43 protein-coding genes and 1 pseudogene are annotated in these 43,812 nt (G+C 72.1%); 10 read left to right on the top strand and 34 right to left on the bottom strand.

The annotated features are described in order from the left end of the window. From JWR33_RS12515 to JWR33_RS12460, 12 genes are all read right to left on the bottom strand, one after another. Positions 1–216: site-specific integrase (locus JWR33_RS12515; protein WP_297412249.1), on the bottom strand; the 216-nt coding region annotated here is incomplete at its 3' end. Between the two features lie 34 nt (positions 217–250). Then, positions 251–595 carry a hypothetical protein gene (locus JWR33_RS12510; RefSeq protein WP_297412248.1) on the bottom strand — a complete coding sequence of 115 codons (345 nt, stop codon included), beginning with the start codon at positions 593–595 and terminating at the stop codon, positions 251–253. Between the two features lie 59 nt (positions 596–654). Then, positions 655–1,560: an EamA family transporter gene (locus JWR33_RS12505; protein ID WP_297412247.1), complete on the bottom strand. Its 906-nt coding sequence runs from the start codon at positions 1,558–1,560 to the stop codon at positions 655–657. A 57-nt stretch (positions 1,561–1,617) separates the two neighbouring features. Beyond that, positions 1,618–2,352 (bottom strand): phenylalanine--tRNA ligase beta subunit-related protein, encoded by a 735-nt coding sequence (locus JWR33_RS12500; protein ID WP_297412246.1) that lies wholly within the window; start codon positions 2,350–2,352, stop codon positions 1,618–1,620. Then, entirely contained in the window at positions 2,345–2,950 is a 606-nt protein-coding gene (locus tag JWR33_RS12495) for an XRE family transcriptional regulator (protein WP_297412245.1), read from the bottom strand. Before JWR33_RS12495 ends, JWR33_RS12500 begins: the two co-directional genes overlap by 8 nt. Positions 2,951–3,431: 481 nt before the next feature. After that, positions 3,432–3,728, bottom strand: coding sequence for an antibiotic biosynthesis monooxygenase (locus JWR33_RS12490; protein ID WP_297412244.1), 297 nt, complete (start codon positions 3,726–3,728; stop codon positions 3,432–3,434). Between the two features lie 137 nt (positions 3,729–3,865). After that, on the bottom strand, positions 3,866–5,275 hold the full coding sequence (locus JWR33_RS12485) for a hypothetical protein (protein WP_297412243.1): 1,410 nt from the start codon (positions 5,273–5,275) through the stop codon (positions 3,866–3,868). After that, a complete protein-coding gene (locus tag JWR33_RS12480; RefSeq protein WP_297412242.1) occupies positions 5,259–5,918 on the bottom strand; it encodes a response regulator in 660 nt (219 codons plus the stop codon). The genes JWR33_RS12485 and JWR33_RS12480 overlap by 17 nt, the downstream gene beginning before the upstream one ends. Continuing rightward, complete coding sequence (locus JWR33_RS12475; RefSeq protein WP_297412241.1) at positions 5,915–8,539, bottom strand: PAS domain S-box protein; 2,625 nt, start codon at positions 8,537–8,539, stop codon at positions 5,915–5,917. Before JWR33_RS12475 ends, JWR33_RS12480 begins: the two co-directional genes overlap by 4 nt. Further along, complete coding sequence (locus tag JWR33_RS12470; RefSeq protein ID WP_297412240.1) at positions 8,536–8,898, bottom strand: response regulator; 363 nt, start codon at positions 8,896–8,898, stop codon at positions 8,536–8,538. The genes JWR33_RS12475 and JWR33_RS12470 overlap by 4 nt, the downstream gene beginning before the upstream one ends. 227 nt (positions 8,899–9,125) lie before the next feature. Further along, complete coding sequence (locus JWR33_RS12465; protein ID WP_297412239.1) at positions 9,126–10,070, bottom strand: TetR/AcrR family transcriptional regulator; 945 nt, start codon at positions 10,068–10,070, stop codon at positions 9,126–9,128. Positions 10,071–10,291: 221 nt separating this feature from the next. Continuing rightward, on the bottom strand, positions 10,292–10,909 hold the full coding sequence (locus JWR33_RS12460) for a CYTH domain-containing protein (RefSeq protein WP_297412238.1): 618 nt from the start codon (positions 10,907–10,909) through the stop codon (positions 10,292–10,294). A 107-nt stretch (positions 10,910–11,016) separates the two neighbouring features. Between JWR33_RS12460 and JWR33_RS12455 the strand changes: the two genes are divergently transcribed. Beyond that, the gene (locus JWR33_RS12455) at positions 11,017–11,640 is read left to right on the top strand and encodes a hypothetical protein (RefSeq protein WP_297412237.1); all 624 of its coding nucleotides are present in this window, start codon (positions 11,017–11,019) and stop codon (positions 11,638–11,640) included. A 10-nt stretch (positions 11,641–11,650) separates the two neighbouring features. Here JWR33_RS12455 and JWR33_RS12450 read toward each other — a convergent pair whose 3' ends face one another. Further along, positions 11,651–11,977, bottom strand: a complete 327-nt coding sequence (locus JWR33_RS12450) for a hypothetical protein (RefSeq protein WP_297412236.1) — start codon at positions 11,975–11,977, stop codon at positions 11,651–11,653. A gap of 116 nt (positions 11,978–12,093) precedes the next feature. Here JWR33_RS12450 and JWR33_RS12445 point away from each other — a divergent pair, with 116 nt between their 5' ends. Together JWR33_RS12445 and JWR33_RS12440 are read left to right on the top strand one after the other, a co-directional pair. Further along, on the top strand, positions 12,094–13,272 hold the full coding sequence (locus JWR33_RS12445; protein ID WP_297412235.1) for an aminotransferase class I/II-fold pyridoxal phosphate-dependent enzyme: 1,179 nt from the start codon (positions 12,094–12,096) through the stop codon (positions 13,270–13,272). Between the two features lie 152 nt (positions 13,273–13,424). Then, a complete protein-coding gene (locus JWR33_RS12440) occupies positions 13,425–14,726 on the top strand; it encodes a cation:proton antiporter (protein WP_297412234.1) in 1,302 nt (433 codons plus the stop codon). 36 nt (positions 14,727–14,762) lie between these two features. On the opposite strand, the gene JWR33_RS12435 is transcribed toward JWR33_RS12440, so the two are convergent. Both JWR33_RS12435 and JWR33_RS12430 read right to left on the bottom strand, forming a co-directional pair. Then, on the bottom strand, positions 14,763–14,993 hold the full coding sequence (locus JWR33_RS12435) for a hypothetical protein (RefSeq protein WP_297412233.1): 231 nt from the start codon (positions 14,991–14,993) through the stop codon (positions 14,763–14,765). A 105-nt stretch (positions 14,994–15,098) separates the two neighbouring features. After that, the gene (locus JWR33_RS12430) at positions 15,099–16,025 is read right to left on the bottom strand and encodes an aldose 1-epimerase family protein (protein WP_297412232.1); all 927 of its coding nucleotides are present in this window, start codon (positions 16,023–16,025) and stop codon (positions 15,099–15,101) included. Positions 16,026–16,062: 37 nt separating this feature from the next. Between JWR33_RS12430 and JWR33_RS12425 the strand changes: the two genes are divergently transcribed. The 3 genes from JWR33_RS12425 to JWR33_RS12415 are packed head-to-tail and all read left to right on the top strand — an operon-like array spanning position 16,063 to position 18,277. After that, complete coding sequence (locus tag JWR33_RS12425; RefSeq protein ID WP_297412231.1) at positions 16,063–16,800, top strand: 5-oxoprolinase subunit PxpA; 738 nt, start codon at positions 16,063–16,065, stop codon at positions 16,798–16,800. Then, positions 16,797–17,405 carry an allophanate hydrolase subunit 1 gene (locus JWR33_RS12420; protein ID WP_297412230.1) on the top strand — a complete coding sequence of 203 codons (609 nt, stop codon included), beginning with the start codon at positions 16,797–16,799 and terminating at the stop codon, positions 17,403–17,405. Before JWR33_RS12425 ends, JWR33_RS12420 begins: the two co-directional genes overlap by 4 nt. Then, the gene (locus JWR33_RS12415) at positions 17,405–18,277 is read left to right on the top strand and encodes a biotin-dependent carboxyltransferase family protein (RefSeq protein ID WP_297412229.1); all 873 of its coding nucleotides are present in this window, start codon (positions 17,405–17,407) and stop codon (positions 18,275–18,277) included. Before JWR33_RS12420 ends, JWR33_RS12415 begins: the two co-directional genes overlap by 1 nt. On the opposite strand, the gene JWR33_RS12410 is transcribed toward JWR33_RS12415, so the two are convergent. The 8 genes from JWR33_RS12410 to JWR33_RS12375 all read right to left on the bottom strand — a co-directional run bounded on the left by JWR33_RS12410 (position 18,274) and on the right by JWR33_RS12375 (position 28,056). Next, the gene (locus JWR33_RS12410) at positions 18,274–19,152 is read right to left on the bottom strand and encodes a bifunctional methylenetetrahydrofolate dehydrogenase/methenyltetrahydrofolate cyclohydrolase (RefSeq protein WP_297412228.1); all 879 of its coding nucleotides are present in this window, start codon (positions 19,150–19,152) and stop codon (positions 18,274–18,276) included. The genes JWR33_RS12415 and JWR33_RS12410 overlap by 4 nt on opposite strands. Next, on the bottom strand, positions 19,149–20,477 hold the full coding sequence (gene glyA / locus JWR33_RS12405) for a serine hydroxymethyltransferase (protein WP_297412227.1): 1,329 nt from the start codon (positions 20,475–20,477) through the stop codon (positions 19,149–19,151). The genes JWR33_RS12410 and glyA overlap by 4 nt, the downstream gene beginning before the upstream one ends. Before the next feature lie 133 nt (positions 20,478–20,610). Further along, on the bottom strand, positions 20,611–21,873 hold the full coding sequence (locus tag JWR33_RS12400) for an MFS transporter (RefSeq protein ID WP_297412226.1): 1,263 nt from the start codon (positions 21,871–21,873) through the stop codon (positions 20,611–20,613). Positions 21,874–21,883: 10 nt separating this feature from the next. Further along, entirely contained in the window at positions 21,884–24,130 is a 2,247-nt protein-coding gene (locus JWR33_RS12395; protein ID WP_297412225.1) for a DUF3488 and transglutaminase-like domain-containing protein, read from the bottom strand. After that, the gene (locus tag JWR33_RS12390; protein ID WP_297412224.1) at positions 24,127–25,380 is read right to left on the bottom strand and encodes a DUF58 domain-containing protein; all 1,254 of its coding nucleotides are present in this window, start codon (positions 25,378–25,380) and stop codon (positions 24,127–24,129) included. Before JWR33_RS12390 ends, JWR33_RS12395 begins: the two co-directional genes overlap by 4 nt. Beyond that, a complete protein-coding gene (locus JWR33_RS12385; RefSeq protein ID WP_297412223.1) occupies positions 25,377–26,342 on the bottom strand; it encodes an AAA family ATPase in 966 nt (321 codons plus the stop codon). The genes JWR33_RS12390 and JWR33_RS12385 overlap by 4 nt, the downstream gene beginning before the upstream one ends. Then, positions 26,339–26,824: a hypothetical protein gene (locus JWR33_RS12380; protein WP_297412222.1), complete on the bottom strand. Its 486-nt coding sequence runs from the start codon at positions 26,822–26,824 to the stop codon at positions 26,339–26,341. The genes JWR33_RS12385 and JWR33_RS12380 overlap by 4 nt, the downstream gene beginning before the upstream one ends. Positions 26,825–26,847: 23 nt before the next feature. After that, positions 26,848–28,056, bottom strand: coding sequence for an MFS transporter (locus JWR33_RS12375; RefSeq protein ID WP_297412221.1), 1,209 nt, complete (start codon positions 28,054–28,056; stop codon positions 26,848–26,850). 88 nt (positions 28,057–28,144) lie between these two features. Between JWR33_RS12375 and purU the strand changes: the two genes are divergently transcribed. Beyond that, positions 28,145–28,996 (top strand): formyltetrahydrofolate deformylase, encoded by an 852-nt coding sequence (gene purU / locus JWR33_RS12370; protein WP_297412251.1) that lies wholly within the window; start codon positions 28,145–28,147, stop codon positions 28,994–28,996. Here the strand turns inward: purU and nagA are convergent. Genes nagA through JWR33_RS12355 form a run of 3 tightly spaced genes read right to left on the bottom strand, consistent with a single transcriptional unit; the run spans position 28,983 to position 31,871 of the window. After that, positions 28,983–30,152, bottom strand: a complete 1,170-nt coding sequence (nagA, locus tag JWR33_RS12365) for an N-acetylglucosamine-6-phosphate deacetylase (protein WP_297412220.1) — start codon at positions 30,150–30,152, stop codon at positions 28,983–28,985. The two genes, purU and nagA, sit on opposite strands and share 14 nt — an antisense overlap. Before the next feature lie 25 nt (positions 30,153–30,177). Then, the gene (locus JWR33_RS12360) at positions 30,178–30,945 is read right to left on the bottom strand and encodes a glucosamine-6-phosphate deaminase (RefSeq protein ID WP_297412219.1); all 768 of its coding nucleotides are present in this window, start codon (positions 30,943–30,945) and stop codon (positions 30,178–30,180) included. Next, on the bottom strand, positions 30,945–31,871 hold the full coding sequence (locus tag JWR33_RS12355) for an ROK family protein (RefSeq protein WP_366074209.1): 927 nt from the start codon (positions 31,869–31,871) through the stop codon (positions 30,945–30,947). The genes JWR33_RS12360 and JWR33_RS12355 overlap by 1 nt, the downstream gene beginning before the upstream one ends. 297 nt (positions 31,872–32,168) lie before the next feature. Here JWR33_RS12355 and JWR33_RS12350 point away from each other — a divergent pair, with 297 nt between their 5' ends. Further along, on the top strand, positions 32,169–32,615 hold the full coding sequence (locus tag JWR33_RS12350; protein ID WP_297412218.1) for an Hsp20/alpha crystallin family protein: 447 nt from the start codon (positions 32,169–32,171) through the stop codon (positions 32,613–32,615). A 93-nt stretch (positions 32,616–32,708) separates the two neighbouring features. On the opposite strand, the gene JWR33_RS12345 is transcribed toward JWR33_RS12350, so the two are convergent. Further along, positions 32,709–33,932, bottom strand: a complete 1,224-nt coding sequence (locus JWR33_RS12345; protein WP_297412217.1) for an NADP-dependent isocitrate dehydrogenase — start codon at positions 33,930–33,932, stop codon at positions 32,709–32,711. Positions 33,933–34,063: 131 nt separating this feature from the next. On the opposite strand from JWR33_RS12345, the gene JWR33_RS12340 reads away from it, so the two are divergent. Both JWR33_RS12340 and JWR33_RS12335 read left to right on the top strand, forming a co-directional pair. Beyond that, complete coding sequence (locus JWR33_RS12340) at positions 34,064–34,516, top strand: GNAT family N-acetyltransferase (protein ID WP_297412216.1); 453 nt, start codon at positions 34,064–34,066, stop codon at positions 34,514–34,516. Then, positions 34,516–34,836, top strand: coding sequence for an MGMT family protein (locus JWR33_RS12335; protein WP_297412215.1), 321 nt, complete (start codon positions 34,516–34,518; stop codon positions 34,834–34,836). The genes JWR33_RS12340 and JWR33_RS12335 overlap by 1 nt, the downstream gene beginning before the upstream one ends. 19 nt (positions 34,837–34,855) lie before the next feature. On the opposite strand, the gene JWR33_RS12330 is transcribed toward JWR33_RS12335, so the two are convergent. The 7 genes and pseudogenes from JWR33_RS12330 to JWR33_RS12300 all read right to left on the bottom strand — a co-directional run. After that, positions 34,856–36,670 (bottom strand): ABC transporter ATP-binding protein, encoded by a 1,815-nt coding sequence (locus JWR33_RS12330; protein WP_297412214.1) that lies wholly within the window; start codon positions 36,668–36,670, stop codon positions 34,856–34,858. Further along, a complete protein-coding gene (locus tag JWR33_RS12325) occupies positions 36,667–38,454 on the bottom strand; it encodes an ABC transporter ATP-binding protein (RefSeq protein ID WP_297412213.1) in 1,788 nt (595 codons plus the stop codon). Before JWR33_RS12325 ends, JWR33_RS12330 begins: the two co-directional genes overlap by 4 nt. A 200-nt stretch (positions 38,455–38,654) precedes the next feature. Further along, the gene (ddaH, locus tag JWR33_RS12320; RefSeq protein WP_297412212.1) at positions 38,655–39,863 is read right to left on the bottom strand and encodes a dimethylargininase; all 1,209 of its coding nucleotides are present in this window, start codon (positions 39,861–39,863) and stop codon (positions 38,655–38,657) included. Between the two features lie 42 nt (positions 39,864–39,905). Further along, the gene (gene purH, locus JWR33_RS12315; protein WP_297412211.1) at positions 39,906–41,510 is read right to left on the bottom strand and encodes a bifunctional phosphoribosylaminoimidazolecarboxamide formyltransferase/IMP cyclohydrolase; all 1,605 of its coding nucleotides are present in this window, start codon (positions 41,508–41,510) and stop codon (positions 39,906–39,908) included. After that, the gene (gene purN, locus JWR33_RS12310) at positions 41,507–42,100 is read right to left on the bottom strand and encodes a phosphoribosylglycinamide formyltransferase (protein WP_297412210.1); all 594 of its coding nucleotides are present in this window, start codon (positions 42,098–42,100) and stop codon (positions 41,507–41,509) included. The genes purH and purN overlap by 4 nt, the downstream gene beginning before the upstream one ends. Before the next feature lie 9 nt (positions 42,101–42,109). Continuing rightward, positions 42,110–43,345 (bottom strand): DUF6350 family protein, encoded by a 1,236-nt coding sequence (locus JWR33_RS12305; RefSeq protein WP_297412209.1) that lies wholly within the window; start codon positions 43,343–43,345, stop codon positions 42,110–42,112. Between the two features lie 117 nt (positions 43,346–43,462). Next, a pseudogene (locus tag JWR33_RS12300) lies at positions 43,463–43,812 on the bottom strand (succinate--CoA ligase subunit alpha); the annotation flags it as partial.

The following is a 43,812-nucleotide window of genomic DNA, read 5'->3' as shown; positions in this document are numbered from 1 at the left end:
CTCGTGCTGGGCGAACTTCATCGCCTTGCGTAGCGCGACGTAGTGGTGCTGCACCGTAGCCGGGGCCAGTCCCTCGGCCGTCATCTCGGCCAGCCAGGACCGCACGTCGGCGCGCGTGAGGGTGCCGACCTTGCGCCCGCCGAACCGAGGCAGCACCCGGTGGTCGGAGATGCGGCGGTAGCCGATGTGTCCTGGGTTCGAGCCCCACGGGCACACAGCGCGCGGCGGCCCGCTGGCAGCTCTCGAACTCTCAGGCGCGAGGAGCGTCCTCCGGAAGCGCCGGCTGGTGGGACAGCGCGAGATCAGGGTCGCCGTATATCGTGAGGACCTCAGCGATGACCACTTTGTATCGGCCGATCCAGCGGTCGTGGAGCTTCTTGGCCTCGCGGTGCACCCCCATTCCGATCAACTCGGTGAGGGCCTCCCGGGTGGACCAGTAGTAGACCTCGCCGTGCAGCCCGGTCTCGGCGTTGTGCCACTCCTCCTCGCCGAGGAAGCCGTCGATCAGCCGGGCCCGTGCCGCGATGTCGTCGTTGCGCTCGTGGAATTCCGCGTCGTACTCCTTCGACTCGAAGATGAAGGTGGAACTGAACATGCGTCCTCCGTCTGGTGACGTGTCTCGTTGGGTTGCCACCGCCTGGTGGGGCGGCGCTGTCATTCGATGAGCTGAGGCAAGGGGGCGTTCCGCGTCGGCTCGTCAGTCTGCCGGCGGCGGTCGCCTCCCCGTTGTGCCGCTGCGCCCGCGACCACGACGAGGACGATCGCGGCCACCTGGATCAGCGAGGGCTGCTGGTGCAGCACGATCAGGCCGAGGACCACTCCGATCGCGGGCTCGAGAGCCATCAGGGTCCCGAAGGCGGTCGCTGTCATGTGACGCAGTGCGAGCATCTCGAGCGCGAACGGCAGCACCGGCAGCAGGAGTGCGAGCCCAGCCGCCACAGCGAGCGCGCCCCAGGTGAGATGCCCGGCCGCTTGAGGGATACCGACGAAGGCAGCCGTCACGGCGGCGACGGGAATCGTGAGGGCCAGAGCCGTGATCCCCGTGAAGCTGTCCCCGACCCGCTGGGTGAGCAGGATGTAGACGCCCCAGCCGATCGCGGCCAGTCCGGCGAATGCGACGCCGAGGAGGTCGATCTCGCCCCGCCAGGGCTCGGTGAGGAGGACGACACCGACCAGCGCCAGAGCCGGCCAGGCCAACGCGCGGCGATTGCCGGTCCGGATCGCCGCAACGGTCAAGGGACCGAGGAACTCGATCGACACCGCCGTACCGAGGGGAATGCGCTCGATCGCGGCGAGGAAGGAGACCGTCATCAGGCCGGTTGCGGCGCCCAGACCAAGGAGCGCGGGCACGTCACGCCTGCGCAGAGAGCGAAGCGACGGACGTGCCAGCACCAGGAAGATGAGCGCCCCCATGGTCAACCTCAGCCAGGCGGTGCCTGCCGGCCCGACCTGCGCGATGAGCCCCACCGACAGCGCCGATCCCAGTTGCACCGAGAGCATCGCGGCCACGGCGAGCGCCCACGGAGGAACGGTGGTCGCTCGGCGCTCCGCTCGGCTCATCGGCGGGCCCTGGACGAGCGCGACGTGCGGATCGCGTCGACGTGGCGGACGAGCACGTCACGCCTCCGCTGCGTCGACGGCCGAGATGAGGCGACGGACGACCTGGACGTCTGGTCCCAGTCCGCGGAGTTCCCCCGCGAGGTGCTCCGTTGCCGCCAGCAGGGCCATATCGGTCATCGGGTGCAGCGCGTCGAGGATGAACAGCGCCGCGGTGGTGCCTGCACCGAGCTGCGTGCGGCGCCCCTGGCGCCAATTCCAGCGCCGGCAGGTCACGCCGGCCTCGTCGCACCAGACGACTTCACCCTCCTCAGGATGCTCGTTCACCTCGGCGCCGCCGGCGATGGTGTCGAAGACTTCGGTCCCGACGGCACGGAGAAGGCGCGGAGGGCCCACATAGCGCGTGAGATCCTCCCCGCCCACCGGAATGTGATGGAGCACCGAGATGGCGTTGTAGAGGTCCGTCACCCGGTTCACGCGGGGCAGGCCCTCGACCCCTCGGCGCATCAGCGCCTCGAGGCTGTTGCGTGTCCTCTGCGGCTTGGCGCCGAACTGGCGGTACGCCTCCCGCCATGCTGCGACGTGCGGGAGCTCCTCGACGGGCCGTTCTCGCAGAGCCTTCCGGGCCGCCGCTTCCGCGGCCTCGACGAGGGCGCTGCTCCCCCGGTCGCCGCCTCCGGGGGCGAGCCCGTCGACGGCGAGCAGCATCGCCCGATAGTCGGGCCGGAGCTCGAACACCGCCCTGTGCACCTGGGCGCCATCGAGGAACGCCTGCAGTGCGCCGGAATCAGGCATGGGAAACCTCCGCACGAGTTCCGGAGCCGACGGCAGGCTCGAAGACGGCGAGCGAGAACCGCGCCAGCCGCGCATCGAGGTTGGCGTAGGAGTGCGCCACATCGCCGGAGAAGGTCACGGCGTCGCCCGCGTCGAGAGTCACGGATCGGTCTCCGACCTCGACGGTGATGGTTCCCTCCTGCACCTGCAGGAGCTCCTTCGTGCCCAGGGCGTGGGCTTCGCTCGCATGACGATCGTTGGGGCCCAGGGTCCAATCCCAGAGCTCGAGGACATCGGGCGACTCTGTTCCCGCCACGAGCAGACCACGTCCGCCGAACTGCCCGCTCCACAGCGCGGCTCCCTCAGCTCGGCGGGTGACCTTGAGCGGCCTGGGACGCGGCGCCTCGACGAGAGCCGGCAGCCCTACCCCCAATGCGTCGCCGATCCTCAGAAGGGTTCCCACGCTCGGGTTCGCGGCCCCCTGCTCCACGTTGATGAGCATCCGCCTGCTCACGCCGGCGGCGTCGGCCAGCTGTTCGAGGCTCCAGCGGCGGGACTGTCGTTCCTGGCGGACGCGGCCTCCGATGGCCGACGCGAGGACCGACGTGTTCTCATCCATCAGTGCAGGATAGTGCACCATGCGTGCAGCAAGCGATCGGGCTGCTGCCGTGGCGTGCCAGGCCGCACTGCGGCCCGACGGCAACGGCACACCGCTGCGTTGCGGCCGGACGGTTGCGGCTGACGCCGCCTCGGGCAGGACGGGCAGGCAGGACGGGCAGACAAGTCTGCCGGCGTCGCCGGCGTCGCGGAGCTCCTGGACCCATTCCTCGGCCGCAGGGGAAAGGTAGAAGCCCGGCGGCCCGGTGCAGGTTCGACCACCCCACTGCCGTGGCAGGCGCGCCAGCCACTGAAACCGCGGTCAGGATCTGGCAGGCAGCCTCTCGGCCGGATGCTCGATCAGCCACTGCCGTGCGAGCTCGCCGAGCCTCGTCCACCACACCATGGCCGGGACTCTACCGCCGGGCACGAGCCACGGGTACACGCCGGGGAAGGGACCTCGGCCACCCGGAGTCGGCGCCGCGGCAGTGCCCCTGGTCGCGTCAGAAGGTCGACTGGGTCTGATACCGCGACAGCACCGAAGGCGCCGCGAGGAGCTCGCGGAGGTTCGACGCGCCCTCCGCTGTCGCACGCCAGGCGCGATAGGCGTCGTCGTGCTCGATCGACTCCCAGTGCTCCACGACGGTGACGTGCGCCGGGTCGGCCACATCCTCGAGCACCTCGACGCCGAGACAGCCGTCGAAGGCGCGGGTGACGCTGAGGATCGCGGCGAGCCCTGCGGGCGCCTGTTCCCTCGCGTCCGCGCGAAGGTGCAGGTCGAGGAACGCGGTGACCGCCATGATCTCTCCTTCTTCAGCACTTCGCCGCCCCATCCTAGGCCTCCGCTCCTCCGACGGCCGCAACCGTCCGGCCGAACGGCAACGGCATGCGGTTGCGTTGTGGCCGGACGGTTGCGTTCCTCGGGCGGCGGTGCCGCTCAGGCGCTGCGCTCGAGGGCTGCCAGGTCGGTGACGACCGCATCCAGGTGGCCGAGCACCGCCTCCGTCATCTGGCGCGTCCCATCGGCGGTCGATCGGTCGGGGGCCGCCGAGTGGAAGTTGAGCGCCATCGCGCAGGCGGCGAGGCGACCCTGGATGGGGCCGTGCAGGAGCTCGTCCAGCTGGGCCCGCGCCCGGTCCTCGTCGTCCCTCGCGGACTCCTCCAGCCGGGCGGACGCGTCCTCGATGCGCCGGATCGACCGCACGACCGCCGCGTTGGCCACGGTGACGCCCACCGCAGCCGAGATCACGGCCGCCGAGTACGTCAGGCCGAGCGGGAGCACGAGGAGCAGCAGCATCCCGAACGGCGTGATGCCCGGCCCTGCGAGGAGGAGCAGCACGACGGATCCCGCCAGACCGGCGAGGAGGTAGCGGACGACGATCGGCCGGATCCGGCGGGCGCTGCCATGCAGCCGGGCGGCGCGGGAGACCACCGCGAGCACCAGTGCTGCTGCGGCGACCGCGACGAGCACCTCGGCCGCGAGGGCGTCGCGCTCGGCGTCGAGCGTGATCGGGATGAGCACGGCGAGGAGTGCCGCGGCCGCGAGCGCAGACCACAGCACCGGGCGGGTCAGCTCGAAGACGAGTGCGGAGGACAGCGGCGGCTCGGATCGCGGTGCAGGCAGGTAGGGCGGCTCCACGTGTCCGGAGAGCCGGTCGACCGCCCAGTTCACGTGATCGGCGATGTCGGCGAGCCGGCTGCCGATCTGCTGCATCTCCTCGGCGTCGCCCTGGCGGAGTCCGGGCAGCGTGCGCCGGATGTCATCGACGACCGGGGAGACCGTCGCACTGATCGCCCAGATGACCCGGGAGCGGATCTCCTCGCTGCTGCGCTCGGCGAGGGCCCGCGCCGAGTCCCGGCGTCGTCGGGCGGCGCCGAGCTCGGCCAGCAGCAGGCGGCGGTGCTGGACCTGAGCGAGCACGTAGGCGGTGAGCGGCATCCACACCCAGGCCACCGCGAGCCAGAACAGGATCCGGTAGCCGAGGTCCGCGGTGCCGCCGGCCAGCAGGACGAGTCCCCCGCCGAGCAGGCCGCGCGTCACGCCGATGACCCCGGACAGGAGGAAGCTCGCCCAGATCGGGAGGGTCGCCCCGCGTCGCTTCAGCAGGAGAGCCACCGGAACCCCGAGCAGACCCGCGACCACGTGCTGAGCGACTCCGGACAGCAGGATCAGCCGTCCGTCCGCTGTGCCGGCCGCGACCTCTTGGAGCGCGACGAGGAGGACGCTCGGCACGAAGGTCATCCACCAGTGCGGCAGGTTCAGCGTCCACTCGCTGCCGAGCGACGCCCGCAGGCCGAGGACGCCGGTGCCTCCGAACCCCGGGGTGCGGCTAGCGGACGACGACACGGCCCTGCTGCCAGATGCGCACGGCCTCCACGCGGGGGTTGGAGCGCTCGCTGATCTCCACGCCGAGCGCACCGTAGAGGCGGGTGAGCATCGTCTCGGCGGCCCGGATCGTGGTTCCCCGGTGCTCGGCGAGGACCCGGGTGGAGGCACCGCTCGCCAGCATCCGCAGCACCTCAGCCTGCGCGCGAGTGATGGTGATGACCGCCGCGTCGTCGGCCCCGGGGATGTGCCGGTCGCCTGCGCCGCCCGCGATCGACGAGCGCACGGCCTCGGCCAGGTCCTCGACCTGTCGAAGCGCCGACTTCACGAGGTAGACGGCGCTCCGCGGGATGGCCGCCGGGTTGTCCACTGCGAGCTGCGGCGAGCGATGCGCTGTGAGCACCACAAGTCCCACCCACGGGTACTCCTGGCCCACCCTCCTGAGCAGGGATACGCCGGACACTCCCCCGCCGAAGTCGAGGTCGCTGATCAGCGCGTGCGGGTCCTCCGACTCCACCAGCGCCCACGCCTCCTCCACGGTCTGGGCGGGGAACACCTCGAAGCCCTGCGCGGCGAGCCCGCCGGTGACGAGCGACACCGTGAAGGCGTCGTCGTCGGCCACGACGACGCGCATGGGTCGCGAGACCGCCTCGGTGCCACTCACCGCACGCGCTCCGCCGCATCGAGGGTCTCGCGAACGGCGGACAGGAGCTCGGGGATGCTGAACGGCTTCGCCAGGAAGCGGGCAGCATCCTCACGTCCCCACTCGCGGTTCTCGGCGTCGAATCCGCTCGCCACGATGACGGGCAGGCCGGGATGGCGGTCGAGGAGGTAGTCGAGGGTGGCCGATCCGCCCATGACGGGCATCATCACGTCCATGACGACGAGGTCGACGGGCGCTCCCTGACCCTCGAGGACCTCGATGGCGACCTTGCCGTTCTCCGCCTCGAGGGCACGATAGCCGGCGCTCTCCAGTGCCTGGCGGAGGATCATCCGCACCGGATCCTCGTCGTCGACGACGAGGATGAGCTCGCCGCGGCCTCCCGCCTGCTCGGGCGCCTCGGCGGGCGGGGCGGCCGGTGTCTCGCCCAGCGACGAGGACGGCAGCGAGACCGTGAACCGAGACCCGGCCCCGGGACGGCTCTGCACCTCGATGACTCCGCCGTGGCCGCGGACGATGGACACCGATGTGGAGAGCCCGAGTCCTGTGCCCTTGCCCTGGTCCTTCGTCGTGTAGAACGGCTCGAAGACCCGGGAGAGGGTCTCCTCGTCCATCCCCGTTCCGGTGTCGATGACGGCGAACACGACCCGATCCCCGTCGTCCGATGGGCGGTTGGCGGCGTGGATGGTGAGATTGCCGCCCGATGGCATGGCGTCGACGGCGTTCGTGATGAGGTTGATCAGCACCTGCAGCAGCTGCGTGCGGTCCCCCATGACCGGCAGGAGCGGGCCATCCACCTTCGAGACGACGGTCACCGACTTCGGGACGGTGTCGCGACAGAAGGCGAGGAGGTCCTCCACCACGGACTCCGCGTCCACCGGACGACGCTGTCCTTCCTCGCCCCGGGCGAAGGAGAGCACCTGGCGGATCATGTCCGCACCGCGCTTGGCTCCCTTCTCCACGGAGACGAGGAGCTGGCGGCGCCGCTCGTCGCGCTCGTCCGCGCTCAGGAGCTGCGCCGCGATCAGGATCGGCGTGAGCACGTTGTTGAGGTCGTGCGCGATCCCGCCGGCGAGCGTGCCGAGGCTCTCCATCCGCTGCACCCGGTAGCGGCGCTCCTCCGCCGCGCGGAACTCGGTGATGTCGGAGTCGACGGCGAAGATCGAGACCGGCCGGCCCTCGTCGTCCCGCACCAGCTGCCACCGGCAGTCGAGCAGGATGGTGCGCCCGTCGCGGGTGAGCTTTTGCAGCTCGCCCTCCCAGTACCCGGCGCGCAGCACCTCGGCGGTGCGGATGTCGAAGATGGTCGGGTCGGCATAGAGGAGGTCGCGAACGGACTGGCCGACGATCTCCTCGGCGGGCCAGCCGAACATCTCCTCAGCGCCGTGGTTCCAGTAGGTGATGCGATGGTCGAGATCGCGCATCATGATGGCGTCCCGGGCGGCGTCGAGGAGGGCCGCCTGAGAGCGGAGGCGCTCGGTGGTCTCCTGCAGCCGCAGTCGGGTCTGCTGATCCTCGGTCACGTCGTGCAGCTGCAGCGCCAGACCGTCGCCCGTGGGATAGGCGGTGGCCTCGAACCACGCGTCGAGCGGGGCGTAGAACTCCCGGGTGCGAGTGACGACGCGCTCGGTCATCGTGCGCCGGTATGCCTCTCCGAAGCTGCTGTCGACCGCGTCGGGGAAGAGCTCCCACAGGGTGTGGCCCAGAAGCTCCTCGACGGTGGTCCGAAGGTACTTCGAGCCCGTCTCGTTGGCGTAGAGGAACCGCCACGCGGAGTCGAAGAAGAACACCCCGGACGCGATCTGGCTGAGGGTGAGCTGCAGGCGCTCCTGGAGGGTCTGCCGGTGGCGCTCGCCCTCCACCACCTCGGTCACGTCGTAGAACGCGCCTTGGATCCGCACGATGCGGCCGGCCTCGTTGCGCACGGCCTCGCCGATGGAGCGCACGTGCCGCTGGGCGCCATCCGGCATGGTGAGAGTCCGGCTGACGTCGATCGGCTCGCCCGTGGCGATGCAGGCCTCGATTGCGTCGACCATCCGGTCGAACTGCGAGGCCGAGTACGTCATCAGCGCCTCGGTGTATGGCCGCCCGGAAGGCACGCTGAACCCGAGCACCTGCTGGAAGTCGTCGGAGGTGTGCAGCACCCGTGTCTCGGCGTCGATCGTCCACGCGTCGAACCTGGCGAGACGTCCCGCGATCCGCATGAGCCCCGCACTCCGCTCCGCCTGCTCGGCGGCCTCCTCGAGCCCCGTCACCTCGCGCACCGTCACGACGACCACGATGACCTCGCCGTCGAGGTCGCGCAGCGGCAGCTGGGTGACCTCCACCCGGAAGGGATGTCCGTCCTTGGCCGTGCCCCTGGCACGGAAGCGGCGCGTGCGTCCGGCGAGAGCGGCGGCCAGATGGACGGAGAAGTCCTCTCTGTCCTCGCTGCTGATGAGGCCCGCCGCGCTGCCGTCCGCCAGCTCGGCGGCGGTGTAGCCGGTGATCTCCTCGAAGCGGGGATTGCAGCGCAGGAGCTCGCCCGTGGCCTCGAGGGCGAACACTCCGTCGGGGTGGTCGTGGTAGAGGGCGTCGAACTGCGAGGCCCGCAGGCTGACCGCCGCCTCCCGGACGTCGCTCACGTCCGCACCTTCGGCGGCGCGGGGAACAGCTCATCCAGCAGCTGGGTGAGCGTGCTCAGCTCGATCGGCTTGCCGAGGAAGCGAAGGCCCTGCTGCTGCACCGCTTCGGGCGGGTCGATGGTGCCGCTCATGATGACGATCGACGGCGGGTGAGGGCGCGCGAGCGCGGCGGCGATCCGATCGCCGAGCGGAGACCCGGGCATGGCGGCGTCCATCATGCACAGGTCCGCCTCCGCCAGCTGCGCCAGGAAAGATCGCGTGTCCCCCGCCTCGAGCGCCCGGTGCCCGCGCTGCTCGATGGCCATCCGCAGGACCATGCGCACGAGCGTGTCGTCGTCGGCGATCAGGACCGTTGCCATGCCGGACCGTTCCCGTCGTCCCGCACGCCAGGTGCCCCTGCTCGCTTGTCCTCGCCCACACTGCACCCCGACCGACGTCGCTACCGTTCGGAAGCGGGTGCTGTACCCCCGGATCTCCCCGCTGTTCGGTTTACGAATATGCCAGGAGTCGGTTCCCGCCACAACTTCCCGGAGGGGGTAGACGCGGCCGGGAAGGTGTGCGGCGGGGCTGCGCCTCGGACTGCGACTCAGGCCGCTGCCGACTCTTCGCGCACCTCGACGCCCTGCCGGTAGGCGGCGAGCGCGTCGTCGGGCGACGAGAACGGCCCGAAGCGCGGGAAGTCGGGCGTGCACGGGTAGAGGAACACGCCCGAGGTCTCAGTCCGCACGAGGGCGTGCACGTCGTCAGAGAATCCGTTCGGAGCGACGCTGATGAGCAACTCGCTCGGAGTGTCGGTCGCGACCAGGATCAGCTCTCCCGCCGGAAGGCTCGATCGAACGGGGCCGTCGTCGTCCGGCCACTCGAAGGAGTCCAGAAGGCTTCCGGGCACCGGGGCGCGGCCCGAGGCGGCGTCCGCAGCGAGATCGTGGTCGCGGAGCCATTCCTCGCCGACGACATCCGCCGGCGACACGTCGGCGGCGCGGTGTCGACCGATCAGGTCGCGGGCCATCGCCTGTGCGCGGAGTGCGGCGTCGCGATCGCCCTCGGTGGCGCTGATGATCGAGCCCTTCATGAGGATGTGCCAGGACTTGGCGAACTCCTCGGGCTCCTGCAGCCCGGCCTCGTCGGCGAGCGTCGCGACCAGCTGACGGATGTGGACGAGGTGGCCGACGCTCGCCTGGCCGAGCGGGTGCTCCCTGCCCATCTGCACCAGGACGTTGATGAAGGTGCACGCCTCGAAGTCGTCGCGCTGGAACCAGTCGTCGAAGACCTCGAAGATGGCGAGCAGGCGGCCCTCGGGCGTGACGCCGCGCTCCCGAGCACCCGACTCCACCATGCCGACGGTCCACTCCCGGTCGCGCCGCTCGAGGCACGCGACGCCCACCTCGTCGAGGGACGCGAACTCGGCTTCGAAGTCCTCCCGGCTCACGCCGGCGGCCGCCTCGATCTCCTCGATGGTCACGGTCGCGAAGCTGTTCCGGGTGATGATCGGGTAGGCGGCGGCGATGATGCGTTCCTGCAGGTCGGTCAAGAGTTCCCCTTACAACGAGCCGGCTGATCGGTCGCTAGGTTCGCGTCCTGGTCGTCCAGCTGACATTTCATCTTGAGCCGCCCAGGAGCGAAACGCCGAGAAGTCGCGCGCCCGATGTCGCCGGTGGTGTTCGCCTAGCGAACGTTCTGCGAGGTCCACGGCGCGCCGCGACGGCCCCGTCCTACCGCCTCGGGAGCGCTCCCGCACGAGGCGCCGCGGCGCTACTGGAGCGAGGAGCGACCGAGGGCGCGTGCCAGCTTGGACTCGGAGCCGGAGGGAACCGCGCCTGCAGCCAGGAGTTCGGCCTCGATCGAATCCAGCAGCGCCGCCCTCGCCTGACGGTCGCTCGGGGCCGCGTCCATCAGCTCCGCCTCCCACTCCCGCCAGCTGCGGACGGTGCCGGTGTTCAGGTCGGTCGCGGTGACCCGGTCGTCGGCGATCTCCGCGAGGCCGGCGCCCGCATCGTCGAGCAGGATGGTCGTCGCCCGCTCGGTCACCAGTTGCGCCACCTCGCGGAGGTCCTGGCCGCCGAGGAGCTCCGCGACGAGGGCGTGCAGGGCGGACGGGAGCGTGTCCGCGAGCGGCGCGTGGTGCTCGGTGCGGCCGTCATCACCGGGTGTCTTGAGGTGCCAGCCCGCGTCGTGACCCCCCTCCCGCCGGCGCAGGGTCATCCGCGAGCGGCCGAGCGCGCCGTCAGGAGTGTCGAAGTACGTTGCGCGAAGGGTGAATCGGTCCTGCCGCACGGCGGCGGCCAGGGCGCCCAGCTCGGGGATCGGAGCGTCCTCCGGAACGTCGTACTTGCGCTCCGTCTCCGTGCTGGCCGTGACCGGGTCGTCCATGCTTCGAGCGTACGACCCGATGCTCGCCGTGTATCCGGCGTGTTACATCTCGGCCCCGCGGCACCCGCACCCCCGATCTCCTCCCTATGCTTCCGCCGGGGGTCGAAATGGAAGAGGACGTTCTCGCTGCGGTTCGGGGAACCCGGCAGGAGGTGCGGCCGCGCCGTGGGCTGTGGCCTCGAGGCTGGGCGCAGCTCAGTGCGCTCATCATTCCGCTCTTCGGCGCGCTCTACTGGATGACGGTGCCGAGCGGCCCCTGGCCGGCGGTGCTGGCGGTGCACGTCGCGGTCTCGGTGGTGATCGTGGGCGCACTGCAGTGGCTGCGGCGAGCCGGAGTGTGGCTCTCGCCGGACGGCGTGCGGGAGCGCGCCTACTTCGGCCGGGAAGTCTTCACGCCGGTGGAGCGGATCGCCTCGGTCCTGGTGGTGCCGCTCGCGCAGTCGGGGGACGTCGCACACCAGCTGTTCCTGCTCGACGAAGCCGGTCACACGCTCCTGCGCATGCGCGGTCAGCTGTGGCGCCTCGCCGATCTCACGCAGGTGGCGGAGTTCTTCGCCGTGCCCGCCCGGTGGGTGGAGCCGCCGATGTCCTGGGCGGAGCTGCGAGCGGCGTACGGGGCCAAGCTCTCCCGCTGGGAGCGGCACCCGAATCTGACGACTGCGCTGGTCGGGGTGGGCGTTCTCGCCCTGGTCGGCCCGACCCTCTGGGCGATCACCGTCGCTCTGAACTGACCGGTCCTCGTCAGACCTCGAGGCCCGGGGGGTCGTGCTCTGGTCCGCCCTGGGTGAGCTGATCGATGCGCCGGCGTATCGACACGACGATGTCGGCGTTGTCCGGTTCGGCGATGGTCGAAGCGTGCGAGGAGATCACGATCTGGCTGGTGGGCCCCAGCAGGAACCGCGAGATGCCCGGGTCACCGGTGGCCTGCACGGTGCGCAGTTCCACCTCGTCGGACGTCTGATGCTTGGCGAGCACGGAGGCGAAGTCGAGCAGCGCGTGAGCCGCCTCATCCCCGGTGAGGACCTGGTCGCCGGCAAAGCTGATGCGCATCATCCCCCTATCAGGCACCGTCCGGCTCCAAACGTCAACGGGGTGCCCGGTCCGACCGAACGCGCTAGGGCTCGGACTGGGGCTCCTCTAGCCTCGGAGGGGCGCCCGGGGGCGCCGGGCGGGAAGGGGCAGGCATGGACAGGCACGGCTTCGACGGGATCGATCTGGCCTCGCTGCGCGCGGTGGGCGGCCTGAAGTGGTCGATGTTCCCGGGGCGGATCGGCGCGTTCGTCGCGGAGATGGACTTCGGCGTCGCTCCCGCCATCGCCGACGCGCTGCACGGGGCCGTGGACCGGGGGCTGTTCGGCTATCTTCCGCCCGCGGTCTCGCGAGAGCTGTCGGACGCGACGTCCGCCTGGCAGCGGGACGCCTACGGCTGGGATGTGCCGGCCGAGCGGGTGCATCCGGTCGCCGATGTTCTCGCCGGCCTGGTCGCGGCGATCGAGCGGTACTCGCCCGCCGGCTCGCCGGTGATCCTGCCGACCCCCTCGTACATGCCGTTCCTCCGGGTGCCCGGGACGCTCGGCCGGTCGATCCTCGAGGTGCCGATGAGCGCAGAGGCAGGCCACTACGGGCTGGACCTGGCGGGACTCGAGCGGGCCTTCCAGGCGGGCGGGCACCTGCTCATCCTCTGCAATCCGTACAACCCCGTCGGCCGCGTCTTCTCGCGCAAGGAGCTGGTCGCCATCAGCGAGGTCGTGTCCCGCAACGGGGGCCGGGTGTTCGCCGACGAGATCCACTCGCCGATGGTCTACGCACCCTCCGTGCACATCCCGTACGCGAGCATCTCCCCCGAGGCGGCCGCGCACACCTTGACGGCGACGTCCGCCTCGAAGGCCTGGAACCTGCCCGGACTCAAGTGCGCGCAGGTGATCCTGACGAGCGACGCGGACGCCGAGGTCTGGGAGCAGTTCGGCTACAGCTACGAGCACGGTGCGAGCAATCTGGGCGTGATCGCGAACACGGCCGCCTACACCGATGGCCGGGGCTGGCTCGACGAGGTGCGCGAGTACAACGACGGCAACCGGATCGCGCTCGCGGAGCTGCTCGCCGAGCATCTGCCGGAGGTGCGGTACACGCCGCCCGAGGGCACCTACATCGGCTGGCTCGACGCGCGCGCGCTGGGCGTCGGCGACAGCCCGGCCGAGTTCTTCCGGGACGAGGCCGGCGTGGCGATGACCGACGGCGCCGCCTGCGGAGCGCCGGGGGTCGGGTTCCTTCGCCTGATCTTCGCCACTCCCCGGCCGATCCTCGAGCAGGCGGTCGCGCAGATGGGCGCCGCCCTCGACCGCCGCTCGGCGGCCACCGGCTGACCTCCCCGCGCATCCCGCGCCGCCGACAGACGCAACCGTCCGGCCAAGAGGCAACCGCACGCGGTTGCGGTTCGGCCGGACGGATGCGGATGTCGGCAGCGGCGAGCGCGCAACCCCGGATCGGCCCGTCCAGCGGCGCATACGGTTGACCGGTGATCGAGTTCGACGGGGCCGCCGCGCTCTATGCGGCCTTCGGGCTCGCAACCCTCGCGGCCGCGCTGCTGCCGCGCCTGCTCGGCAGGGTCCCCATCTCGATGCCGATGGTGTTCCTGGCGGCCGGGATGCTGGCCTTCGCGGTGCTCCCCGACCTGCCGGACCCCGACCCCATGGCCCACAGCGAGACCACGCTGCACCTGACCGAGGTGTGCGTGCTCGTCTCCCTCATGGGCGCCGGCCTCGCACTCAACCGGAAGGTCGGCTGGCGCCGCTGGTCGTCCACCTGGCGGCTGCTCGCGATCAGCATGCCGCTGTCGATGCTCGCCGTCGGCCTTCTCGGCTGGACCGTCCTCGGCCTCGGCGCGGCCGGCGCGGTTCTGCTCGGGGCCGCGCTCGCCCCCACCGATCCGGTGCTCGCCACGGAGGTTCAGGTGAGCGAGCCGGTCAGCTCCCCGGACGCGGCCGACGACGAGGCGCGCTTCGCCCTCACTTCGGAGGCGGGCCTCAACGACGGCCTGGCCTTCCCGTTCACGTATGCGGCGATCGCGATCAGCCTGGTCGGGGTCGCTCCCTCGGCCTGGCTGCCGCACTGGCTCGCCGTGGACCTCGCCTGGCGCCTCACGGTCGGCGTCGGGATCGGCGTGCTCGTCGGCTGGCTGCTCGGCCGGCTCTTCTTCTCCTCCCTGTCCGACCGGCTGCAGTTCACCGAGCGCGCCGAGGGATTCGTGGCCCTCGCCGTCACCTTCCTGGCCTATGGCGTGGCCGAGCTGCTCGAGGGCTACGGCTTCGTGGCCGTGTTCGTCAGCGCCTGCACCGTGCGCGCAATGGAGCGGGAGCACGGCTACCACGGCGTCCTGCACAAGTTCGTGGAGCAGATCGAGCGGCTGCTGACGGTCGCCGTGCTCGTTCTGCTGGGCGGAGCGGTCTCCCGCGGCCTCTTCGCGGAGGTGGGCTGGCCCGAGATCGGCGTCGCCCTGGCCTTCCTGCTCGTCATCCGTCCGCTCGCCGGTTGGATCGGCCTGACACCGGGCAAGACCGGGCCGCGGGAGCGCGCCGTGATCGCCTTCTTCGGGGTCCGCGGCGTCGGCTCGCTCTTCTACGTCGCCTACGCGGTCGCCCACGGCGACTTCGAGGACCCGGGGCGCATCTGGGCGGTGGTGGGCCTCGTGGTGGTGGGCTCGATCCTGATCCATGGCATCGCGGCGACTCCGGTGATGGCGCTGCTCGACCGTGCCCGCCTCACCCGGAGCCGGCGGAACGGCGGCGGCGACGCGGACGTCCTCACGACTCCCGTGTGAGTCGCGGCGGCGCCAGCCGTATCGGAGCCTGCCCCGTCAGGCGACGAACCGGGCCCGAGCCTCCGCGAGCGAGGCGACCCGGAGGTGCACACCGGGGCGGCCCGATTCGGTGAGCTCGTACTGACCGTCGATCAGTTCCACGAAGCCGAGCAGCCCCGCGGCGTCCGACCCGTCCACGGCGATGTTGACGAGGCGCCACTGATCCTTGCCGACGTGCTGCGCCTCGATGTCTGCCAGCCGCTGCGGATAGCTCAGGTTGAGCGTCATCTCGTCCGTCCCCTCAAGTGATACATCCGACGATACGAACGAGCACCGACGTCGGAGGAGAGGATTGACTTCCGCGGGGGCGCGGAGTAGCGAGCCGAGGGGGCGTCAGGCCGCAGGGACGTAGCGGATGCCCCAGCCGGCCAACCACTGCTCGCCCGGCTCCAGCCAGCGCAGCCCCTCGCCGCGGTTCAGGGCATCCGCGGGTGCCGTCATCGGCTCCATCGCGACCGCGAACTCGTCGCCCGAGAGCCCCGTGAAGCTCGGGTGCGTGTAGACCTGCACGAAGGCGAAGCTCTGGTCCCCCCACAGCTCGAGCGTGTTCCCCGCGGGATCCGCCAGACGGTGCCGGTGCATCCCGTCCTCGAGGGCGAGGTCCGTGTACGCGGTGTTGAGGGAGACGTCGGCGAGGCGCCTGCCGGCGCGGAGGTCACGGTCGGTCCCCGCCACCGAGGCGGTGCCGGTGGGGATGAAGGTCTCGTCGAGGGGGTAGTAGGTCTCCCCGCTGACGGTCACCGTGAGCTGGTCGGAGGGGGTGTCGCCGACACGCAGGTAGGGGTGGGCGCCGATCGCGACCGGCGCGGTGCCGGTGCCCGCGTTGACGATGCCGTGGGTCACCCTGAGGCCGTCGTCGACGAGCTCGTAGCGCACCGACGTCTCCAGGGTGAACGGGTAGCCATGCTGAGGGAAGATCGGCGCGGCCAGGGTCACGGCGTGCGCCGACCTGTCGGTGACCCGATAGCCGGTATTGCGGAGCAGGCCGTGGGTGGCGTTGCCGGTGGACGGCTCCGTGATGTCGAGCTGCTGCTGCTGCCCGTCGAGCACCCAGGCTCCGCGGCGGACCCGGTTCGGCCATGGCACGAGCACGATGCCCTGCCCGTAGGGCGGAGCGAGGTCCGCAGGGTACTCGTGCACGAGCTGGACTCCCCCCACACCGAGCTGGCGCAGCGATGCGGCGAGCTCGGTGACGGTCGCCGTGACCGTGCCGTTCGCGCCGTCCAGGACGAGGGAGAACTGTTCACCGGTGCGGAGCATCCTCCGACTCTAGTGAGGCGCCGCGTAGGCTGACGCCGTGCCCGCCGTCGACCTCAACTGCGATCTGGGCGAGGGCGTGGGCGACGACGCGGCACTGTTTCCGCTGATCACCAGCGTGAACGTCGCCTGCGGCTTCCACGCGGGCGACCAGGCCTCCATGCGTGAGGCGTGCCGGGCGGCGCTGGCATTCGGCATCACCGTGGGGGCGCACCCGTCGTACCGGGACCGCCAGGGCTTCGGCCGGCGCGACCTCGACGTCTCGGCCGCGCAGCTCGAGGCAGAGGTGCGCGAGCAGGTGCAGGCGCTGCGCCGCGCCGCGGATGCGGAGGGAGCGACGATCTCCTACCTCAAGCCGCACGGCGCTCTGTACAACCGGCTCGTCGTCGACGACGAGCGTGCCGAGGCGGTCGCGGCGGCCGCCGCGGCCGAGGGCCTCTCCCTGCTCGGGCCGGCCGGCAGCGCTCTAGCCCGTGCCGCGGACCGGCGCCGGCTCGGCTTCTTCCGTGAGGCGTTCGCGGACCGGGCGTACCTTGCCGACGGCCGCCTCGCCCCTCGGTCGCTTCCCGGCGCCGTGATCACCGACCCGGCCGTCGTCGCGGCGCGCGCCGTGCGGATGGTGCTGGAGGGCGAGGTGGCCACCGTCGACGGCGGTGTGCGGAGAATCGAAGCCGACTCGATCTGCCTGCACGGGGACACCGAGGGTGCGCCCGCGATCGCGCGGGCCGTCCGGACCGCCCTCCGATCTGCGGGCGTCGTCCTCTCGCCGTTCCGATGAGGATCCTGCCGTTCGGGGACGCTGCGCTGCTCGCCGAATGTGCGGACCTCGCCGAGGTGAGGGCTCGGCTCGCGGCACTTCGCTCCTCGATGCCGCCCGGCGTCGTCGACGTCGTGCCCGCGCTGCGCACCCTGCTGGTGCGCGTGGATCCGACCATCCTCGGTCTGCACGACGCCGAGCGCTGGCTCGCAAGGTCCGCCCCGGCGGAGCCCGAGGCGCGGGCGGGGGAGCTCGTCCGCATCGCCGTCCGGTACGCGGGGCCCGACCTCGCGGAGACCGCCGGCCTGCTCGGGCTCACGGCGGAGAGCCTCGTCCGCCGGCACACGGAGGCGGAGTGGGAGTGCGCCTTCATCGGCTTCGCGCCCGGCTTCGCCTACCTCGTCTCCGACGACTTCCCCTTCGACGTGCCGCGGCACGCCACCTCCCGCCCGCAGGTGCCCGCCGGGTCGGTCGCGCTCGCCGGCCGCTTCGGCGGCGTCTACCCGCGCTCCTCCCCCGGCGGCTGGCGGCTGATCGGCAGCACAGAGGCGACGCTCTGGGACGAGAGCCGGGAGCATCCCGCCCTGCTGCCGCCGGGCACCCGCGTCCGGTTCGAGGCGGTGTGATGCCGTCGCTCACCGTTCTCCGGCCCGGCGCCCTGGCGACCGTGCAGGACCTGGGGCGCCCAGGCCTCGCCGCGCTCGGCGTCGGGCCGTCCGGGGCGTTCGACCGTCGGGGTCACCTGCTCGCCAACCGGCTGGTCGGCAATCCGGCCGACGCCGCGGGGCTGGAGCTGCTGCTCGGCGGCGCCGCCCTGCGCGCCGAGAGCCCGCTCTGGATGGCGGTGACCGGGGCCTGGGGCCCGGTGACGGCCGACGGCTGGCCGGTCGAGCCGCACACGGCCGTCCTGGTCCCCGCGGGGGCCGTCCTCGAGTTCGGGGCCCCCGAGTCGGGCCTGCGCTACAGCCTCGCCGTCCGCGGCGGCATCGATGTGCCGCCCGTGCTCGGGTCCCGATCCTGGGACACGCTCGCCCGGCTGGGGCCGTCGCCGCTGACGGGGGGCCAGCAGCTGCCGGTCGGGGGACCCCCGCACACCGACGTGCCCGCGGTCGACCTCGTCCCGGTCGGCCCTCCCCCGAGCGGAACGCTCCGGCTCGAGATCCTGCCGGGACCTCGCCGGGACTGGTTCGAGGACGCGGCGTGGGGGCTGCTGACGGCAGCCGAGTGGCGAGTGTCCGCTCGCTCCGACCGGACGGGGGTGCGACTGGAGGGCCCGGAGCTCCGGCGCAGCAGGCACGAGGAGCTGCCGAGCGAGGGCATGGTGGCCGGTGCTGTTCAGGTCTCCCCCGACGGCATCCCCACGGTGCTGGGCGTGGACGCGCCCGTCACGGGCGGCTACCCGGTGATCGCGGTGCTGGCCCTGGGCGAACTCGACCGGCTCGCCCAGGCGAGGCCGGGACAGCGGGTGGTGCTCGCCCGAGCGTTCCGCCGCGGCTAGGCCGGTCGCTCCGCCATCTGCACCACGTTCGACACCAGCATGGCGCGGGTCATCGGTCCCACCCCGCCCGGGTTGGGCGAGAGCCAGCCGGCGACGTCCTCGACGCCGGGCGCGACGTCTCCGGTGAGGGTGGGCTTGCCCGTCTCGTGGTTCACCACCCGCGTCACTCCCACGTCGAGCACGGCTGCGCCCGGCTTGATCCAGTCAGGCTGCACGAGGTGCGGCATGCCGACGGCGACGACGACCACGTCGCCCCGGCGGACCTCCCCGGCGAGGTCCAGGGTGCGCGAGTGGGTCAGGGTCACCGTCGCATCGATGCCCTTGCGGGTGAGCAGCAGGCCGAGTGGGCGACCGACGGTGAGCCCGCGCCCGACGACCACGACGTGCTTGCCGGGCAGTTCGTAGCCGTGCCGGTGCAGCAGCTCGACGATGCCGTTCGGCGTGCACGGCAGCGGCGAGGTCAGCTCGCCGCCCACCCCGAGCACGAGCCGCCCGAGGTTCATCGGATGCAGCCCGTCGGCGTCCTTCGCCGGGTCCATGAGCTCCAGCGCCGCGTTCTCCGCCATTCCGGCAGGCAGCGGGAGCTGCACGATGTAGCCGGTGACGGCAGGATCGGCGTTGAGCTCGGCGATCGCGGCATGCACCTGCTTCTCGGTGGCGTCGGCGGGCAGGTCCGCCCGGATCGACTCCACGCCCACCTCGGCGCAGTCCCGGTGCTTGCCCGCCACGTAGGCACGCGAGGCCGGGTCGTCGCCGACCAGGAGGGTGCCGAGTCCGGGACGGATCCCGCGCGCCCGGAGGACGTCGACGCGCTCCCGCAGCTCCGCCTTGATGGCGGTGGCCGTCGCGGTGCCGTCCAGGCGCACCGCGGTCACAGCGTCACCGACGGTGCGAGCTCGGCGTGGACGAGGGGCTGACCGCTCGGCCCGAGACCGGCATACAGCGGAAAGCGGTCCGCGAGGGAGCGCACCCGGCCGCGCAGCTCGGCGAGGTCCGGACCGGGACGCAGCGCGAGGGCGATCACTTCGGCCACCTCGGTGAACTCGGCGTCGCCGAAGCCGCGCGTGGCGAGCGCCGGCGTGCCGATGCGGACCCCCGAGGTGACCATGGGAGGACGCGGGTCGAAGGGCACCGAGTTGCGGTTCACCGTGATGCCGACCTCGTGGAGTACGTCCTCGGCCTGCTTGCCGTCGACCTCGGAGTTGCGCAGGTCGACGAGCACGAGGTGCACATCGGTCCCGCCGGTGAGGACGCCGATGCCGGCCGCCGAGGCGTCCTCGGCGGAGAGTCGCTCGGCGAGGATCTGGGCGCCCCGGATGGTGCGCTCCTGGCGGTCCCGGAACTCGGGCTCGCCGGCGAGCTTGAACGCCGTGGCCTTCGCCGCGATGACGTGCATCAGCGGGCCGCCCTGCTGCCCGGGGAACACGGCCGAGTTGAGCTTCTTGAACAGCTCCTCCTCGTTGCTGAGGATGAAGCCGGAGCGGGGCCCGCCGATCGTCTTGTGCACGGTCGAGGAGACGACGTGGGCGTGCGGCAGGGGAGACGGGTGCAGGCCCGCGGCGACGAGTCCGGCGAAGTGCGCCATGTCCACCCAGAGCATCGCGCCCACCTCGTCCGCGATCGCCCGGAAGGCGGCGAAGTCGAGCTGCCGGGAGTAGGCGGACCAGCCGGCGATGATCACCCGCGGGCGGTGCTCGATCGCCTTCTGGCGGACCACGTCCATGTCGATTCGGAACGTCTCGGGATCGACCCCGTATGACACGGCCTGGTACAGCCGCCCGGAGAAGTTGAGCTTCATGCCGTGGGTGAGGTGGCCGCCGTGCGCCAGCTCCAGACCGAGGATGGTGTCGCCCGGGCTCGCGATGGCGTGCAGCACCGCGGCGTTGGCGCTGGCGCCGGAGTGCGGCTGGACGTTGGCGAAGTCTGCGCCGAACAGCTCCTTGGCGCGGGCGATCGCGAGGTTCTCCGCGATGTCCACGAACTCGCAGCCGCCGTAGTAGCGGCGGCCCGGATAGCCCTCGGCGTACTTGTTCGTGAGCACCGAGCCCTGCGCCTCGAGGACGGCGCGGGGAACGAAGTTCTCGCTCGCGATCATCTCGAGCGTGGACTGCTGGCGGTCGAGCTCCTGGGCCAGGACGGCGGCGATCTCGGGATCGACGACGGAGAGCGGCGCGGTGAGCGTGGGGGACGGGTCGGACATGTTGGACTCCTCAGCTGACGGTGGAATGGAGTCGGAGCCCAGGCGTACGGTCCCGTCCAAGTCAGTCGTTCCCCGGTGGTTGCCCACCCTGGGGAGCTCGAGGCTCCCTCACGCCAGTCGCGACCCCGCCAGTTTACCCGTCAGCGACGACGAGGCGGCGGGCGTTCCTGGCGATCGTCCCGAGAGCGACGGCGCTGAGAGCGGTGAGGAGCACGAGCACGGCCGCACACGCGGCCAGCCCCGGATACCCGACGAGCGCGAGGACGGGCCCGGCGAGGCCGCCGCCGACGGCGCCGGTCGCGTTCATGACGAGGTCGGTCCTGCCCTGGATCCTGGTGCGCTGCGCCCCCGTGGCGAGGTCGCTGACGAGTGCCGAGCCGGCCACGGTGGATGCGCTCCAGCCGAGACCGAGCAGCACCAGGCCGAGCGTGACGAGCGAGGTCTGCTCGCTGCCGAGCGCCACGAGGAGCAGCGCCAGCGCAAGGATGCCCTGCCCGATCAGCACCGTCCCGATCCGGCCCACACGGTCCGCGAGCATGCCGAACACCGGGGACAGTGCGAACATGCCCGCGACATGCAGGCTGATCGTGAAGCCGATGATGGTGAGGGACGCCCCGTGGTGGGTGAGGTGCACCGGAGTCATCGACATCACCGACACCATCACCGCGTGGCTGGCGGCGACCGCGCCGATGGCGAAGAAGAGCGCCCGGCGCCCGGCCGATGAGCCGGCGGCCACCTGCCGGGGCACGGCGGGTCGTGCGGAGGCGAGCAGGTAGGGGTCCGGACGCAGGCCGACCAGGTAGGTGGCGGTGGCGGCGAGCTGGAAGGCGAGCGCGATCACGAAGGACCCGGTGAGAGGCGGCATGCCGAGTGCCGCAGCGATGCCCTGCCCCGGCCCGAACAGGTTCGGGCCGACGACGGCGCCGACAGTCGCGGACCAGACGACGACGGAGAGGTCCCGCCCGCGGCGTTCCGGCGGCGCCAGGTCGGTCGCCGCGAACCTGCTCTGCAGGTTGACCGCCGCTCCCGCACCGAGCAGGGCGAAGCCGAGGAGGAGCAGCGGGAAGATGCGGCCGGAGGCGGCGACCACCGTCATGACGGCCCCGAGAGCGGAGGCGAGCACCCCGAGGGTGAGCGCCATCCGGCGACCGGCGCGCGCGGCGAGCCGGGCGAGCGGGATCGCCGCGGCCGCGGCACCGAGCGTGCTCAGGGTTGCGCTCGCGCCCGCCCAGGCCTCGCTGCCGGAGACGTCGGCCGCGAGGACCGACCCGATCGACAGGGTCGCGCCGATGCCGACACCGCCGAAGACCTGCCCGACGACGAGCACCCGGACCGTTCGCCGCTGCACCGCGGCCAGGTCGACCTGGACCGAGGACCGGCTCCCTCCTGCGGACATCGGTGGGCGGCTACAGCCTTCCGGGTTCGGGCCGGCGCGGCCGGACGAAGGAGGAGGCGAGCCTGCTCGAGGTGGCGCGCACCAGCAGGGACCGCGGCGCGAGGACGGCCCGGATCCGGGCAAGACGACCGCGGCTGGAGCTCATCCGCGCGAGCAGCGACCGCACGAGCACCCCATCCACCCCGTCGCCTCGTCGCTCGGGACGATCGAAGCGCTCCCGCTCCACCGCGGCGAGGAGCCGGTCGATGTCGGTGCGGTCCGTGTCCGACGCTCCGATCGTGTCCCCGAGCCGGCCCGCGAAGGACCGCGGGGTGAGGGCTCCCTGCTCGAGGAAGCCGAGGTCGAGAGCGGTGTCCTGGAGCTCGTCCCAGGCGCGCCCTGCCGGCACCCGACCGGATGCGCCCACCCGGCGACGCCGCCGGAGGACCCTGGCCCCGGCCGGCGACAGCAGCACCAGAGCGGTGGCGCCGCCGATCAGGAGTCCGCCGAGCGGCGGGCCGCCCGAACCGCCTGCTGCGGCGGCCGCGGCGGCCTCCTCCTCGCGGGTGCGCTCCGGCGTGGTCGACGCGGACGGCGATGCGGTCGGCTCGGGCGTGTTGTCGCTGGGGATGTCGCCCGCCCGGAAGCGGGGCACGTCGCCTCGTCCCGGGGTCGGCTCGAACCTGGTCCAGCCGACCCCCTCGAAGTACAGCTCCGGCCAGGCGTGCAGGTCGTGGGTCGTCACCTCGAAGACGCCCGCCTCGCCGATCCGGCGGTCCCCCGGCTGGTAGCCGACGGCGATGCGCGCGGGGATGCCGAGGTCCCGCGCCAGCACCGCCATCGCGGAGGCGAAGTGCACGCAGTAGCCGGTCTTGGCCTCGAGGAAGGTCGCGAGCACGTCGAAGCTGTCGCCGTCCGCGGCCCGGGCCGGCGTCTCCTCGTCGTACTCGAACTGGGTGCTGCGCAGATAGGCCTGCAGGGCGACCGCCTGGTCGTACGGGGTCTCAGCGTCGGCGGTGACCGTCGCCGCGGTGTCCGAGATGATCGCGGGGAGGTCGTCGGGAAGCGCCAGGTAGCGCTCGAACCCGGGCGGCACGTCCCCCGCGGCTCGAAGCTGGTCGACGGTGGGGTCCAGCTGGAGGCTGCTGATGGCGTACTCGCCGACCGTGCTGGCCTGCTTGAGCGACCCGACGGTGAGCGACTCCGGCTGCCACACCCACTCGGCGCCGAGCCCCTCGATCGACGTGGCCGGGTAGGGCACCGGAAGCCAGCGCCGCTGCCCGGATGCGTCGCTGACCCGCGTGACGACCTCGTCCCGCTGCACGTCATCAGCGAGCCCGTGAGGCGACGGGAAGTCGGCCAGCCCACGGTAGTCGGCCCGGCCCCCGTCCGGCAGGGCCGGGGTCCAATCGTCGCCGCTGAGATCGTCGATCGTGACGACGCGGAGATAGACCGGACGGGAGGCGGTGGTGCGGTAGGTCAGCGCGACCAGGTCGGCGCCCTGGCGCAGGTGCTCCCCCAGCCGGAGGAGGGGATCGGCGCCGGGCGAGAAGACGGGGCGCAGAGTGCTCGCCGACGCGGGGCTTCGGTCGAGCATCGCGGGCACGAACGCCTGGACGAGCAGGGCGCCGACGACCGCGGTGGCGGCCAGCGCAGCGGCACTGGAGGCGGGCGGCCGAGCCAGGTCGCGGCGACGGTCGAGCCAGACGAGCAGCAGGAAGGCGAGGACGCTTCCGGTGACACCGAGCAGGTCGTCGCCGCGGTCCACCGCCCGGCCGGGCACGATGGCCAGGACGAGCAGCGGAACGCCTGCGAGCCAGGGCAGCCGGGCCCCGGCCACGAGGCCGTCGATGACGACCGCGAGCAGCGCGACACCGCCGGCGACCATCAGTCGCAGGCCGTCGGTGGACGTGGCGGGAGGGGTGTCGAGGTAGATCTGGCGCAGGGCGGCGCGGATCAGCCCCTCCAGCGCCGGGAAGGTGCGCTCCGTCGGCAGGATGGCCCAGGCGAGGGTGCCGGGCACCCAGAGCAGGAGCAGAGCGACGACCGTCGCGACCAGTCCGGCCAGTGGCGCGAGTCCCGCGATGCGCCGGATCGCGCGGACCCCCGCCGAGGCGGCGAGCGCCAGGACGCTGACGAACAGCGCGGTCCACCACCAGGAGTCGCCCTGGATGAGCGTGCGCAGCGAGCCCGCCGCCACGATCGTCGCGAGCAGCGCGGCGGCGGTGATCCCCCAGGTCGAGCGCCCCTCGACGGGCCGGCCCCTGGTGCCGCTCATGCCGCCCTGCCCGCCGCCGACGCCTGCCGCCAGGCGTCCGCCATGTCCTCCGTGGCCGACGCGGAGACGCATCGCCAGCCCGCGAACCACACTTCATCGGGCACGCTCCGCCCCCGGTCGCCCACCAGCACCAGTGCGGCGGTGGAGGCGCGGGACTTGTGGCCCGCCAGTTCGCGGAGCTCCTGGTCGGGAACCGCCCCGAGCACCGCATACACGGGAGCGGGCGCCGCCGTCAGCGCATCGCCGAGCCGGTCGAGGTAGCCGGCGGCGATCGAGCGACCGGCGCGCCGGTCTACCGTGGCGAGCGACAGCAGCGCCTCCCGGGGCGTGCGATCCACGTCCGCCATCCCTGTGCCGCTCGGCGCGGTCTCGAGGAGGGACACCCCGACGCCGCTGTCGGACAGATGCACGAGCAGGGACGCGGTGAAGGACACCGCCCACTCGAACGCGTCGAGGGAGGGGTAGCTCTCCCGGCGGGTGTCGAGCACCAGCAGGGCGCGCGATTCGTCCTGGCTCTGCGCCTGGCGCACCATCAGCTCGCCCCGGTGTGCCGTCGCGCGCCAGTTGACGTGCCGCAGCGCATCGCCCGCACGATATTCGCGGGGGACGACGTCGTCGTGGCCGTGCCCCGTCTTCCAGGCCGGGACCGACGCGTCGGCGATGCTCGTGCGTCCCGCAACCGCTCCCCCGAGCGGGACGATCCGCGGCAGGACCGTGAGCGGGGCGGGCTCGCCCACGAGCCGCTCGTGCAGGACCAGGCCGAAGGCATCCCCGTGCTCGACGACCATCGGGCCGATCCAGGCCACGCCCCGCTCTCCGGCGGTCAGCTGGTGACCGAGGCGGATGGAGGAGCCGGGGAAGCCGCGTCCGGCGAGGGAGGGCAGCGCCTGGAACTCGGGCGAGGGCATGCCCCGGGGCGTGAGGTCCCGCCACCACTGCGCGGGTGTGCGCAGCCATGCGGTGTTCGAGACCGTGAGCTGCACGGCGAGCCGGCCGCCGGACGGAACGACGTCCGGAGAGTTGCGCCTCTCGGCGACCAGGGAGGCGGCGCGCGACCGGACGGCGATGGCCGACGCCAGCACGAGCGCGCCGAGCACGAGCCCCACATAGAGCAGGTCCCGCCAGCCCACGCTGATCGCCACGATCACCGCCACCGCAGCGGCCGCGAGCACCACCCAGCCCCGTGCCGTCAGCCGGGGCAGGGCGAGGTCCAGGCGCCGACGGCGCGGAGCGGGGCGGGCGGTGCTCACGCCCGTGGGATCGGGGTCTCGGTGACGATCCCCCGGACGATCTCGGCCGCGGTGTCCGACTCGCTCGTGCCGCTCCGGCCGAGCGCCTGGCGGCTGGGGAGGATGCGGTGCGCGAGGACGGCCACAGCGAGGGACTCGAGGTCGTCGGGAAGCACGAAGTCCCTGCCCTCGAGCAGGGCGCGCGCCTTGGCGGCCCGCGCGAGCTGCAGCGTGGCCCGGGGGCTCGCGCCCAGGCGCAGGTCGGGGTGGGATCGGGTGGCGGTGATGATCGCGAGGAGGTACTGCTCCACGGCGGGCGAGAGGTAGATGGCGCGCGCCGCAGCGATCATCGCCTGGACCTCGTCCATGGAGACGACCGGCCGCACCGCGTCGAGGGGGCTGCTGGCCTCGCGGGAGCGCAGCATCGCGAGTTCCGCCTGCGGGTCCGGATAGCCCATGGAGACCGACGCCATGAAGCGATCCCGCTGCGCCTCGGGCAGCGCGTACGTTCCATCCATCTCGACCGGGTTCTGGGTGGCGACCACCATGAACGGATCGGGCAGGCGCCAGGTGCGGCCGTCGACCGTGACCTGCCCCTCCTCCATGCACTCGAGCAGGGCGGACTGCGTCTTGGGGGACGCCCGGTTGATCTCGTCGCCGATCACGAGGTTGGCGAACACCGCGCCGGGCTTGAACTCGAACTGTCCGCTGCCCTGGTCGTACACCGAGACTCCTGTGACGTCCGAGGGCAGCAGGTCGGGGGTGAACTGAATCCGGCTCACGGTGCCGCCGACCGATCGGGCGAGGGTCTTGGCGAGCATCGTCTTGCCGACACCGGGGACGTCCTCGATCAGGAGGTGCCCTTCGGCCAGGAGCACGGTCAGCGCCATGGCGCTGACCTCGGGCTTCCCGTCGATCACCGTCTCGAGCGATCGGAGGATGCGCCTGACGCCCTCCCGGACATCCGTCTCCACGGTCGTCATCTCGCCCTCCCGTCTGTTCGGGCGGCGAGCAGGAACAGCGCGCCGATCGCGGTGGCCAGGCCGAGCAGCACGAGATACGGCGCGAGCGTGGTGAGCAGCTCGGTGGCGAGCACCTGCTGGACCGACCGGCCGTCGCTGAAACGCACCGTGCCATCGGTCGACGGCGTCAGCGAATAGCTGCCGTAGCGCCCGGCGCCGAGCGAGAAGTGCAGCGTGACCCCGACGAAGACGAGGGCGGCGCTGACCGTCCACAGCACGGCGAGGATCCGCCGGGGCGGCCGCACCGGCGATTCCTCCGCGAGCCGGGCAGAGGGCTCGGCGACGACCTCGGGAGCAGGTCCCACGGCGTCCCCGCTCAGCACTCTCGCCCGCACGATGGGTCGCACCTCGCTGCCCGCATCGGCATGGCCGCGCTGGAACAGGGGATCGTACCGGGGATCGAGCGTCGGCGAGGTGCGGTCGGCGGGCGGAACCGTAGCCATGCGTCCTCACAGGAGTCGGGGTGCTACACGATAACCGACGCCGCTGACGCTTTCCTTGGGTTCTCGCGAAGAGAGAGGACCAGGAAGAGGACGGTGCCCACCGTCAGGATGCCGGCTCCGACCCACGGCAGCGTCTCGATGCCCCACCGGTCGAGAATCAGAGCGCCGACGAGGGACCCTCCACCGATCCCCACGTTGAACGCGGTCGTCATCCCCGCGGCGGCGAGGTCGCGGATCCGCTCGGACGCGAGATGCATCTGCCGCGTCTGGAGGAGGGGCGGCAGGCTGCCGAAGGCGACTCCCCAGGCCGCCATGGCGGCCACGCTGAGCCACTGCAGCTGCGGGGCGGCGGCGAGCGCGACCATGCTCGCGATGACCGCGCCTGCCGCGACCGCGATCGAGGACACCGGGTGCCGGGTGGCGACCAGGCCCGCGAGCACGAGCCCCAGCACCCCTGCCCCGCCGTAGACGAAGAGGAGGAGGCCGACCGCGTCGGGACCGAAGCCCATCGCCCCGGTGATGAACGGGGCGATGTAGGTGTAGAACACGTTCTGGCCGACCAGCACGAACACGATCGTCACGCAGAGGAGGAGGACCGGGGTCAACGAGGGGTCCCGTCGGGCCGGCAACGGGATCTCGCCCGTGGCGAGGGAGACCCCGTGGTCCACCGGGGGCAGTGCGCGCACCACAAGGCCGGCGAGGACGACCATGGCAACCGCGAGGCCGACGAAGGAGAGGCGCCAGCCGAGCAGATGCCCGAGGGCCGTGCTCACCGGTACTCCCAGCACGAACGCGGCGGTCGCTCCCGCTCCGCTGATGGCGATGGCGCGCGCCAGCTGCTCCTTGGGCACGAGGTGGGCGGCGTAGGCGCCCACCACCGCCCAGAACAGGCCGTGTGCGAGGCCGGCGAGGATGCGCGCCCCGACGAGGACCTCATAGGTGGGCGCGACTGCGGAGAACACGGTGGCTCCCGCGTTGACCAGGAGGACCAGCACGACCAGTCGCTTGCGGGACACCGACCGGGTGAGGGCGGCGAGCGGGGTCGTCGCGGCGACCACGGTGACGGCGAACACCGAGACGAGGAGCCCCGTCTGCGGCACCGAGACGCCGAGGTCGTGGGCCATCTCGGGAAGGAGGCCGGTGGGGAGGAACTCCCCCGTCACCGAGCAGAAGATCGCGCCGGCGAGGACCAGGAGCCCGAGCGTGGGGAAGGGCGCGGGGCGGGACTGCATGTCCTTCCCAGTGTAGGCACTGCCCATCCGGCCGTGAGGTCGCCAGTACGCTGGGCCGGTGACCCTGCTCGAGCCGAATCGCGACGAGATGGCCTCCCAGCACTGGGTGCTGTCCCTCTCCTGCCAGGACCAGCCGGGCATCGTGCATGCGGTGAGCGGGGCGATCGTCTCGGCTCGCGGCAACATCACGGAGTCGCAGCAGTTCTCGAGTGCGGATACGGGTCGCTTCTTCCTGCGTCTGCAGCTGCAGACGGACGCCGCACGGGAGGAGGTGCTGGCGGCCCTCCAGCCGGTCATCGCGCGCTTCGGGCTCTCCTGGCAGCTGGACCAGGTGGGCAGGCGCAAGCGCACCCTGGTGCTCGTGTCCACCGCCGGCCACTGTCTCAACGACCTGCTCTTCCGGCAGCGGTCCGGCCAGCTGCCGGTGGAGATCCCCCTCGTGCTCGGCAATCACGCGGTGCTCGGCGACCTCGCCGCGTTCTACGGAGTCGCGTTCGAGTCCCGCCGGATCACCGACGCCGACAGCAGGACGGACTTCGAGCGCCGAGTGCTGGAGGCGGTCGACGAGCACGACATCGAGCTGGTGGTGCTCGCCCGCTACATGCAGATCCTCTCCCCGGAGCTGTGCGAGAAGCTGCGCGGCAGGGCCGTGAACATCCACCACTCCTTCCTCCCCGGCTTCAAGGGGGCGAACCCCTACAAGCAGGCGCATGCCAGGGGTGTGAAGCTGATCGGGGCGACGGCCCATTTCGTGACGAGCGATCTGGACGAGGGCCCGATCATCGAGCAGAACGTGGTCCGGGTAGACCACGCGGCCACACCCGCCGAGCTGATGTCGATCGGCCAGGACGAGGAGTGCCGCACCCTTCGTCAGGCGGTGACCTGGCTGGCCGAGGACCGGGTGCTCCTCGACGGCGCTCGCACGATCATCTTCCGCTGACGGGCCAGACCCGGCGCACCGCCCAGTCCCCGTCGAGGAGCACGACCCCCGCGTCCGACCCGGGGCGGAGCAGGCGGCGGTCGCCCTCGCCGAGCAGCCGGCCCGGCACCGTCGTCAGCGCGGCCACTGCGTCGGCAGGATCGATGCCCGCCCGGATAGCGCCGCGCAGGGCCGCTGAGGTCGTCAGGGTGGAACCGGCCAGTGTCGCCGTCCCCGCCAGCGTCGCCCGGCCGGACCGCACCGTCACCTCGAGTCCGCCGAGCAGGTAGTCGCCATCCCCCGCGGCGGCACCGGCCATCGCGTCGGTGACGAGGGCGATCCGGCCCGGAGCGGCGGCGAAGAGGAGCCGGGCGAGGGCGGGGTGCACGTGTTCGCCGTCGAGGATCAGCTCGAGCACCGCCTCGCGGTCGTCGAGCGCGGCCGCCACCGGTCCGGGCGCGCGGTGGCCGAGGCCGGGCATCGCGTTCATGGCGTGCGTGAGGAAGCGGGCACCGCGCCGGAACGCCGCCCGGGTGAGGTCGTAGTCCGCCTCTGTATGGCCGACGCCGACGAGGACGCCCGCCTCGGCGAACCGCTGCACGGCGTCCAGCCCGCCTGGCAGCTCCGGCGCGAGGGTGACCGAGCGGAGGACCCCGCGCCCAGCCGACAGGAGCCGGTCCACCCGGTCGGCCGTCGGTTCGCACAGGGCCTCGAGCGCGTGCGCTCCCGCCCTGCTCGGAGACAGGAAGGGACCCTCGAGGTGCACCCCGAGGATTCCCTGCTCCCGCTCGGCGAGCGCCGCGAAGCGCAGCAGGGAGCGCTCCAACTCGTCGATCGGCGCGCTCACCAGGCTGGCGAGCGTGCCCGTCGTGCCCCGCTCGCGGTGTGCCGCGAGCACGGCGACGGCAGCGGCGTCGGCCGCCTCGTCGAAGCTCCGCCCGCCGCCGCCGTGCAGGTGCAGATCGAGAAGGCCAGGCACGAGGACCCCGCCGGTGGCGTCGATGCGCTCGCCCCGGTGTCCCTCCGGCGGGTCTCCGTCGCCCCCCGCTTCGATCCTGCCGTCGCGGAGGAGCAGCCAGCCGTCGCGGAAGCCGTGCGCGTCCAGCAGTCGGGCGCCGTGGACGAGCACCGCCCCGGCCGCGTTCGACGGCCCGCCGACCGCCGGCGGGGCGGTCATCGGCTCACCCTCGCGCGCATCCTGATCACAGGCGCTGCCAGTCCGGCTTGTTGGCGTACACGTACCGGTAGTAGTCGGCGTGGACCAGGCGCGAGCCGGCCGCCTCGTCGACGAGAACGGTGACACGGGGATGCAGCTGGATCACCGACCCGGGCAGGGACGCGGTGACGGGGCCCTCCACTGCCGCGGCGAGCGCATCGGCCTTCTCGTCGCCGAAGGCGAGCAGCACCAGGTGCCGGGCCTCCCGGATGGTGCCGAGCCCCTGGGTGATGCAGTGCCGAGGCACGTCGTCCACCGCGGCGAAGAAGCGCGCGTTGTCGCGTCGGGTCTGCTCGGTGAGGGTCTTGATCCGGGTCCGGGAGGCGAGCGAGGAGCCCGGCTCGTTGAAGCCGATGTGCCCGTCCGTGCCGATGCCCAGCAGCTGGAGATCCACTCCGCCCGCTGCGGCGATCGCTCGCTCGTAGTCCTCGCTGGCGGCTTCGATGGGCCCGTCGCCGGGGACGGCGACCTGGGCGGGCTCCAGTCCGAGCGGCGCTGTCACCTCTCGCTCGATCACCGAGTGGTAGCTCTGCGGGTGCTCCAGCGGCAGTCCCACGTACTCGTCGAGGGCGAACGCCCGGATGCGGGAGAGGTCGAGCCGGAGGCGGGTGAGCGCACGGTAGACGGGCAGCGGGGTGGACCCGGTGGCCACCCCGAGCACCGCGTCGGGCTTGCGCGCGACGAGCTCGGCGATGGCGCCCGCGGCGAGCATTCCGGCCGCCTCTCGGTCGGGCAGGATCACGACCTCCGCCATCAGCCGGCCGCTCCCTGTGCCGCTGCCGCTCCGACGAGCGCCGCACCGATCCCGGCCGCCGGGAACCCCTCAGGCAGCAGCCGAACCCGCGCGGACAGCTCGAGCGACGCGAGGAACGGCGAGACCTTCGCCCCGGCGTCGAGCGCCGCCTGCACGCCCTCGAGGAGCCGGGGACCGAGGGAGCTGACCCCGCCGCCGATGACGACGGCGTCGACGTCGACGGTGAGCACCAGCACCCGCACAGCAGAGGCGATGTGCTGGGTCAGCCGGTCCCGCACGGCGATGGCGTCCCGGTTCCCCTCGTCCGCCGCGTCGAAGAGCGCCTGCACCGGACGCGGCGAGGCAGTGGGCCACAGCCGGGCGATCGCCGAGCCGGAGGCCAGCGCCTCCAGGCAGCCGCGCTGACCGCAGCCGCACAGGGGGCCATGCGGATCGAGCGGGATGTGCCCGATCTCGCCCGCGCCACCGCGCGATCCCCGCCACAGCTGCCCGCGCAGGACCAGTCCGGCGGCCAGCCCGGTGCCCAGGTTGAGGTACGCCATCGACGGCGCCTCAGCCCCGTCGCGCACGGGCTGCAGCGAGTAGGCGCCGAGCGCCGCCGCGTTCACGTCGTTCTCCACCCGGGCGCTCACGCCGAGCCGGCTGGTCAGCTCCGTCCCGAGCTCCAGAGTCTCCACGCCCAGGTTCACCGCGTGCGTGACTCGGCCCGATGCGGAGTCGACCGCTCCCGGGACGCCGACCCCGAGCGAGCCGAACGCCCGGGCGGGGAGGTCCAGCTCAGCGGCGATCCGGGCGACCGCGTCGACCGTGGATTCCAGCACTGCACCGGCGCCGTGGCCGGTGGGCAGGCTGTGGCGGGCGAGGACCCTGCCCCCTGCGTCGATGGCGACGGCATCGGTGGTGGTGCCGCCGACGTCGACGCCCACCCGCACGCCTCCTCCACCCCGGTCGGGATCCGGCGAGGGGGCAGCGCTGGGAGGCGCGGCTGGCGTCATCGACCATCCCTTCCCGAAGCTTCAGAGGAGCCGGTCCGACGTGCCGGGCACGGGAACGTGGCGATTGTCAGCGTAGCGGCGGGCGCTCTCCCCCGTTCGCCGCAGGCGATCGAAACCACTTGGCACTCTCCTAGGACGAGTGCTAATCTCGTCGTAGTTGAGTCGATGAGACTCAACTACAGAATCTCCTCCCCCGCCGCTCCTGCGGCCCTCACGAAAGGAACCTCCATGGCGATGAACTTCGACCCGTTCCGTGAGCTCGACCGGCTCGCCGGCTCGCTGCTCGAGAACCGTGGGCCCCGGCTGATGCCGATGGACCTGTTCCGGGACGGGGACCACTACGTGCTGAGCGCCGACCTGCCGGGCATCGACCCGGGCTCGGTGGACATCGATGTCGACGGCCAGCTCCTCACCATCCGCGCTGAGCGCACGCTGGGCAACGGCGATGGCGTCAAGTGGCTCGCCCGGGAGCGCCAGGCCGGCTCCTTCCTGCGCCAGCTGAACCTCGGCCAGGGCATCGACACGGAGCGCATCTCCGCGACCTACGAGAATGGCGTGCTGAGCGTCACGATCCCGGTGTCCGAGCGGGCGAAGCCCCGCAAGATCGAGGTGGGCACCGGCTCCAGCAGCAACACCATCACGGTGGGAACGACGGGCCAGGCCTCCGGATCCTGATGCGGCACGAGAAAGCGCCCGTCCCCTCGAGGGGGCGGGCGCTTTCTCGTCGCGACTGGCGGACAGGGCGGGGGGAACCGAGCGGGCCGAAGGTCAGCCGAGGCGGGACTTGAGGTTCGCCGCCAGGGTGTCCAGGAACTCGTCCGTGGTCTGGTATGGCTGGTCCGGGCCCACCAGGAGGGCGAGGTCCTTGGTCATTGCGCCGGACTCCACGGTCCTGATGACCACATCCTCCAGAGTGGAGGTGAAGTCGATCAGGGCCTGGTTGCCGTCGAGCTTGCCGCGGTGCGCGAGGCCCCGAGTCCAGGCGTAGATCGAGGCGATCGGGTTGGTCGAGGTGGGCTTGCCCTGCTGCCACTGGCGGTAGTGCCGGGTGACGGTGCCGTGCGCGGCCTCCGCCTCGACGATCCTGCCGTCCGGCGTGGTGAGGACGCTCGTCATCAGGCCGAGGGAGCCGAAGCCCTGGGCCACGGTGTCGCTCTGCACGTCGCCGTCGTAGTTCTTGCAGGCCCAGACGTAGCCGCCCTCCCACTTGAGGGAGGCTGCCACCATGTCGTCGATCAGGCGGTGCTCGTAGGTGATGCCGGCGGCCGCGAACCTGTCCGCGAACTCGCTCTCGAACACCTCCTGGAAGATGTCCTTGAAGCGGCCGTCATACGCCTTGAGGATCGTGTTCTTCGTGGAGAGGTACACCGGGTAGCTGCGGTCGAGGCCGTAGTTGAGGCTGGCGCGGGCGAAGTCGCGGATGGAGTCGTCGAGGTTGTACATGGCCATCGCGACGCCGCTCGAGGGCGCCTGGAAGACCTCGAACGACTGCGGCTCGGATCCGTCGGCTGGGGTGAAGCTCACGGTGAGGGTGCCAGCACCCTCGAACCGGAAGTCGGTTGCCTTGTACTGGTCGCCGAACGCGTGGCGGCCGACGATGATCGGCTTGTTCCAGCCGGGCACGAGCCGCGGGATGTTCGAGATGATGATCGGCTCGCGGAAGATCACGCCGCCGAGGATGTTGCGGATGGTCCCGTTCGGGCTCCGCCACATCTTCTTGAGGCCGAACTCCTTGACGCGGGCCTCGTCCGGCGTGATGGTGGCGCACTTGACGCCGACGCCGTGCTTCTGGATGGCCTTCGCGGAGTCGATCGTGACCTGGTCGTCGGTCGCGTCGCGGTTCTCCATGCCGAGGTCGTAGTACTCGAGGTTCACGGCGAGGTAGGGGTGGATCAGCGTGTCCTTGATCCTCTGCCAGATGATCCGGGTCATCTCGTCGCCATCCAACTCGACGACGGTGCCCTCGACCTTGATCTTCTCGCCTGCTGCCACTTGTGCTCGCTCCTGCCGCGTCTCGCGCACCCCTGCGGATGCCTCGATCAGCTTAGCCGCCGGGCTGGATCCGTCGACGTCGAGCTGCTTCGCCCCCGTGCGCGCGCGGCCACTGCGGGATATCCTGAGCCATGGGAACGCTCGTCCTCGAGGAACTGAACGCCGGCAACGTCGTCGCGGCCAACTCGCTGACGCTCAAGCCCGGCCAGGAGCAGTTCGTCGCTCCCGTCTCGCACTCGATCTCCGAGGCGTATGTGAACCCCACGACCGCGTGGCCGCGGGTGGTGCTCGAGGACGGCGAGGTGGTCGGCTTCATCATGGGCAACTTCGACCCTGATGCCTCCCACGACGAGTTCCGCAGCTGCATCTGGCGCATCAATGTGGCCGCCGACGCTCAGGGGCACGGCGTCGGCAGGTTCGCCGTCCAGTCCCTCGCCGAGGAGGCCCGCGCTCGCGGCTTCGACCGCCTCACCGTGATGTGGGAGCCCGGCGAGAACGGGCCCGAGCAGTTCTTCCTGCGCCTGGGCTTCACCCCCGTGTCCGAGACCCAGTACGGCGAGGTCGTCGGCGCCCTCGCCCTCTGATGGCCGTCTTCGAGCGCGCGGGCGAGTACACCGAGCAGGTGCTCGACCTTGTGGCCCGGATCCCCCCGGGCCGGGTGCTGACCTATGGGGACGTCGCGTGGGTCTTCGGCAGACCGGGGGCACGGGCGGTCGGCATGGTGATGCGCTACCACGGGTCGTCGGTGCCGTGGTGGCGCGTCCTGCGCGCCGGCGGGCATCCGCCCACCGGCCACGCGGAGCGCGCCCGCGAGCACTACGAGGAGGAGGGCACGCCCCTCGTCGCCGCGGCCACCGACGCCGGCTACCGGGTGGACCTCGACGCCGCCCGCTGGCTGCCCTGACGGGGCCGCCCGCCGGGGATCAGACCAGCGACTCGCGCCATGCTGCATGCAGCGAGGCGAAGCGCCCGGTGCCGCCGATCAGCTGCTCGGGGGTGCCGTCCTCGACGACCCGGCCGCGCTCCATCACCAGCACGCGGTCGGCGATCGCGACCGTCGAGAGCCGGTGGGCGATGATCAGCGCCGTGCGGTCCGAGAGGAGGGTCTGCAGGGCATCCTGAACCGCCCGCTCGCTCGGGATGTCGAGGGACGCGGTCGCCTCGTCGAGGATCAGCACGGCCGGGTCGGCGAGGAACGCGCGCGCGAACGACAGCAGCTGCCGCTGGCCGGCCGAGACGCGCCCGCCGCGCTTGTTGACGTCGGTGTCGTAGCCCTGCGGGAGGTCCTCGATGAACGCGTGAGCGCCGACCGCCTTCGCGGCGCTCACGATCTCCTGCCGGGTCGCGTCGGGCTTGCCCAGCGCGATGTTGTCCGCGACCGAACCGGAGAAGAGGTAGGCCTCCTGGGTCACCATGACGATCGCCCGGCGGAGATGCGCGGGGGCCAGTTCCCGCAGGTCGAGCCCGTCGAGCAGGACCGCCCCCTCGGAGGGGTCGTAGAAGCGCGAGACGAGCTTGGCGAGGGTCGACTTGCCCGCGCCGGTCGATCCCACGAGCGCGATCGTCTGGCCTGCCGGGATGTCCAGGTCGAAGCGGGGCAGGATCACCGCGCCGCCCCGGTAGCCGAACTCCACTCCGTCGAAGCGCACCGCGCCCCGGGGCGTGTGGAGGTCGACCGGGTGGGCCGGGTCCGCGACCGATGGCCGCTCCTCGAGCACGCCCGAGATCTTCTCGAGCGCGGCCGAGGCGGACTGGTAGCCGTTGTAGAACATCGCGAGCTCCTGGAGCGGGTCGAAGAAGCGCCGGACGTAGAGCAGGATCGCGAGCAGCGCGCCGATGGCGAGCTCGCCGGAGGCCACGCGGAGGCCGCCGAACAGGAGCACGGTCGCCACCGTGACGTTGCCGATGAGCACGAGCCCCGGCTCGAAGGTGCCGAAGAGCCGGAATACTCCCGCGTTGGCCTGGCGGTAGTCCTCGGTGAGGCCCGCGAACTTCTCCCGGTTCTGCTCCTCCTTCCGGAACGCCTTCACGGCTCGGATGCCGGTCATCGTCTCGACGAACTGCACGATCAGCCGTGCCGACGCCGTTCGGGTTACCCGGAACTGGCGCTGCGAGCGAGTCTGGAACCAGCGCACCAGGAACCACAGCGGGATCACCGCGACCGCCAGCACCAGTCCGCTCTGGGGATCCAGGAGGACGAGGGCGAGCGCGGTGAAGAGGGTGTAGAAGACGCCGGAGACGAGGTTGCCGAGGCCCTCGTCGAGCAGCTCCCGGATCGAGTCGAGGTCGCTCGTCTGCCGGGCGATGATCCGCCCGGAGGTGTAGGACTCGTGGAAGTCGATGCTCAGCCCCTGGGTCTGGCGGAACACCTGGCGCCGCAGATCGAACAGCACCGCCTGGCTGATCCTCGCTTGGAGCACCCGGTACCAGCCGATGAGCAGGGACCCCATCACGATGCTGGCGAGGAAGCCTCCGCCGGCGAGCACGAGCGGCAGCCAGTCCCCCGCCGCGAGCGCAGGGACGCCCTGGTCGATTCCGACGGCCACCAGCGTGGGCCCGGCCACCTGCGCGGCCGTGCTCAGGATCACGACCGCGAGGGTCAGCGCCATCTGCTTGCGCAGGGGCCGGAGCAGGGTGAGGAGCAGCCGCTGCGACCGCTTGCGCATCGACCGGCTCTCGGTGCGGGAGAGGTCGTCCCGTTCCTCGCCGGTGACCCCGGACACGCTGGCGGTGCTCATGCGACCGCCCCTTCGGCGGGCTCGTCATCGAGGCTCGAGATGACGAATCGGTAGTGCTCGTTCTCTGCGAGCAGCTCGGAATGGCGCCCGACCGCGGTGATCCGGCCCCGCTCGAGCACCGCCACCCGGTCGGCGAGCATGACGGTGGAGGGCCGGTGCGCGACGACGAGTGCCGTCGTCGAGGAGAGCACCCGGCGGAGCGCGGCCTCCACGAGCTCCTCGGTCTCCACGTCGAGCGCGGAGAGCGGGTCGTCGAGCACCAGCACGGACGGCTTGGCCGCGACCGCGCGCGCGAGCGCCAGGCGCTGCCGCTGCCCGCCGGAGAGGCTCAGCCCCTCCTCGCCGATGACCGTGTCGACCCCCTGTGGAAGGTCGTACACGAAGGCCGCCTGGGCGATGCCGAGCGCTTCGTGCAGCACGTCGTCCCCTGCGTCGGGCGCCGCGCCGAGCAGCACATTGGCCCGAACCGTGTCCGAGAACAGGGTGGCGTCCTCGAAGGCCATGGCGAGGTGCCGGCGCAGCTCGCCGAGCCGGAGGTCGCGCACGTCCAGCCCGTCGAGGAGGATCGCTCCCCCGGTCACGTCGTAGAGCCGCGGCGGCAGCGCGGTGAGGGTCGACTTGCCCGAGCCGGTGAGACCGACGAGGGCCATGGTCTCGCCCGGCTCGATCATGAGGTCGATCCCGTCGAGCAGGTCGGGGATGCCGGCCGGCGCGTCCGGGTAGCGGAAGTGCACCCCGCGGAACTCCAGCCGTCCCTTCGGGTACGGCAGAGTGCGCGGCTCGATCGGGTCGGCGATCCGCACCGGCTCGTCCAGCACCTCGAAGAAGCGGTCCGTCGCGTTGCGCGCGTCGAGCGTGAAGGCGAGCAGGAAGCCGATCGACTCCAGCGGGAACCGAAGCACCGTGGCCGTCGCGAAGAAGGCGACGAGCGAGCCGGCCGTCACGTCGCCGCGGGCGGCGAGGACGACGCCGAGCACGAGGCAGAGCGCGAGGGTGGCGTCGGGAATCAGCGTGAGCCAGCGCCAGATGAACGCCGTGGCGCGGGCCTTCTGCATCTCGGTGCCGCGCAGCTCGTCGGCCTGTCGCTCGAACTTCTCGAGGGCATGGCCCCCGCGGCCGAAGGCCTTGAGCACCCTGATGCCGTGCACCGACTCCTCCACGGCGGTGGCGAGGTCGCCGGCCTGGTCCTGGCTGCGCCGGGCCGCCGTGCTGTAGCTGCGCTCGAAGCGCAGGCTGACGAACCAGATGGGGATGGAGCTCACGAGGAAGAGGGCGCCGAGGAGCGCATCGATGCGGAACAGGAGCGCCGCCCCGACCAGCACGGTGACGCCGTTGACGACGAGCAGGACGACTCCGAAGGCGAGCCAGCGGCGGATCAGGTTGAGGTCATGCACGGCCCGCGAGAGCAGCTGGCCGCTCGGCCACCGGTCATGGAAGGACACCGGCACCGCCTGGAGATGCGCGTAGAGCGCATTGCGCATCCGCGCCTCGACGTGCGTGTTGGGGGTGAGCACGAGGTACCGGCGAGTCAGGATCGCCCCCGCCTCCAGCACGCCCAGCCCGAGGATCCCGAAGGCGGCGGGCAGCACGGCGGACGCATCCCCTCGCTGCAGCGCGGAGTCCACGAGCACCTGCAGCAGCTGCGGGATGGCGAGCGCCACGAGGCCCGCGAGCAGACCGGCCGCCATCCCCGCGATGAGGCGGGGCAGTGCCGGCCGGACGAAGGGCCGCAGGCGCGCGAGGGCTCGGAGGGTGGAGGACCGGGCGCCGGAGTCGACAGACATGGGAATTCCTCGATGGCCGCGAGGGCCGGTGGTGCGGAGAGGGGAAGAGAGTCAGCCCTGGGGAGCGCGCGAGGCGGGAGCGGAGTGCAGGGAGGTCGCCGAGCGGCGGAACGCGAGGCCCATCCGGTCCTCCCTCATCAGCTCGTGCCGGTCGAGCCTTCCACGCTAGTTGGGCGGAGAGGGCTCGGCAAGGGGCGTGGTCAGCGCAGCCGCACGGAGAGGCAGGTGATGCCGCCCTCGAGCTTCTCGAACTCCGAGATGTCGACCGTGACGACCCGGTAGCCGAGCGACTCGAGCAGCGCCGCCGATCGCGGCGCGGAGGCCGCCATCAGCACGGTGCTGTCGTCGAGCACCACCACCTGGGCCCCGGCCGGCTCAGGCATCTCCCGGAAGGAGGGGAAGATCCGGGCATCGTCGACGGTCGCTGCGGACCCGATCACCGTGCCGTCGGGCAGGGCCGTGACCGCCGACTTGAGATGCAGGACGCGGCTCGTCGGCACGGGCACCACCCGGAACCCGAGGGGGACGATGGCGGTCCGCAGCTGGCGGATGCCCTCGGCGTTCGTCCGCCCGCCGCGGCCCACGTACACCGTGGAGCCCACCTTGAGGACGTCGCCGCCGTCGAGCGTGCCGGGCTCCACGATGCGAGTCGCGCGGATGCCGAGGCTGCGCAGGATGTCCTCGACGCCGGGAAGCTCGTCGCGCCGATGCTCGGCACCCGGCCGGGTCAGCACGGCCAGCGAGCCGAAGAGCACGACGGTGTCCTCGACGAAGACGGAGTCGGCCAGCTCGTCGGCGACCGGCACCTCGAGGACCTCCCACCCCTCGTCGCGGAACGCGTCGACGTAGGCGGCCCACTGCTCGTCCGCCCTGGCGGTGTCGACGGGAACCCGCTCGAGGTGGCTCACCGCGCCCTGCTCGAGCGTGGCGGAGGGGAGCCGGACGAGCGCGGTCCTGCCGCGGCGCAGCACAGCGGGCCGGCTGTCGGCGACGCGGCGCCGCAGTGCGGGCGCGAGCGCGACCGCGGCCAGCGCCGTGCAGAGGACGAAGGTGAGGTTGACGCCGGCGAGGGTCGGGGCCACGCTGGCCAGCAGGTCCCCGCCGAGCGCGGATCCGGCCAGCACAGCACCTGCCGTCGTGCCGGCGACAGCCCCCAGCACCCCTGCGACGACGCCGACGGCGAGCGCGAGCGGGCGTGTCCGGAACCCGGTGAGGTAGCCCCCGGCCAGCAGCAGCAGGAACGAGACGAGAGTCGCCAAGCCGAAGAACGCGTTCGCGGCACCGAGCACGGTGGCGGCGAAGCTGTTGCCGACGAAGAAGAGGAAGACCGTGGCGGCGTGGGCGACGAGCGCCGTGACGGCGGCAGCGAGCGCCGCCGCGAGGAGCCGGCGGGACGGGGGCTGATTCACCCGACAACCCTACTGGCGGCCGCCATGCGAGCCGCCCAGGCCTCAGTGGTAGAAGTGCCGCTCCCCCGTGAAGTACATGGCAACGCCCGCCCGGCGCGCCGCCTCGATGACCTCGTCGTCCCGGACCGAGCCGCCCGGCTGCACGACCGCGCGCACTCCGGCTCGCAGGAGCACCTCCAGGCCGTCCGCGAAGGGGAAGAACGCATCGGATGCGGCGACGGAGCCACGGGCCCGGCCGCCTGCCCGGGACACGGCGAGATGGCAGGAGTCGACCCGGTTCACCTGCCCCATGCCGACGCCCACCGAGGCGCCCCCGTCGGCCAGCAGGATGGCGTTGGACTTGACGGCGCGGCAGGCCCGCCAGGCGAAATCGAGGTCGTCCCGGGTTGCCGCGTCGACCTCGTCGCCCGAGACGAGGCGCCACTGCGTGGAGTCCGACTGCGCGGAGTTCACCCCCTGATCGAAGCTGTCGGTCCTCTGCACCAGCACGCCGCCGCTGATCTGCCGGAACTCGCGCGGCTCACGGCGATAGTCCGCCGGGAGCCGCAGGATGCGCAGGTTCTTCTTCGTGCGGAGCTTCCTGAGGGCGTCCGGGTCGAAGTCGGGGGCGATCAGCACCTCGGTGAAGACGTCGGCGACCTGCTCGGCCATGCCGAGCGTCACGGTGCGGTTCGCCGCGATGACGCCGCCGAACGCGGACACCGGGTCGCACTCGTGGGCGCGGATGTGAGCGGACGCGATGGGGTCGACGGCCTTGGTGGACGCGACGGCGATGCCGCACGGGTTGGCGTGCTTGATGATCGCCACGGCGGGGCGCTCGAAGTCGAATGCGGCCCGCACGGCCGCGTCCGCGTCGACGTAGTTGTTGTAGCTCATCTCCTTGCCCTGCAGCTGCTCGGCCTGCGCGATGCCATGACCGCCCGACATCGTGTACAGCGAGGCGTCCTGGTGGGAGTTCTCGCCGTAGCGCAGCGAGCGCGCGAGGGTTGCCTCCACGCGCAGGATGGTGCCGGCCGATCCTGTCGCGGCGTCCATCCAGTCCGCCACCTGGCGGTCGTAGGCGGCCGTGTGCCCGAAGGCGACCGCAGCCAGCCTGCGGCGCTGCTCGAGGGTCGTGCCGCCCGCCGCGAGTGCGGCGAGGATCTCCGGGTAGCCGGCCGGGGACACGACGACGGCGACGTTGGCGTGGTTCTTGGCGGCCGCGCGGACCATCGCGGGCCCGCCGATGTCGATCTGCTCGATCACCTCGCTGGCGTCGGCCCCTGCCGCCACCGTCTCGGCGAAGGGGTAGAGGTTGAGGATCGCGAGGTCGAAGGACCGGATGCCCAGCTCGGTGAGCTGGCGCTCGTGGTCCTCGAGCCGCACATCGGCGAGGAGGCCCGCGTGGATGCCCGGGTGCAGCGTCTTCACGCGCCCATCGAGCGACTCCGGGAACCCGGTCACCTCGGCCACCTCGGTGACCGGCAGCCCTTCCGCGGCGATCAGCGCAGCCGTCGAGCCGGTGGAGACGATCTCGACCCCCGCTCCGACGAGTGCGCGCACGAGGTCCGGAAGGCCGGTCTTGTCACTCACCGACACGATCGCCCGGCGGATCGGGACGAGGTCGCGCTCGCGGTAGAGGCTGGGGTCGATGCGGGGTCCGCTCATGCGGTGATGTGCTCCTCGAGTCGGGTCGTGCCTTCGGCGATGTCCCGGATCACGTCGGCGAGCAGGGCGCGCTCGACGGCCTTGATCCGGGAGTGCAGGCTTGCTTCGGTGTCGCCCGGCAGGATCGGGACCCGCCGCTGGGCGAGCACCGGCCCGCTGTCGACGCCCTCGTCGACGACGATCACGCTGGCTCCCGTCTCGGCGACTCCGGAGGCGAGGGCGTCGCGCACGGCGTGGGCGCCGGGGAACTCCGGCAGGTACGCGGGGTGGGTGTTGAGCATCCGCGGCGACAGCGCGCCGACGACCGAGGCCGGCAGCAGGCGCATCAGGCCGCTGAGGACCACCAGATCGGGCTGCCACTGCTGGATGTGCTCGAGCAGGGCAGCGCCCCACTCCTCCCTACCGGGGTAGGAGCTGAACGGAACCGTGAACGACGGCACGCTGTGCGCCTCGGCGTAGCTGAGGCCGCCGGCGTCACGGTCGGCGCCGACCGCGACGACTCGGGCGGGAAAGTCCGCGTGCTCGGTCTGCTCGAGCAGCGCGCGCAGGTTCGACCCTCCGCCCGAGATGAGGACGACGAGGGAGAGCACCCCGAAAGCCTAGCGAAGCGCCTCCTCGTGAAGCGATCCTCGGAACGGTTCGCCGGCAGGCTCGCGACGACGAGCAGCGAGGAGGCCGAGGGTCGCACCGATGGCGACCTCGACGGCCGCGAGCAGACCGACGAGGAGCGGATCCGCCCCCACCTGGGACAGGCGGCCGGGTCCCGCCGCTCCCGATGCCCCGGCGGCCGCGACGGCGAGGGCGAGACCGGCGGCGGCGCCTGCTCCGCCGCCGACGGCGGCGAGAGCTCCGAGGGAGGGGGGAAGCAGAAGGGCCCGGTCCACCCGCTGTCGAAGCAGCGACCCGAGCACGAACGCGATGACGACCGGCACCAGGAGACCGAGGAACCCCCACGCGAAGTCGCCGGGCGGAACCGCCCCGAGGATCGGGAGTGCCGGCACGGGACCGACGGAGGTGCCGAGCGGGGAAACGGAGGAGCCGGCACCGAGCGCGAACCCGGGGCCCACGAGCCAGGCGGCGGCCCAGATCACGAGGTCCGGCAGGAGCGCCAGCTGGGCGACCGTGAGTGCGGCGCCGCCGAGCGGTCCGGCCTGCAGCGATTCGTAGAGCGAGATCACGGTGGAGTACCGCACGACGAGCAGGGCGGCGACGGCGACGGCAGCCACCGCGAGGATCGATGCGCCGGCACCGAGTCCGATCCGGACCGCCTCGCGGACGACGATGGGGATCCGCGGGAGGCGGCGCCCGGCCGGGGACTGGTCCGGGGAGGAACGGCGGCGCAGCAGCCAGCCGGCGGCGGCGCCTCCCGCGAACACCGCGGTCGGCAGCAGCACGCCCTGCCACCGCGACGGCTGCGCGGCGGTCGTCCCCGCCGTGAGGACCACGAGGAAAGCCAGGACCGCGAAGCAGCCGACCGCCGCCAGTGCGCCGAGGACCGGATGCTCGGTCCGGCTCAGCCGCGCCCCCGTTCGTGCGGCGAGCACTGCCGTGAGCAGCGCCCCGCCCAGCGCACCGATGCCCACCACGAACGGAGTCCCCGCCGCGGGGAGCCCGAGCGCACCGGCGACGCGGGCGTCGAGGACGAAGCGGATGTCGACGCCATGGCCGAGCAGCCAGGCGTCCGCAGCGACGCGGTAGAAGACGGGCCAGCCGATCTGCAGGTCGTACTGGAAGGCCCACAGCGCGGTCAGCGGCACGAGCAGCACGCCGATCCCGAGGCCGCCCACGAGGAGCGCCTCGAGCGCGGCGAAGAGGGCGGTGATGGGACGGTTCATGCGCTCCGGAGCCTAACCGCGCGGTCCCCCGGTGCCAGCGTGACGCCCCGCCGACCTGCCCACTTCTGCCGCAAGTCAGGCCTGAGTTGCGACAGAACTGGGCAGGTCAGCGGCCGATCAGAGGGTGGCGAAGACCTCGCGCATCAGGGCGGCGGTCTCGCTCGGCGTCTTGCCGACCCTCACGCCGGCGGCCTCGAGGGCCTCCTTCTTACCCTGGGCGGTGCCCGAGGAGCCGGAGACGATGGCGCCCGCGTGGCCCATCGTCTTGCCCTCCGGCGCGGTGAAGCCCGCGACGTAGGCCACGACCGGCTTCGTGACGGAAGCCCTGATGAACTCCGCCGCCCGCTCCTCGGCGTCGCCGCCGATCTCGCCGATCATCACGATCGCGTCGGTCTCCGGGTCGTCCTGGAACGCCTGGAGCGCGTCGATGTGCGTGGTGCCGATGACCGGGTCACCGCCGATGCCGA

It is taken from the genome of Naasia sp., from assembly GCF_025465545.1.
Taxonomy (GTDB): domain Bacteria; phylum Actinomycetota; class Actinomycetes; order Actinomycetales; family Microbacteriaceae; genus Naasia.
This window is presented reverse-complemented; position numbering and strand designations above follow the sequence as displayed.

Coding starts and splice junctions, on each gene's coding strand:
- JWR33_RS12510 (WP_297412248.1), bottom strand. CDS start 595: ATGTTCAGTTCCACCTTCATCTTCGAGTCGAAGGAGTACGACGCGGAA.
- JWR33_RS12505 (WP_297412247.1), bottom strand. CDS start 1,560: ATGAGCCGAGCGGAGCGCCGAGCGACCACCGTTCCTCCGTGGGCGCTC.
- JWR33_RS12500 (WP_297412246.1), bottom strand. CDS start 2,352: ATGCCTGATTCCGGCGCACTGCAGGCGTTCCTCGATGGCGCCCAGGTG.
- JWR33_RS12495 (WP_297412245.1), bottom strand. CDS start 2,950: ATGGATGAGAACACGTCGGTCCTCGCGTCGGCCATCGGAGGCCGCGTC.
- JWR33_RS12490 (WP_297412244.1), bottom strand. CDS start 3,728: ATGGCGGTCACCGCGTTCCTCGACCTGCACCTTCGCGCGGACGCGAGG.
- JWR33_RS12470 (WP_297412240.1), bottom strand. CDS start 8,898: ATGGCAACGGTCCTGATCGCCGACGACGACACGCTCGTGCGCATGGTC.
- JWR33_RS12460 (WP_297412238.1), bottom strand. CDS start 10,909: ATGGACGACCCGGTCACGGCCAGCACGGAGACGGAGCGCAAGTACGAC.
- JWR33_RS12455 (WP_297412237.1), top strand. CDS start 11,017: ATGGAAGAGGACGTTCTCGCTGCGGTTCGGGGAACCCGGCAGGAGGTG.
- JWR33_RS12445 (WP_297412235.1), top strand. CDS start 12,094: ATGGACAGGCACGGCTTCGACGGGATCGATCTGGCCTCGCTGCGCGCG.
- JWR33_RS12435 (WP_297412233.1), bottom strand. CDS start 14,993: ATGACGCTCAACCTGAGCTATCCGCAGCGGCTGGCAGACATCGAGGCG.
- JWR33_RS12430 (WP_297412232.1), bottom strand. CDS start 16,025: ATGCTCCGCACCGGTGAACAGTTCTCCCTCGTCCTGGACGGCGCGAAC.
- JWR33_RS12420 (WP_297412230.1), top strand. CDS start 16,797: ATGAGGATCCTGCCGTTCGGGGACGCTGCGCTGCTCGCCGAATGTGCG.
- JWR33_RS12415 (WP_297412229.1), top strand. CDS start 17,405: ATGCCGTCGCTCACCGTTCTCCGGCCCGGCGCCCTGGCGACCGTGCAG.
- glyA (WP_297412227.1), bottom strand. CDS start 20,477: ATGTCCGACCCGTCCCCCACGCTCACCGCGCCGCTCTCCGTCGTCGAT.
- JWR33_RS12400 (WP_297412226.1), bottom strand. CDS start 21,873: ATGTCCGCAGGAGGGAGCCGGTCCTCGGTCCAGGTCGACCTGGCCGCG.
- JWR33_RS12395 (WP_297412225.1), bottom strand. CDS start 24,130: ATGAGCGGCACCAGGGGCCGGCCCGTCGAGGGGCGCTCGACCTGGGGG.
- JWR33_RS12385 (WP_297412223.1), bottom strand. CDS start 26,342: ATGACGACCGTGGAGACGGATGTCCGGGAGGGCGTCAGGCGCATCCTC.
- JWR33_RS12380 (WP_297412222.1), bottom strand. CDS start 26,824: ATGGCTACGGTTCCGCCCGCCGACCGCACCTCGCCGACGCTCGATCCC.
- JWR33_RS12375 (WP_297412221.1), bottom strand. CDS start 28,056: ATGCAGTCCCGCCCCGCGCCCTTCCCCACGCTCGGGCTCCTGGTCCTC.
- purU (WP_297412251.1), top strand. CDS start 28,145: ATGGCCTCCCAGCACTGGGTGCTGTCCCTCTCCTGCCAGGACCAGCCG.
- nagA (WP_297412220.1), bottom strand. CDS start 30,152: ATGACCGCCCCGCCGGCGGTCGGCGGGCCGTCGAACGCGGCCGGGGCG.
- JWR33_RS12360 (WP_297412219.1), bottom strand. CDS start 30,945: ATGGCGGAGGTCGTGATCCTGCCCGACCGAGAGGCGGCCGGAATGCTC.
- JWR33_RS12350 (WP_297412218.1), top strand. CDS start 32,169: ATGGCGATGAACTTCGACCCGTTCCGTGAGCTCGACCGGCTCGCCGGC.
- JWR33_RS12340 (WP_297412216.1), top strand. CDS start 34,064: ATGGGAACGCTCGTCCTCGAGGAACTGAACGCCGGCAACGTCGTCGCG.
- JWR33_RS12335 (WP_297412215.1), top strand. CDS start 34,516: ATGGCCGTCTTCGAGCGCGCGGGCGAGTACACCGAGCAGGTGCTCGAC.
- JWR33_RS12330 (WP_297412214.1), bottom strand. CDS start 36,670: ATGAGCACCGCCAGCGTGTCCGGGGTCACCGGCGAGGAACGGGACGAC.
- JWR33_RS12325 (WP_297412213.1), bottom strand. CDS start 38,454: ATGTCTGTCGACTCCGGCGCCCGGTCCTCCACCCTCCGAGCCCTCGCG.
- purH (WP_297412211.1), bottom strand. CDS start 41,510: ATGAGCGGACCCCGCATCGACCCCAGCCTCTACCGCGAGCGCGACCTC.
- JWR33_RS12305 (WP_297412209.1), bottom strand. CDS start 43,345: ATGAACCGTCCCATCACCGCCCTCTTCGCCGCGCTCGAGGCGCTCCTC.